Source organism: Argonema antarcticum A004/B2, assembly GCF_023333585.1.
Lineage (GTDB): Bacteria > Cyanobacteriota > Cyanobacteriia > Cyanobacteriales > Aerosakkonemataceae > Argonema > Argonema antarcticum.
Genome location: NZ_JAIQZN010000003.1, coordinates 6,954 through 64,624, shown reverse-complemented (window position 1 = coordinate 64,624; position 57,671 = coordinate 6,954). Strand labels below are relative to the sequence as shown.

Here is a 57,671-nt window from a genome sequence, read left to right as displayed (position 1 = left end):
ACGATCCAGATGCAGTAGGTTGCCAACCTCATCCACCGCTGTCTGGAGTAGGGGCGACCCTGATGCCGCTCCCACTTTCATCTCCAGAGAGTTCCAGATGCGGTCAATCACTTTTCGCATCAATACGCTCCGTTTACGATAGTCTTGAATCTGGATTAATCCCACTTTATTGCTGTATAAAAACACTGGTGATAACCGAGGTAAAAAAGATAAAGATCCAAGCATATTTATCCTCACAAACATCCTTTTTGGTGCCCAAAAAGCCTTTTTTACGATTAGTTGCGTCTCAGCTTTGAGCTTTTTGATTCAAACAACTTAATTTTTACAAAAGTTTATTAAGTCAGGAATTATTAATGCGTTAAATTCTGACTTGAGGCAACCTTTTTTTTATTTTATCCTAAATTGAATTTTTTATGAAAAAGTCAATTTAATTTCTTTGAACTTTATATAATATTTGGGATCGCATCACGAAATTGAATCGAAATTTACAAAATTGCCAATTGATCGATCGATTTTGGCTGAAAGGATAAGTAGGTGGGCGTAAATAAACTGAACAACCAGAAACCGGGTTTCTGGGAGAAACGGCTCTTTCGGAGTTGCTATGCTTTTGTTCACTTAAGAACATTTTTATTGATTTTCTCCTCTCCCACTCTCCCCCTCTCCCTCTCTCCCCCTCTCCCCCTCTCCCCCTCTCCCTCTCTGCTGAAATAGCATAGTAAGTAAGGAAGAGCCGCTCTCTGACCTTTTTGGTTTTCGGTCAAAAGTCAATAACAGATGACTAATGACTTTTGACGGATCGGAATTTCAATCCAGAATTCCGTCCCCTGTCCCGGTTCGGACACGCACAGGAGTGACCCCCCATGTTTTTCGACTACGATCTGATGGCTGATCGACAATCCTAGCCCAGTACCTTTACCTACCGGCTTGGTAGTGAAAAAAGGGTCAAATAGTCGCGCTTTTACTTCCTCTGTTATCCCCGGCCCGTTATCGGCAATCCGCACATTAATATAATCGGGGTGTAACGCTTCAGTGCGAATCAGAATCTGGGGATTTGGGATTTGGGATTTGGGATTTGGGATTGAACAGTCTCCAGTCCCCATTTCCAGGGCGTCAATTGCGTTGGAGAGAAGATTCATTAATACTTGATTCAGTTGACCGACGTGGCATTGCACCAACGGCAAATTTCCGTACTCCTTGATTATTTTGATTTCAGGACGATCGTCTTTGCTTTTCAGACGGCTGTGCAAGATCAACAGCGTACTCTCAATGCCCTCGTGAATATCAACCGGCTTCATTTCCTTTTCGTCCATTCGAGAGAAAGTCCGCAGCGATAGGACAATCTGACGGATGCGATCGGCACCGATTTTCATAGAAGATAGAACTTTAGGCAGGTCTTGGATCAGAAAATCCAGGTCAATATCTATAATTTTTTTTTCAATGGAAGGATTGGGGTTGGGATATTCCTTTTGATAAAGGTGTAGCAGCTTGATTAGGTCTTCTACATAGTTGTTCGCATAAGTCAAGTTTCCGTAAATAAAGTTGATTGGGTTGTTGATTTCATGGGCAACACCAGCAACCAGTTGACCGAGACTGGAAATTCTCTCGGTGTGAATAAGCTTAATCCGTTCCTGTTGTAAGTCGTGCAGTGCTTTTTCTAGTTGTTGCGCTTGCGCTTGGGCAGCAGCAGTGGCGGCACAACTTTGCTTATAGAGTTGGATCTGGTTGAGATCGAGCTCCAGTTGCTCAGCTTCGCTCTCTTTCTGATACTGACTGACGATCGCATCTAAAGCATCTAGCAGTCCGCCGTCAGCAAAGTCCAGGATGTAGAGCAGATGGGGATTATGCTGATTCAGATCGCCGTCTTCAACTTCCGCTAAGGCTCTGACTTGGGCGATGAATTTCCGAATCTGCCCGTCTAAATGAAGCGGTGGTTCAAAATACATCGCTTTTACTACCTTAGAAGGGTTTCCGGGTAGTTTCATCTCAAGATCGCCATCGATCAATCCATTATGGGAATTTTCCATTAAATCGATCGCAATTGTTAGTTGCGATCGCAACTTTTCCCGCTCAACCTTATCTTGAGAGCAAACCAATCTGAGGGAAAACAGCGCCGTCCTTTGAGAGAGCATCCGCTGACGACCGCTCACATTGACAACTGCTGCACTAATTTCTCTAGCGATAGCGATCTGACTCACATTTAGTTCAGAAGTGAAAGCAAGCACGGATAATACCATTTTATATTTTAGATTTTAGGAACTCCAATACGGCTAAAGAAATCGGGTTTATAAACCTTTTCACCCTAGATGTAGGGGCAATTCATGAATTGCCCCTACATCTGCGGTGCTGCAAAATTAAATGCGTAAGTCCTATTGAAAAAATATGAGCTAAAAAGCTGGAAAGTTTCGTGTCGTTTTATACAAAGTAGTGACCTATTATACAAAACCAAGGCAAAATCTGCCGCAGAGAAGCTTCTCTCTTAGCTACAGCCCTTTGTTAAGTCTTATTTAGGGAGTTGGGAAAGGCAAAAGGCAAAAGAAAGAATTGTTCATTTTTGACTTTTGACTTTTGAATGAGTGACTTTTGACTTCCCTAGCCCCTACTGAGATATTGCTGAACGGCTAGAACCAGATTGTCAGCCCAGCTAGAGGCGAGTTCGGCGCTGACGGCTTCCACCATAACGCGAATGAGGGGTTCGGTTCCAGAAGCGCGAACGAGGATACGTCCAGAGTCCCCCATTGCAGCTTCTGCTTGTGCGATCGCGCTTGTAAGAATATCGCAGTTTTTCCAACCGAGACGACGATCGCGGTCTTCCACCCGAATATTCTTTAATAGCTGGGGGTAAGTCTGGAAACTTCCATCGACCAATTCAGATAAGGAAGCATTCATCCGTTTTACCAGTGCGGCCAAATGCAACGACGTTAACAAACCATCACCAGTGACACCGTAATGACGGCAGAGAATATGTCCCGATTGCTCGCCACCCAACATAGCACCGTGGATCTGCATTTCCGCATGAACGTACTGGTCTCCCACTGGCGTCCGCAGGAATTGACCGCCGAAATTTTGCCAAGCTCGTTCAAAACCGAGGTTAGCCATCACGGTAGTCACGATCGTATTGTTGGGCAATTGTTGCCCCAGGGCCAGACTTTTTCCCCAGAAATAGAGGATGCGATCGCCATCAACGATGCGACCTTGGCTGTCCACAGCCAGTACGCGGTCGGCATCCCCATCAAAAGCAAATCCCATATCCGCTTGATGCTGCTTCACCGCCTGCTGGAGAGGCCCAAGATGAGTCGAACCGCAATTGACATTAATGCGATCGCCATCAGGACTCTCATGCAGGCAAATCACCTCCGCCCCCATTTCGGCAAAAATCTTCGGCGCAAGTCCCACAGCCGCTCCCCAAGCCAGATCCAGCACAATTCGCATTCCCCGCAGATCGATATCTGGCAAGAGCGGTTTCTGAAGCGACTCAGCGTACTCGTTAAGCAACTCAGGGCGATGGTAGTGTTTTCCCGAAACACTTACAACAGAACTCTCAATCTGCTGTCCCCGAAGTCCTGCCTCAATTTGTGCTTGCAATTCCTTGGACAGCTTCGTACCACCAAGCCCGAAAATTTTAATCCCGTTGTCCTCTGGCGGGTTGTGGCTAGCCGAGATCATTACTCCTCCGGCTGCCTGGAAAATACTGGTTAAGTAAGCTACACAGGGAGTAGGGCATATCCCCAGCTGCCAAACCTCTAGTCCAGCCGAAGTAAGACCGGCGGCTAGGGCCATTGCCAACATATCGCTGGAGTTTCTAGTATCTTGGCCTAAGATGATTGGCCCTGGGGCTTGGGAGCTTACTGCCTGCGATCGCAACACTTGACCAGTCCAAAAACCGACTTGTAGAGCTAATTCGGCACTCAGCAAATCTCCCACTCGGCCGCGAATCCCATCAGTTCCAAACAAAGGCGTTGCGGGCAAATTGATTGGGTTGTAAGCAGGATTGAGATTGAGCGATTTTGCCATAAGCATCGATTCGGAAGCGGACGATGGCGAAGAGGAAGCGCTAGACAGTTGAGTCCCGACGGGGGTTGTAACCATATTTTCCAAACACTCCAGACAACACACTTACTTACACTGGAGGATAACACTTTCCGGAATTCCCTTAACTCACATCATATTCTTAAGCATCGATTGCCTCCATAAATCGCTCTCATATCTGCGTTTATCTGCGTTTATCTGTCTCGATCTGCGGTAAAAATTTTACCCCCAACGACAACAGACAATTTCCCGGATCGCTCTTACACTACCGATGCAGCCGGACACTATATCAAATCTGGCACTAGGGTGAGAAACCAAGTTTGGTGCAAATACCCTTACCTGAAAGCCTAGATTTTTCGTTGATAAACCCGGTTTTTTTAGCCTGATTGAGTCATCTGTGAAGATGTAAGTCTATCCAACCTCTGACAACAAGGGTTGGATTGTCTCCCAAGTCAACCCTTCTTCTATGTAGCGAGGAGATTCTGGATTATAAGGACTTGCTACGCGATCGATCGCGATAATCTTGGCCTCGTCCGGCAATACAGTCACATCTGGATCGAAAGCGGTCGGACGCATTAAAGAACTGGAATATCCTTTAAAAATCGCCACTCGGTCTTCTTCGCCTGCGATTTCGGCTGTTACGATGAGGACTTCCTGGGGCCGCCTTGAAGTGTATTGCTCCAGACGCCGTGCTAGAGAATCTGTCATAAAGGTATTAGTTGTTAGTTACTTTAATTTCAAATTTTAGATTTCAGATTGCAGATTTAAATTCTCTTTTCTTTCTTGGCAATTTGAAATCGTAAATTTGCAATTCTCTTGGCTGTTTATTGCTCGATAGCTGACCGTCCCTGTTTGCCTAACCTAAAAAGCACAAAATAGCTCAACGAAGCAAAATAAATTATCAATCCCACGATTCCCAGAAAGCCCAAAAATGCCTCACCAGTATTGGCATGGAAAATCTGCTTGTAGCTCCAAGGCACATCTAACCAAACCCTACAAAATGGGTTTTCCAGCACTGCTTGCTTAGAGGAAATGGAACAGCTGAGGAAAGGAATTTCTAGCAATGCTCCCAGCAGACTGTAAACCGTTATTCCCCAACGCCATGATGTTATGGCTAGCTTTAGTTCTCGCTGCGGGAGGTCGTCGATCTCTTCGTTGATATCAGCCCAAAACCACAAAGAAATGGGAATGAGGATGCGAGCTATCAAATTCGCTCCAAAGCCGATCGGTATAGCATCAATCATCAGGTAAAGTGCGATCGCTAGCAAACTCGCAACTCGCCAGTAAATAATTAACAAGCGTTGAATCGCTTCGCTTTTTTGGGCAAAAGCCCAAATTAGCAGAATCAAGGGCATAATAACCGTAAACAATACCGCCACTCGGTAGTCCATCCAGACTAGCGGTTTAAACCAAGGGTCTTGCATAACTTTTGTATTACTGACATCACGCGAATGCGAACTCGTAGTAGGTGGGCGTAAATAAACATAACACCCAGAAACCCGGTTTCTCCTCCGAAACCGGGTTTCTAAGGGTGCGGCAGTTTTACGTTTAATTATGCCCACTTGCTTAGTAGGTAGTGGGTAGTGAGATTATTTTCCCACTACCCACTACACGGAGATTACGGGGTACAGACCTGTAGAACTAACAAATTCTAGTCTTCGTACAGCCGACACTCAGCCGCATCGGGGTTGTCATCGCAATATTTCTCAAGGGAAGTCTTGGGTTTGTTTTGGCGCTGATGAGAAGCTTCTGCTTGCAGCTCTTCGACGGCATCCCAAGCAGCCGCACATTCTTTCGAGTTGCCGCCGCTGATATCGCAGACTTGACGAGCCTGGATAAGTTCTTCTTCGATTTTTGTTTGGATGTTGCTCATAAGACCTCGTGGGAAGTGTGGAAACCGCTTCTATGGTTGTAGCGGGAAGGAAACACGACTCAAGCTATTTTAGTCGCTTCGGATAAATTTTACCTGGGAGGCCGGTTTTTAACGGAGTTTTTCTTTCTATTCATACCCTCAGCCGAATTATGGAGTCGGTATTGAGGTTTTTTTTTAAGATTTAACCGTTGATTGCTCCCCAGGCGGACTTTACACTCAATTGCTTGTCGTTTTGGTATCTTAACACTACTTAAGGTCCGATCGCCAGTTCGAGTAGGTAATATTACTCTGGGCATGGGGAAATGTCGTTTACCATAGGGTAAAAGCTGCTCTAGCAAGTTATTCTTTGAGGGTTTTCGGAGCAAAATTGGTATTTTGAGAGCCTGTGAGGGTTAATATTGCGGTATATTGGGGATTTACTTGGATAAAGAAGCGAGTGTGTTGGTACTACAGCACTCAGCACTTTGCCGTACTAAGCACTCAGCACTAAGCACTTTGCTATAAAAGCTCAAGCCGAAAATCCCTAAACTAAAAACAACATTAAACTAAGGACGATGGTAAAACCCATGACCAACCAGATAAAGTGGGCAAACGCTCTGTCAACCCGTCCTTCTTTGGAAGCGGCTGTAGAGGAAGTTGTAGAACGTGCTAGTTTGTCGTTGCAGGCGTCGGCAGATCTGGCTGTGGTGTTTATTTCGTCTGCTTTTGCAAGCGAGTATACCAGACTGATGCCTTTATTTGAGGAGCTACTGTCGGTGCCGGTATTAATTGGTTGCGCTGGTGGCGGCGTCATTGGCGTAAACCGACAGGGAGAGGTGCAGGAAGTAGAGGGAGAACCGGGATTGAGCCTGAGCTTGATGTCGTTGCCGGGGGTAAACGTGCGAGCCTTTCATATACTTCCAGAAGCATTGCCAGATTTAGATAGCGCCCCAGATGGGTGGATAGATTTGATTGGTGTGCTGCCACAAGCTCAACCTCAGTTTATTTTGTTAGCAGATCCCTTCTCGTCTAGCATTAATGATTTAGTTCAGGGACTGGATTTTGCTTATCCAGGATCTATTAAGGTGGGAGGACTGGCTAGCGGTACTTCTGTAGGCGGCAGTAGTGGCTTGTTTTGTAACTATAATTTGCACCGGGAAGGTACGGTGGGTGTCGCTCTGAGTGGCAATATTGTTTTGGAAACTATTGTGGCTCAAGGATGTCGTCCTATAGGTCAGCCTTATAGGGTGAAGGAAGGAGAGCGCAATGTTGTGATGGAATTGGAGGAGCAAACCAGTGAGGATTTTGCTGTTTGCGGAAAATCGCGGAAGCCTTTGGAAGCGCTGCGAGATTTGATCCAAACTCTCAATGAGGAGGATCGGATGCTGGCGCAGAATGCGCTGTTTGTGGGGGTGGCGCGGGATGAGTTTAAGCAGGATTTGGAACAGGGAGATTTCTTAATCCGCAGTTTGCTGGGGGTCGATCCCAGAGCTGGGGCGATCGCAATTGGCGATCGCGTTCGTCCTGGACAGCGTATCCAATTTCACCTACGGGACGCCCACGCTTCCGCTGAAGACCTGGAAATGCTGCTCAAGCGTCATCAAAAGCAAACGCCCTCCGATCCTGCTGCTGCGGGTGCCTTGATGTTCTCTTGTATGGGACGCGGGGAAGGACTTTATGGCTGTCCTGATTTTGACTCGCGGCTGTTCCGCCGCTACATGAAAGATATTCCTGTGGGCGGTTTTTTCTGCAATGGGGAAATCGGCCCTGTGGCGGGTAGCACTTTCCTGCACGGATATACTTCTGTATTTGGGATTTGCCGACAACCGTAATTTTGGTCATTGGTCATTAGTCATTAGTCATTAGTCATCGGTCATTGGTCATTAGTCATTGGTTTACTTTTTTCCATTACCCATTACCGAATCACTGATGACTAATCGCGATTAGCTGCTGCGTATATATAAACAATGTCAAGTAATGCCTGAACTTTCGTTTCAGCATTTTTGATTCTTTTGACAAGCTCTAGGGCTTGTTCATATTGGCCTGCTTTAGCGTATCCCGAATATATGCCAGCCATCAAATTAGTTTTGGCGGGGCTGTCTCTCATGCGTTCAATTGGGGTAACAACTTGAGGATAAAGGTAAACAGCTTTAGTTTCCTGTCCAGACTGATTATAAAAATAAATTATCCTGGTTAATACCTCGGCTTCTAATGAAGCATCCTTGATAGTTTTAACAATCTCAACAATCTCAACAATATCGTTGTATTCATAGATCTCCATGTAGCAGCGAAAAACCTCAATTAATCCCACTTTTCTTTGCCTGGTATTTTTGATATTTTTGGCGATTTGCACTGCTTGTTTAAACGTTTCTAAACCTTGTTTTATTTGTCCTGATTTGGTATACTTGGCAGCTATCTTTGATAAAGCTTTGCATCTATACATGGCGTCATCAATCATCTCTAACAATCGTAAAGCATTCTCATATTTTCCAGTATCTATATAGCTGGTAACTAAGTAATCTAAAGCTTTGTTTCTGGAATTACTATCCTTAATGCCAATAGCAAGTTGTAAGGCTAGATCGTATAAACCAGCCTCTTTATAGCAGAAAACAATCGACGACTTTAGCTCGTCTGTTTGCTTACTAGGCTTTAAATCTTTGGTAATATTAAGAGCTTGAGCTAATACCTCAGCAACTCTGTCAACATAGCTATATTTTACATACTTTTCAGCTAGTTTAATTAATAAATAAGCTTGTCGTTCGCCAGCATTTGGCATCGCGTTAGCTACTTCAAAAGCTTCAAATAATGTAGCCTTAGCTCGATCGATCTGACCAGCCTTTACATACGCACCAGCAACTTCCTCTAATGCGTTGACTTTGGAATATAAGGCTGGGTCATTATCTTTTATAGTTTGAGCTACTCGTAAGGCATAATCAGGTTGGCCTGCTTGAGCAAATCCTTGAGCAATATTACCCAACATATACGATATGTTTTCTGTATTTTCTTCTTCAATATTTGGGATTATATCTAGCCCTTGTTTCAGTATCTGAATTGCTTTATTATGGTATCCGATTAGTGAATATCGCTCGGCTATGTCTATACAATGAAAGACTTTTTCGCTGCTATTATTTAAAATAATAGCTATTTGTGAAGCTTCAGTTAGAGTGCTATCGGCTAGTTCTACTTGTTCCAAGTCTGCGTAATCCAAAGCCATGCCAGAGAGTATTATTAACTTCTCGGAAGGATCAATAGTTTCTGCTTCGGAGATTAATTTTAGAGCTTCGTCGTGTTTACGAAAAGTGATATAATAGTAAATTAAACTCTGCTGAAAATACTTTTTGGCATAATTTTTATCTGAAGATTTTCCAACCAAATCCAATACTCGCATTGCCCGATCGCTTTCTCCTGCACTTGCGTAGCGAAAGGCAATTTCTGATAACGCCTGATGTTTTTGTTCGGAGTTGTGGATGGTTTGAGCTACCTGTAAAGCTTGAGTTAATATTTCCCATATTTGATTTGTCAGTGCAGGCTCAAACAGACATATTCCTGCTACTTCGCCCATTGCTTTTACTAGACTCACAGCCTCTTTAATCTTTTGGGCGGGATTAAGGGCTTGAGATAAAACTTCTAGGGCTTGATTTTGCTGTCCAAATCTTGCATAGTGGAGAGCTATGCGGGATAAAGTCACAGTTTTAATAGGAGCATCTCTGATAGTTTTGGCAGCAACAACAGCATCAGCCAAATGTTGGCTGACAAATTCATCAAACTGATAACTCACGCTGACAGTCATATCTTGATTATTTTAAAATATACCGCTACAGAGAATTTAAAGCAGCAAAGTTGTATTGTTGTCGATGAAGGCGGGTGTACCGTTACTGCTAATAGCGCCAAAACTCTCGAAGAAACGACGCGCTTTTGGTGGAAAGTGGGAGAAGTCAAAGATAGCATCGCCACCAGCAATATCTGCCCAGAAATAGCGCAGACTGGGAACGAGTTCCTCTGCTGTGATGTGAGGTAGACTTAGAGGTGGTTCGGTGAGCAGTCTGAGCATGAAGGGATGGCTGCGATCGCCCATCCATTTTCGCGAGATCTGCGGTAAAGTAGGCCAATCTGGCACCGATTCGATCCGATGCGTCTCAATTTGCAACGATCGTCTGCCCAGTTCGTCGGTACGGTAATGTAAAATCCGATAGGGATGCGGATAACTGACCAGAGAACCAGTGGTAATGTCGTATATGCCTTGGTTGTAAGCGATATCCTGAACGTGCAAGTGTCCGGTAAACACCAGTTGCACTTTAGCCGATCGCAGAATCTCCAGCAAACTCGGCGCATTCTCCAGCATATACCGACGCCCTAATGAGTGGCGAGATTGACCCGGCAAGTGTTCTACTACATTGTGATGTATCATCACCAGCACCAGTTCATCTGAGGATGCCGCTAGAACCTCCCTCAGCCACTCTATCTGAGTATCATCTAAACGCCCAACTTGTTTGCCTTCCTCGTCAAACTGGTTAGAATTGAGTCCGATCAGGCGTACACCGGGCAAAACTTGACAAGTGTAATAAATTTGTGCTTTATCGTTGTAGCCAAACTTGTGGTAGAAGCGAGGGAAATCTGAAAAAGCGATCGCGTTTTCAGTCCCGCGCAAACTGGGAACATCGTGATTCCCCGGCACAACGTACACTGGAAAAGGCAGTTGCGACAAGCGCCCCTGCAACCAAGCATGATTATCCGGTTCGCCGTGCTGCGTTAAGTCTCCCGGTAAAAGCAGAAAATCCAGGTCAAGTTGTTCCAAATGCTTCAGAACAATCTCCAGCGCTGGTATACTGACTTCCACCAGATGAAACCTGCTTGGACTATCCCAGATGGTGTGAGGCACGGCGATGTGCAAGTCGCTCACCACAGCAAAGCGGAAATTTAGGCTCATATCATTAAAATCGCCAAAAAATAGCGATCCCCGTCCAGTATAACTAATGGTTGGGCAATGCGATCGCAACCAGAAGTAGTTAATCGTTTTGAGAAGGAGTATTAATTTTGGCAGCTGTCAGAGTTCGCCAGCACGTCAATCCTCTTAGTAGTAAGTATCAGACACCCACGAGTCCTCCCGATTGGACTCAGATTTACGCCGATCTTACCCTGCCACTGCATTTGGATATTGGCTGTGCTAAGGGACAGTTCCTTTTGAGCATGGCACAGTTGCAACCCGATTGGAATTATTTGGGGCTAGAAATTCGGGAACCGTTGGTTTTGGAGGCAAATAAGCTGCGAGACGAGCATCTTTTGCAGAATCTGCACTACCTGTTTTGCAACGCGAACAATTCCCTGCGTCCTCTGTTAAGTTCTTTTCCATCTGGGATATTGCAGCGAGTGACGATTCAATTTCCCGACCCCTGGTTTAAAAAGCGCCACCAGAAGAGGCGAGTGGTGCAAACCGATACGGTGGCTGAGTTGGCAACTTATCTTGCTTCTGGAGGATGGGTATTTATTCAGTCTGATGTGGAGCAGGTAGCGATCGAAATGTGCGATCGCTTCCATTCTCACCCAGCTTTTCAAAGAACTTCATCCGAATGGCTGACTGCAAACCCTTTGCCAGTCCCCACGGAACGCGAACGTTTCACCGAAGCCAAAGGCGAACCTGTTTATCGCGCTTTATTTGAAAGGGGCTCTAAAATCTAAAATCTTAAATTTACCCTAATTAATCATCACCGATTTTTCCCTGCACCCCCTTGACAATTCGAGAAAGTTCTGACTTTTCATCAACGCTAATGCGAGAGGGCGAACCGCTGATAATTCGTTCAAAGTTGCGGAAGGAATCTTTAATTTCCGGGCCTTTTTCGCTGATAGTGTACTCGCGGATGCCTTTATCGTGCCCAGAACCTCGCATCTTAAAGACGTTAATAGCGCGAGACATTTCGCCACGAATCTCCACATACTGGAGCATGATAATCGTGTCTGTAATCGTAGAAATATGGGAATCTGTAATTGAATTAGACCCCATAAATTGCTCGGTAGTGTTGGTAAAAAAGCCGGTAATTTCCTCTTGCTTGGCGAAACCAGTCAGCCCAATCACAAACTGACGAAAAGCATTATTGCTCACTCCGCGTGCCAAAGCTGATAGAGAGTCAATGGCAATTCGGGAAGGCTTAAATTGTGCAATTTCTGTTTTAATAATCTGCAAGTGGTCTTCCAATCCAGCGGATTCGGGATAAGCACAAATGATTTTCAGCAACCCTTTTTGTTCTAAATCTTCAAAATCAGTTCCCCAAGAGTAGGCATTGCGCGAGAGTTGAGCGCGAGATTCTTCATAAGCAAATAATATCGCCTGCTCACCTCTCATGCAGGCATCTTGCAAGAATTTACTTACTAAAAGTGTCTTCCCTGTACCAGTAGCTCCTGTTGCCAGAATGATGGAATCTTTGAAGAAACCGCCGCCACACATTTCGTCGAGGGTTTTCACGCCAGAAGATACACGGACATTGGAAGAACGTTGAGTCAATCGCATTGCTCCCAGTGGGAAGATATTAATCCCATCATTGGTAATCGTAAAAGGATATTCCCCTTTCATGTGAGTTGTGCCTCGCAATTTGAGGATTTCGAGCGTGCGGCGACGGCGTTCTCCTTCTAAAACATTTCGGACAATTGCTACATTATCCGAAACAAACTCTTCTACCCCAAAACGCGCCACGGGGCCATATTCTTGCTCTCGTTCGGTTGTCATGATACTGGTAACGCCAAGTAGCTTAAGACGTGCGACTAAGCGAAAGATTTCTCGCCGCACCACCGATGCTGCATCATACTGTTGAAACACTGCCGTTACCGAGTCAATCGAAACCCGTTTGGCTTTGTATTTGCGAATAGCATATTGCAGACGCTCGATCAGAGCAGAAAGGTCAAAACTGCCGACAACATCCTGTCCTTCTGGATCGGGAGAGGCATCCAAAATAAATAACTTGCCATCATCGACTAATTGTTGTAAATTCCACCCAAAACTACAGGCATTTTTGATAATATCGTTGGGCGATTCTTCAAAAGTGACAAAAACTCCAGGCTCATCAAAATGGATGATGCCGTTATAGATAAACTGGATTGCAAACAGGGTTTTTCCCGTACCAGAAGTACCGCTTACTAATGTGGTTCTACCAACAGGCAATCCGCCATAACTTATATCATCAAATCCCTCGATAAGGGTGCGAATTTTTTCGACTCCTGCCTTTACGAATTTCTGTTTTTGCTCAATCTGATTATTTGGCTTATTCATGGTTTTGGTCTTATAAAATGGAAGTAAAACCCCATAAAATAAAGGGCTGCAAGGCTACGTTTGGCACATAACCAGTCTAACAAATTTAGCAAAATTTATTTAACCAGCGTATTCTTCTTCTTCACGCAGTTCTTCGTATAGGAGATCTAGGCCAATTAATACCTTTTCCCGATCGGAGAGATCGCCAATAATTTTGCGAACTGGAGGAGGCAATATTTTGGCTAGGGTAGGAGTTGCCAGGATTTTATCTTCCTCTGCTAGTTGCGGGTTTTTTAGCACATCAATCACTTTCAGGGCGTAGACGCCTTGAAACTCTTGTTCAAGAATATTCTTCAGCATTTTTAAGGCTCGTACAGAGTTAGGTGTGTTCCCAGCGACGTAAAGCTTGAGAACATAAGTTTTCTTTAGAGGAGTCATAGAGTTTCGTCGTTATTGATTATTCATTGTTTATTATTCATTGTTGGTTGTTTATGATTTTTACCATAAACTGCGAACCAGGAACCACGAATCATGACTCAAGATTCTTTGGGAAGTGAACGGCGGTACATTTCACATAGGTGTGCGATCGCATCGATTAGGGTCAGACGATAATCTAATAATACTTCATCGCTCCGCCCTTCTAATTTTAGCTGTTTAGAAAGCTCGTCCATTAATTCCATGTGAATTTCCACGATATGAGTAACTGGAATGTCTGAGAAAAAAGCTGTATTGACAAATTCATCAATTTTTTGATTTAGGTTGCTATCTTGATTGAAGTAATTCAGAACTATCTCGCGATAATCTAATTTGAGTTGCTCTAGGAACTCGTGCTTTTTGGCAGATGGAATATTGCGGAAAAAATGTTTGGGATTTCGCTTGTAATACACACCCATATACCCTAATCGTTCCCTTAGTTTCTCAGCCAGCCGCCGCTGCTGTTGCAGGAGGATATTTGGTTTGCCTCTAGCGTCCGTGAAGGAAGATTTATCATAGAGAGTCGTCTCGGAAGAAAGCTCCAGAAATTGAGCGATCGCGCGATCGATGAGAGCGGGAATTTTCGTAAGCTCGCTCAGAGAGACTCTCAGAGCAGAAGCCTCGTAGAAATCGATCGAACACTTTGGGGCGTCTGCCGAGGTGTCCGTTGGCGTTTCTGAGGGTGTAGACTCATGAATCTCTTTTCCAGAGGTTTGGCGAGAGCTTACTTCTGTATCCAATGAGAAAATCACGCTTGGTAACAGCGTGCCTTGCTGGTGCAGCTGGTTGAGGAGGGCTAATAACTCTGGGCCATCATGTAAAACTAGGCAATCTAGTTGTTGCTGTTCCTGCTGGACGAAATTTAAAAACGCCTCTTTTGACTGGAATTGAGTCAGCAGATAGCGTTCGGCACTCAAAAACTGCCCTATCGGCTCAGCCGATAGGGAAGAAGGCAAAAAGGTACAGATAAAAAGTTGCGATCGCACGCGCTTTAAGCAGTAAAGTTTTCAACGGGCTGTATATAGCGAAAGTCAGATATGTTAGGACATCTATCCCTCAAAGCAAGGAAGCGACTGTATTTGTACGGCTTCCGTTGCAGTTTGCTATAATTTATACCCCCCCAGGATAGAGATCCTGAGAGGGGATCAATACAATCCTTAACATTAAGCTAACATTAGTTGAATTCTCATTAATTGTAATTGCTGAGATAGAAGCAAAATTCACGCTGGGATCATAATATGATCAAGACCCGATTTTAAGCGTCTCCTACTCTGCGTTAAACGACAGCAATACCCTACTTGCGGGTATTGCTTCCACCTGAAAAAGACGCACCGCCTACCCTGTAGGTAGCGGTTGAGGCGTGAAAGTCATGGGACTGTGAACTCAAAGAGGCGCTTTCGGCGCTTTCAGTTATTTTGAACTGCCAGCCAGAAAGCACATACCCATGCCGACCCCCTGCCTGAAAGAATTTATCGTCACCGTTCCCATCTGTACGCAGATGACGAGCCTCGCCGCCGTGCTAGAGATTTTAGCCCAGGGCAAGTGCGAGATGAACCCAAAGCAGATCTGTTACACCGATCGCTTAGTAGTGGTGAGCGAACAACAGCGCCCGCTGGGAATGCTGCACTTGAGCAGCTTATTGCCCTACCTGAACTTATCCAAGGTGACAGCGGATTTAGATCCTCCCCAACACCCCGCCTTTCCAGGCAGATCTGTGGGAACGCTCTTTGTTGGGGGAGTAGAAGCACAGACGGATGTGAACACTGATACAAGGATGAATATAGCTCTAAACAACTCATCAGTGACATCCCGCAGACCGCAAATTGCCACAGAGTTTAATTTACAGCAATCTTTATCAGATCTGGGTTTATCTGTGACAGAGCCACTAGCGACCTTGCCAGCCGATTTTACCTTGAAGCAATTTTGGCCTTACCTGCAAGACCAAAGGTACAAAACAGGCGCATATTCGGATTGGGCTCTGGTTGACTTCTCAGGCAAATTTCTGGGTTTGCTCGATAGTCAGCGTTTGTTGCAATACCTGGCTAACCACTTATCGGTAGAGCAGTTAGCAGATTCCGAACCGACACAAAAATCAGCCGGTGGCTATCAATTTGAGGGATTTGATGGCACAAACCCTTCAAATGGCACGGTTGGCAACAATATAGCTACCCCACTTGGGGCGATCGATCCCCTCGTAGAACTTCTAGAACGACTGCCTTTGCCCATTATGTTGCAAACTGGTAGCGGTCAATCAGTTAAGCAAAATTTAGCATGGCGCACACACTTCGGAGCATTGCAAGATCCTGAATTCCTCAGACGAGAAGCAGCCGCTTTATTAGAAGAAGTGGCACCCCCGTCAGAAAGTTACAAAGCGGGAGAATGGGAGCATATCATCCCCGAACCTCTAAGCATATTAGACTTCTCAGTTTTGCCAAATTCCCTGCCTACTTGGGAAGCAGGCAATCTGGGTTTTACCCAGATCTCTTCGACAGATCCCACCTCCTTACCTAAGCTGTGTCATATAGGTACAAATCCAAATACCTGCATTTGTGTCTGTCCGATGCAAAATGGTTCGGAGCGAGTGTGGCAATTTGTGAAAATTCGGCTGGGCAATGTTTTATCCAACCAAGATATCTTAGAGATAGAAAAAGGTACGCCAAAAGATTCGCTTCACGTAGCACACCCTTCTGGGCACTTTCGCCTCGCAACTTTAGGAGATACTACAGATAGTGCCCTCATCTCGCATCCCATACCCACACTCGAAAATGAGAAGCTCAGGATTCAGTACGAAGCATTTAGAATTCAGTACGAAGCACTCAGTACGAAGCACTCAGTACGAAGCACCGATCAGGTAGGCGGCTGCACTGACTTGTGGCTGGTGCTAGCTCAGGATGTGACAGAGGAACAGCAGGTTGCCAAAGAACTGGCAGCTAAAAATGCCGATCTGCTCCAACTCAACCGACTCAAAGATGAATTTTTAGCCTGCATCAGTCACGAACTCAAGACCCCCCTCACCGCTGTTCTGGGGTTGTCGAGCTTACTAAAGGATCGGTTACTCGGACCGCTCAACGATCGCCAACTCCGCTATACCCGACTGATCTACCACAGCGCTCGCCATCTGATGACGGTAATCAACGACATTTTGGATCTTACTCGCATGGAGACTGGGCAGCTAGATCTGACCTTCGCGATCGTGGATATTCAGAGTGTATGCGATCGCGCTTACGAGCAAGCCCGAAAACAGCATTCTGGAAAAAACAAAACAGAGGAAGAAGAACAGATCGATCGCGACCTAGAGCCCAATTTCACCCTATCCATTGAATCCGGTTTAGATACCCTGATCGCAGACGAACTGCGCCTGCGCCAGATGCTGGTTAACCTGCTCTCTAACGCCCTTAAGTTTACAGAGGCTAGCGGCTCTATCGGTTTGAGAGTCAGCCGTTGGGAAGGCTGGATTGCTTTTACCGTCTGGGATACTGGTATTGGTATCCCAGACGAAAAGCAGCACTTAATTTTTCAGAAATTCCAACAGCTAGAAAATCCCCTGACTCGTCAGTTTGATGGTACAGGGCTGGGGCTGGTGTTAACTCAGCGTCTAACTCGCCTCCACGGAGGAGACGTTACATTTATTTCTAACCAGGGCAGCGGGAGTGAGTTTACCTTGCTACTGCCTCCTAGCCCCCCAAGCGATCGTCTGGACACCCAGGATGAGGACTGGGAAGCAGAAGAAGGCGCTAGGGAAGAGGAGCAAAATCTATCCACTAGCCCTGGCCCCAAGCACTACCCACTGCCCCATAGCCAATCTCGGTTGGTGTTAATCGTAGAGGCAACACCCGTATTGATTGAAAATTTGACAAACCAGCTTTTGGGCTTGGGGTATCGGGTCGTGATTGCTCGGTCTGGAACAGAAGCTTTAGAGAAAGCGCGGCGGTTGCAACCCTGTACCATATTCCTCAATCCCCTCCTACCCCTACTCTCAGGTTGGGATGTCTTAACTTTACTCAAAGCATCTGCCCAAACCCAACACATTCCAGTCATTGTGACCGCAACCAGAGCAGAAAAGAATTATGCCTACAGCAAGCGAGCCGATGACTTTTTGAGTTTACCCGTGGAATTGGATACTTTGCGAAAAAGTTTAGAGCTATTGGCGAAATCAGCTAAGGATTCAGAAAAAGGGTCTGATAAGAGTGCGAGTTTGACAATTCTGCGGCTCATTGCCGATGCTACAACGGATTCTGCACAAGGTAGGTCATCGGCAGAAAACACAGATAATCTAGATCGACACCTCACCTCATCACCCCCTCTGAGCCACCTGAGCCACCTTTTGCATCAATACAATTACAGGATTTTAGAGGCTGACGATCAGGAGCAAGCAGAACTCCTAGCCAGGATTTGGCACCCGCAGGTAGTCTTACTTGATGGCAATATTACCGAACCCCTAGCTTACCTGGAACATTTAAGCCAATACACCGCTCTAGCAAATCTGCCGCTGGTGACTCTGGATGAAAAGACGACTGAGGCTGCTCTTAAAGTCAAGGGTAGGCACGAAAGTTTACCTCTCCAGGTATTTCCCTGTTTGACAGCACGTGGGTCTTTACTAGAAGCCAGCACTTTGTTACAGGCGATTCAAGTTGCTGCCGGTATGACCTATAAGCGCAGTATTTTAGTGGCGGATATCTCAATGCTGCCAGATTTGAACGAACGTTTTGGGTCTAAGCTCGAACAGCAGACCGGAGAATCTACTTGTTTGCAACCCAGCGGCCAATACGAGGGGAAGCCGACAATGCCTGAAATGGCGGCTAGTAATAAAAAGCGGGCTCAGTGGCTGCAAGCGCTGATCCAGTATTTGCAAACGGCTGGATTCAAAGGTGTTTTAGGCCATTCTTGGGAGGAAGTTTTGCAGCAAGTTCAGCACCGCAGCGTCGATCTGCTGCTGATCCACTTGGGTGACTCTATCGCCAATCCGGCTTTGCTCAACGAGCTTTATACTTTGAAACAGTTTGCCAGCAGACCTCCTATATTGGTGCTGGCGAGGCGATCGAATGAAGAGGCTTTGGCGTCGGAAGACATCAATTCTTCTCCTTCTTCCAGGGCTCCTAGTTTAGGTTCGGTTGCTTCTTCGCTGGAGTTTCCAGCGGTTTTGGGGGAAGTTGCAACGCGAATTTTGCCTGCTTCTTTGTCGATGGAGGAGTTGTTGGAGCAGATTCGTCATGCTCTAGGGGCTAGCCCTAGCCCCTAGCCCATCACCGGGTCTGCCATTCAGATAAAGGTCGATTCACCGCATACTCAAACTCCTTAGATACCAAAACTATTTGTAGCGGCTCCTTAACTTGTTCTGGAGGGTCGGCTAAAGCATACAAAGAAGTGTCGTTAAAGTTAGGCTTACCCAAAATCAGTTTATGAGTTTCCTGATTATTCAACTTTACTTCTACAGTTGCTAGCGGCTGATCCAGACCATCTTCTAAGCGCGGATCGACAGGAATGCGATCGCTCTTAGCCTTCACCATCTTATCCAGCAAATAAGCTATATATGCCTCATTCGCTGGCATTTGGCTTGGCACAGTTGCTTTTGGCGACTCAGTTGGTTTAGGTTCAGGAGATTTATTTGCCGTACTATCTTTTGGCGACTCAGTTGGTTTAGGTTCAGGAGATTTATTTGCCTTAACCTCTTTTGGAGACTCAGTTGGTTTAGGTTCAGGAGATTTCGTTGCCGCCATATCTTTTGGTGCTTCTATTTTCTTGGGATTTTCCAATATTTTCAGCAACCATTTGGATGCAACTGAATTGTTTTTCTGCTGAGTGTTTCGCTCAAATTGTAGCGTCCGCTCTTTTGTTGTCAAAATTACAGTCCGAACATCTTTCTCCTGAAAGTCAAAAATTAAGTTTTCCTTGGTTTTCGCTGCTTCTAGCTGTGGTCTGCCTTCTGTCTCGAAGACATAAACCATACCACCAAAAAACAGCGCCGACAGCATCAAAATTAGAGTAGACTTCTGGAACTTCATAGAGGGGCTAGGGGCTAGGGGCTAGAAAAGTCAAAAGTCAAAAGTCAAAAGTCAAAAGTCAAAAGAAAATAGGGGGTAGGGGGAAGAGGAGCGAGAATTTGAGATTTCAGATTTAAAATTTTAGATTTTAAATCTGAAATTTTAAATCTGAAATTTTAAATTCCCGTTTTCTTCGACTTTTCTTTAGACCTCTTGCATAAATCGGATAAGGGCGAAGCATTTGCGGATAAAAACACTGATTTTACCGATAAATCCGGGCGCAAATGCTTCTCCCCTACAGCTAAAAATAGACTTTTGCAAGAGGTATTTTTTATCGCCGCCGCCACCAAAGCCAGCCAGCCGTTCCAAATCCAATTAAAGGTAAAATTATTGTAGTTATCCAAAACAACAAGCTAGCTTGCGAAATAGTCATCTTGAGACGACGGTTATTTGCTTGCTTAGGACGAATTGAAAGAGTTTGATTCTCCTGCTGACGCAACCAACTGACGGAGTTGAGAAACACATCTCCATTTAACTGCTGGCTAAACACGCCATCTGTGGCAAACTCAGAATTGCCAAACACTACTAACCTAGCCATATCCGATCGTTTTTCTGACTTTTCATCCGATTTTAGATCTGTTTTTGCTGGTGACTCAGTAGGAGAGGGAGATGCCTTTGGACTTTGAGATGTCGTCGGTTTATCCGATGATTTATTTGGCGATGCAGCGGGAGAGGGAGATGCCTCTGACTGCTTGGTATTGGGGATGGATTCCACCTTGCGAGTGAAAGCAGCCCCCAAAATCAGTGGCCCTCTGCGATCGCTTTTTGGATCGAAAGTTAATTCCCGGTTTTCTAGATCGCTTTCCGCCCAGCTATCCTGGGAAGTAAACAGCAGCGAACTTGCCTCAACACCTTTCACCGGCTGTATATCCAGCGGTCGTGCCAGCTGATAGAACGATATACTATTGCCAAAATCTTTCGTAATCGGATGATTTCCGTAGTCAGTCACTACGGGAGTAGCGGGGCCCAATCCGATCAAACGCCCATCATCAGACGCATCGACAGCAAAGCGGTTTTCCAACTTAACTCCCCATTCATCCAATAAACCTGTCAGTCCCGGATCTGTGTTAGGGTCGATCATCAGGAGCAAACTGCCACCTTGCTTGAGGTAATCGCGTAAAACATTCACTTCTTGATCGAATAGGGGACGTTTTGGGCCTGCCACAACGATCGCTACAGCATCCCTGGGAACAGATGCGCGTTCTGCCAAGTTGAGCGATTTACTGGTAAAGTTTTTCTGTTCCAGATATTTCATCGCCTCAGACAAACCTTCTTTGACAGACTCCATCGGACGTTCGCCGTGACCTTGCAGGAAGTAGACTGTGGAAATGCGATCGAGAGTGAAAATCTTTTCTATGCTACTGGTCAGCTTTTCTTCCGAAAGCCGCTCATCCTGATTGACTTTTTGGATAAACTTTCGCTGTTCCCCATATTCTAGGTAAGCTTCGCCTCTTTCCTTGACATTAAATTTCCTAGCCAGTCCGGGGTTAGTATTTGGCTCAACATACTCAAAGTTAAACTTTGACCCATAACGCCGATAGTTCTGCAATAATTCCCGGTCTTGGGGATTCGGATTTTGATCGAATATCCATACTTTTACAGGTTGCCTTAAATTCCGCGCCACCTCCTGGGACTGGGGCGAAAGGGTAAACAGTTTATTATCCGTGAAGTCGATCCGCCCCGAATAGCGGACGCCCAAAAAGTTTACGATCGCTAAAATCATCACAGCTGCCACTGTCGCAGCCATTGCATTAGTTCCGGCTTGTGTGGAACGCCGTCCCCAAAAAGTTTGTGAAGCCGACGTTAAATCGCCGCTAGCCTGAGTTAGCAGCCAAAACCCTAGAGCCACAATCCCCAAAATTATCAGCGTTAGGGGTATGGGCACCCACTTATCCGATACCACTCCAGCGGATATGCCCATCACTATCAGGAATGGCCCGATCCCCAAAAGATATTTCCAATATTTACTGCTGAATTTGAATGTTTTCATAAATTGCTAATTGCAGATTTGAGATTTCAGATTGAATTCAAGTTTAAATCTGAAATCTTCAATTTGAAATTTCCTACGACCTTTGGAAACGGAAAGCATCGATCGACTGAGCGGTGAGAAATATTCCCAACACAATGAAACTGGCAAAAAATACTAAACTGCTAGTATCTAAAACCCCTTGAACTAGGTTACTGTAATGTTTTAGCAACGATAAATACCCAAATACTGCGCCTACCACACCGCCAAACATTTGGCCGAACAAATCGATCGTCCACAGCAGCAATACCGCCACAAAAGTGAAGATTGCCGCCACAACGGTACTATCGGTCAAGGAAGAGATAAACATTCCTAAAGACAATACGCTTGCAGCCACCAGAATTAATCCTAAATGCCCCAATAACGGCACGACAAAAGGCACTGGGGAGTCAGCTGCACTCAAGGCGATCGCTTCATACCCCAACACTGGTGTCAGTATCGCCGTGAAAAACGTTACCACGCCTAACAACTTGCCCACTGCTACTGCCCAGTTAGTAATTGGCGAGGTTGCCAACAACTCCAGAGTACCGCGCTTGCGTTCCTCAGCATAAAGACCCATCGAAAGCATCGGCAGTATAAACAAAGAAAACGACCCCATCACGTTCAAAAATCCCTGCAATACTCTGTAGGGGACATCAAAGGGCGGTACAGTTGCTCCGTATTGTTGATCGACAATGGCGGCTTGGTTAATTTCTCCTAGCAGAATTGTCATAAAAAAGCAACCAGCGACAAACCAGAAGACAGCTGCGATCGAGTATGCCAAGGGCGAAGCAAAATAGCTCAGCAACTCTTTGCGGTAGATAGCCATAATATTTGCCAGAATTATCCGCATTTAACTATCTCCGATACCTTTTTGCTTCTCACTTTCCTCAGAAGAAGAGGACTGGGACTCCGTAATTGCTTCGTCTTTAGTGCTAAGTACTGAGTGCGAATTCTCCTCTGCCCCTCTGTCCCTTTCCTCCTCTGCCCATTTTGACTTTTGATTTTTGACTTTTGACTTTTTTAGCACCTCTTCATCAGCGATCGCTTTTTCCGAAGTCGTCAATTGTAGGAACACATCTTCTAGACTGGCGCGAGTGCGTCGCATTTCGCATAACCCCAATCCAGCTGACACCAAAGCTGTCGCTATCTCCCGACCCGGTTCTGCTCCCGTTTCCGATACGATCCGGTAAACAGACCGATTCTCAGGCAGATGCTCCATCGCCATAGATTCTACCAAACGTATCCCCGACAACGCTCTTAACCTTTCCAAGGCGGTGTCTGCATCTCCCTCAACCTCGACTTCATAACCCGATCCCTCAATCAGACTAGCCTCAAGATTTTCTGGCGTATTAGTTACCACAATTTGGCCGCGATTGATGATCGCCACGCGGCTACAAGTCATGCTGACTTCCGGCAAAATGTGAGTTGAAAGAATAATCGTGTGGCTACCGGCGAGACTCTTGATCAACTTTCGCATCTCGATAATTTGACGCGGATCGAGGCCAACCGTCGGCTCATCTAAAATAATCGCAGGGGGATCGTGGACTAGAGCCTGGGCAATTCCCACGCGCTGGCGAAACCCTTTGGAAAGCTTGCGGATCAGTACTTTGCGTTTTTCTTCCAGATTGCAACGTTTTAAGGCCGAGTTAATCGCAAGAGCGCGATCGCCCGCCGGTACTCCCTTAATCTGCGTCACAAAGTGCAAAAATCCCTCTACCGTCATTTCTGGATACAGCGGCGGCACCTCCGGCAAATAACCAATTCGCTGCCGAACTGCGATCGAATCCTCATGAACATCATACCCAGCAATACGAGCCGTACCGCTGGTAGCAGGTAAGTACCCAGCCAAAATCCGCATCGTCGTCGTTTTCCCGGCTCCATTCGGCCCCAAAAACCCGACGATTTCCCCCGGCTCCACAGTAAAAGTTACATCTTCGATCGCTGGGGTCGAGCCGTAGATTTTGCTCAAATGCTCAACTTCAATCATCTTTCTTTCTCCTTAGAGACTCCCGCCAAAACTGTACTCAGTTTGGCGGTGAGAGGAAAAGGAGGGCAGGGTCTAAGTAGCATAACTATTTTTTGGTCAGTGAAGAAACCCTCGGTCACAAACTAACATTTTCGCGTCCGGGCTGTTCATTACTCATTGTTAATTGTTCCGAAAAGTACCCCTAAAATTGGTTGGGGGGTTCGAGTACCCCGCTGCTAACCTTTGCCTTTTGCCCCTATGTCGTTTTTACGGCGCTAAGATTGACAGTTGATGAGCGAACTAAAAAAAGGCTGTACAGCACAAGAAAACGAACCGGCTGCCGCCGCCGCTGCATTGCTGTTGGCTAACTACAGTTTCGACGTGGGCGGCTATCGGGCTAGTGAATTGGTTGCGCGGTGGATCGGCCATTACCCAGCTAACTGGGTGCGTCTTGCCGTCATTGAGGCACTCTATCAAGGACGGTATAAAGCCGTTTCGGTCGAGCAGATTTTAGTTATTTGGCTGCGGCGTAACCAACCGCTTTACCATTTCAAGTACGAATTTGAACGCCTTGTTTGCAGCAAATTACCCAAAGAGCTTCAGGAGCAGTTTTTTACCAGTTCCGCAGACTCACTAGAGGAGTCGCGCCAGCACCATATTAACGCTGTTGATAGACCAGCAGCAGAGATTTCCTTTATCTCTGGCGATCGGTCTGCTGCCCCTACCTTAAACCCCTTCGAGGCTCTAGCGCAGCCTGTTTTGGAGGAACATATCGCCTCAAGTATCGCTGTCGCGGCTGATCGGGAAAGTCACCCCAGCCCAAATGAAACTTGTGTGGAAGTCCCATCTGGGCTATTGCCAAAGTCAGATGAGCCGAAATCTCCTCTGACAAATGGCTATTCAGGTTATCAGTCTCGCCAGCAACTGCCAAGTCTAGAATTCAGTGACTTTTCCAGCTGGAATTTGGGCTATCGCCCGATCGATCGATTTATCCCAGATAGCCCATCCTCCGACTTCTACACCAAGCTCAAAGCCTTCGCCTACCCCATAGAAGAGGTATAGCAAAGTGCTGAGTACAGGAAAGTGCTGAGTACAAACACAGTCCCGGCCTTGCTTTGAGCGTTCAATACTGTCCTAACTTATGTGACTGTGGCTATAAAAGCTGAAAAATTAATATTTCAACTTTTAATTTTTGACTACTCCCATGCGAATTTCCGAGCAAAAAGACGCCATACTGAAACCACCAAATCGTTTCAGGATGCTAGTTCGCAGTCGCAAATTAGGACTGGCAAACCAGATGCGCTCTTCTGAATACATAGTCTCGTACTCAGTAATCAGCGTCATAGCATCGTCGCTACCAATAATGTAGCGACCTGCAACCTCTGCCTTCTCGGCATAGCCAACATCCCGCAACAACTTGCCTTCGTTGGGGCGATCCGGGTCGGGAATTGGCACTAGCACTGAAGAACCCGCGTGTTTTTCTTCATCCCACTCCATTGTGCCGTCCCAAGTGACGCGAGCCCCACCCCAGGTACTCTCCAGGGCAATATCGTATTGCTGGCACAGCTTAATCACTTCGGGATCGTCTGCTGGGAGCATATCAATCTTGAGGTCTGACTTGCCACTTTCTGATTGCTTGAAAGCCAGATGGTGACTGGTACGTTGTGAAAACCATTTGCCAGCGCTTAGCTGGAAAAACTCTTTAACATCCATGAAGTAAATTGTCTCGCGCCAAAAATTTTGTTATCCCAATTTTACAGGGGCTAGGAAAGTCAAAAGTCAAAAGTCAAAAGTCAAAAGAAAGAAAATTCTCCCTCTTCTCTCTTCTCTCTTCCCTCTTCCCCCTAGCCCCTAGCCCCTAGCCCCTAGCCCCTCTAGCCCCTAGCCCCTAGCCCCTAGCCCCTAGCCCCTCTTCCAGACGGCCCAGGGAAATTCTAGCTGCTTCAGAAACTTGGGGATGACTGTCTTTTTCGAGGTATTTGAGGGCCGAAAGACTTTTAGGACTGGGAAGATAGCCTAAAGCTTCGGCTAAGCGTTGCCTCACTAACCAATCTTCTGACTGGGCAAAGTCGAGGATACGATCGACTGCTTCGATCGCTTTGATTTCACCCAACGCTGAGATTGCTGCCTGTTGCAGCACGACTTCATCCGTATCTAAAGCCCGAATCAACACTTCATAAGCCCGTGGATCTTTGAGATTTCCCAGGGAGACTGCCGCACTAAAACGCACCAACCAATCGGTATCTTCGTAAAAAGCCCGCACTAAAGGCTCAAATGCACGATTATCTTCCAAATAACCCAAGGCACCCGCAGCGTCAGCGCGAATTCCGTAATCGGGATCGGTTTCTAGCAACTTTACTAAAATTGGATAACACTCTGGAGTCTGCTTAATACCCAAGGCAAACACAGCCATTGAGCGAATTTGGAGGTTTTCGTCTTCCAAAACTTTTTTGATTAAAGGCACCGCCTCAAACGCTGGCACATCCCGCAACAAGGCGAGGGCAATCATGCGATCGCGCGAAGACACACTCTCTAGCTGAGCCGAAATTTGTTCTATCTTGGAATCATTCATTTGCTTAGTTTAACCTTTAGCTATATTTATTTACAAATCTTAACATATTGACAACAGCTTGACGCCAAAGCAACCTAAATGGTAAAGCCAGTCCAGTAACTAAGCTTCACCAAACTCCCCACTCCCCACTCCTCACTCAGCACTCAGCACTCAGCACTCCCCCCTTACGCAAGAGAAAAAATATGTATCTATGGACGCACGCTCAGAAAGAGTTTAAATTGCTAGTATTAGCCGGTCTAGCCTGATTCTATAAAGATCGTCGTAGGGGATAGTCTGAACCAGGAGACGAATAATTGAGTATGGAACTAGAAGGGCTCAATAGTCTGCGTCAATTTTTCCGGGATGAGATGGCCTCAAGACCGCGCTCACCTATTCTAGTGGCAGCGGAAACTCAGGCGCAGGCAGAGGAGCAAATGTTTTCTCAGGCATCGCTTTTAGATCTGATCTGTCATGCTGTCATTGCCACGGATACAGAAAGAAAGATAACCTATTGGAATAGGTGCGCCGAAACTCTCTATCAATGGCAAGCAGCAGAAGTCATAGGTAAAAATATCTATGAGATTATCGTGCCTCAAATTAGCCGCCAGCGAGTAGAAGAAATTTTCGACAACGCAGTCCAGCAAGGTGAGTGGAGAGGCGAAATTTTTTTGCAGCGCAAAGATGGGAGCGAGTTTTGGGCACAGCTAACTAATTCGGCTATTAAAAATGCCAATGGTGATATCACAGGTTTTGTAGAAGTTTCTATAGAAGTCGAATATGACGTACAGGCAAAAGAGCGATCGCAACAAAACGAAAGGACAACCCAAATTTTGTTGAACGTCATACCGGATGCTATATTTCGCACCTATAAAGATGGTACTTTTTTGGACGGGCACGTTCCAAAAGACTTCAGCTTACAATTGCCTCCCAGTGATTTCTGGGGTAAAAAAATATCCGAGACATTACCAAAAAAACTAGCCGAGAGGGCAATGCAGCACATAGCACAAGCCCTCTCGAACGGAAAAACAGAAATTTTTGAATATCATCTGTTAAATAATGGCAAATTGCACGACTTTGAAGCTCGGATTATTCCTAACGGTAGTGAAGAAGTTGTAGTGATTGTGCGAGACACAAGCCAATGCAAGCAAACAGAAAGACATCTGGCAAAAAGTGAAGAGCGCTATCGAATAGTTTCAGAACTGACATCCGACTTCGCTTATGCCGCGAGGATCGACTCCAACGGCTTTTTTGTTACAGACTGGATTACAGGTGCCTTTAGCCGTATTTCCGGCTTCAATTCTGAAGAAGTCGAAGCACGCGGCGGGTGGCAAAATCTCATTCATCACGATGATCGGCAAATTTTTCAAGAGCGCCTGCAAACCATTCTGTGTTGGCTCTCAGATGTAAGCGAATACCGGATCTTCACCAAAAATGGGGAAATCCGCTGGCTGCGCGATTATAGCCAGCCTATTTATTGCGATGATAGAAATCGCTTACTTCTGATCTACGGTGCCGTCCAAGATATAACCGATCGCAAACAAGCAGAAGAAGCCCTACGCCAGCAAACTGAGCGAGAACGGCTACTGGGAACAATCCAAGAGCGCATTCGCCAGTCTTTAAACATAGATGAAATTCTCAACCAAGCAGTAGCAGAAGTACGCAGCTTTCTGCAAGTAGAGCGGGTAGCAATTTATCAGATCGAGCCCCAAAATTTTGGTAAATTTGTTGTCGAATCCATTGCACCGAATTGTTCGTCAATCTTGGGTTTCTCTTGCGAAGATCCTTGTTTTAACGCCAAATTTATCCAAAAGTACGAACAGGGTCATGTCTGTGCCATTGATGATATTTACCAAGGAAATCTCGCAAGTTGTCACATAGAGTTACTCGCTCGAATACAGATTAACGCTAATCTGGTTGTGCCAATTGCGTTCAACAACCAACTATGGGGATTGCTGTGCGCCCATCAGTGTTCTGGATCGCGACATTGGCAACCGTTTGAAATCGATTTCCTGCAACATCTGGCCACAACGGTAGCACTCGCAATCCAGCAAGCCTCACTTTTCAAGCAAATACAAAAACTCAATACCGAGCTGGAGCAGCAAGTGCAAGAACGCACCGCCCAGTTGCAAAAGGCGCTTGACTTTGAAGCCATGCTCAAACGCATAACTGAAAAAGTTCGCGACAGCCTTGATGAAAATCATATTTTTGAAACAGCCGTGCGAGAAGTAGCTATCGGGCTAAACATCAGTTCCTGTAATGCAGCTATATACGATTTAGAAAATGGTACTTCCACTGTTTGTCAGGACTACGCAGTTAAGATTCCCGCAAAACAGGGTCGCTTAGCTCAGATGGCAAACTTCCCGGAACTCTATACTCAACTTTTAGAAAAACAATATTTCCAGTTTTGTTCGATCTTTCCCAATCCAGTATATGGAAGAGTGGCGATGCTGGCTTGTCCTATTTTTGATAATGAAGGAGTTTTGGGGGACTTGTGGTTAATAAATAACCAGGATTATGCTTTTAGCGATTTAGAAATACGATTGGTACAGCAGGTAGCGAATCATTGCGCGATCGGGATTCGTCAAGCTAGACTTTATCAAGCAGCTCAAGCACAAGTAGCAGAACTGGAAAAACTCAATCTCCTCAAAGATGACTTTTTGAGTACGGTTTCCCACGAATTGCGGACGCCTATGGCTAACATGAAAATGGCGATCCAAATGCTCAAACTGGTTCCCAGCGGAGAACGACACCAGCGCTATTTGGAGATTCTCAAAGCCGAGTGCGATCGCGAAACCGAACTGATTAACGATCTTCTGGATTTGCAGCGGCTAGAAGCATCCTCTTATCCCCTCTCCCTCGCGGAATCGCTTACCCTGCAAGAGTGGTTACCCAACATAGTTGAACCATTTCGCACTCGTACTCTCGAACGGGAACAAAACCTCCAAGTAGAATTGTCACCCGACTTACCCCCGCTAGTTACCGATCGCGCTGGATTAGGCCGAATCCTGGCAGAACTGCTCAACAATGCCTGCAAATATACGCCCCCTAACAGCGGCATAGTTTTGCGCGTTTACCACCATTTAGGCAACAGTATAGAGTCTGAAGAATATCTCCCGCAGTCGCAGGCTACTTCCTCTTCCTCTGTGCCGATGGCTATCTTTACCGTCAGCAATCAAGTGGAAATTCCTTCTTCGGAGTTAGCTCATCTTTTTAAGAAGTTTTATCGAGTTCTACAGGCAGATCTTTGGAAACAAGGCGGTACTGGTTTGGGGCTGGCTTTAGTACAGAAACTGGTAGAGCAGATGGGGGGCAATATTAACGTAGAAAGCCGGGACGGCTGGACGACATTCCGCATCGAATTACCGCTACGTCAGTGAAGTCAGTGGTCAGTTGTCAGTGGTCAGTTGTCAGTTGTCAGTTGTCAGTGGTCAGTGGTCAGTTGTCAGTGGTCAGTGGTCAGTTGTCAGTTGTCAGTTGTCAGTTGTCAGTTGTCAGTTGTCAGTTGTCAGTTGTCAGTTGTCAGTTGTCAGTGGTCATTGGTAAATTTTAGATTTTAGATTTATTTTAAATCTGAAATCAGAAATTTGAAATAAGTCATTTGTGAAAAGCTACTGACTAATAACAAATGGCTATTGACTATTGACTATTGACTATTGACCACTAACATTTTGCTTTTCTTTGAGTTTCAGCAAGATTTCCGCATGAACTTCGCGAGTAATCGGGTAAAAATAGGTCAGCACCAAACCACAGATGAGAGCAATTGTTGGCAGCGGGCCAATAGCAATGCGGATTGCAAACAGGACAGAATCGGGTTGAATAGGCGTCGGAACGTTGGCCAGGGGCTTCATATATCCAGCCCAATCTAAACTTTTCAAAACCAAGAAGACTGCGATCGCCAAACAAACTTTTTGCAGTAATACCACAAAGCTATAAAATATACCTTCCCGACGCTCTCCGGTTCTCAATTCATCCAGTTCGATCACGTCTGGCAACATTGACCAGGGAATTAGATAAGCCGTAGCAACACCGAAACCTGCCATCACCGATAAGACATACATCAATGATATTTGACCGGGCTGTAAAAAAAAGAGTCCTGCCTGTGCTATTATCCAGACTCCCATTCCCATAAAATAAACTGCTTTTTTGCCTACCCGTTCGCTAATCGCACTCCAGACAAACAACATCACTAAAGCAGTTCCTTGGACGCCGATAATTACTTGCGCGATCGCAGAATCTGGCAAGCGCATCCAACTAACAACGAAGTAAGGAATAATAGCAGCTGTAAGCTGGACACCGAGCCAAGAACAAAGATAGATGCCGATCACAAACAAAAACGGGCGATTGCTCAAAACAATCCGCAATTGTGACAAAATTGGTGTGGATACGGGCCGATCGATCTCAGGGTGTTGTGCTGCTACAGCCATAACGCGAGAGCGAACCCCCCAAACACACCAATACAAAGGCAATACGGACATCAGGGCACAAACCGCTCCCACTACCAAATACTGCTGAATGCGGTCATTCGGAATCACACCGGCAATAATACCGACCACAATCACAGAAAGAATACTGCCGCCTATTGAGAAAGCAAATCGAAAGCTGTTGAGGTTAGTGCGATCGTCGTAGTCTTGAGTCAGTTCGGGCGTCAAAGCGGTGTAGGGCAAATTGACGACAGTGTAGAAAGAATTAAACAGAATCGATATAACAACGTAGTACCAGAACAATCCCCACTGATTGGTAGCCTCATCACCACTAAAACGGGGTACAATCCACTGCAAAAAGAAAGTAACCCCGAAAGGAATCGCGCCGTATAACATCCAAGGTAGACGACGACCCCAGCGGCGGTTTTGGGTGCGATCGCTCATCACACCCACAATGGGATCGTTCACCGCATCCCAAACCTTGCCAATCAGCAGCACCCATGCCGCCAATCCAGTATTCAAGCCAGCCACATCGGTAAGGAAATATGCCGTATAAAACACCCCAATATTAGCCGTGATGGCAGCACCCATATCACCAGCACCATAAGCCAGTTTGGTGCCGAAAGTGAGCTTTTCGCTCTCAGGTGTGGAATCGGAATGGGGAGAATTGGCAGGATTACTCATACTACTGACGATCGATTGTACTTGGCTAATTTTAGGCTCAAATGTTGCCAAACGCTGTATTTTTGTTTGGCTGAGCGCCCTTGGTGAGGGGAAGCAGTCCGCTTTGGTTTGAGCGATCGAGCTTTTTTGGTCTGATGCAGCCTAAGAGATAGGCGATCGCACTCAAGGAAAGTAGCGGTAAAATTCCTTTCGATGTAGTGTCCTGTAATACGTAACTGTTTTGCCATCAAATACAACACCGATGCGATAGTCACCTAATCGAATTCGATAAGCATTTTCATATCCCTTTAGCTTTTTCAAATTGGGGATATCTTCAAAATTAGGGATGTCTGGTATTTCTTCAAAAACCAGTGCTTTAATAGATTCAAACACTGGCGTACTTTTAAGCGCCTTGAGGTCTTTAATAAAACTAGGTAGATACTGTGTATTCACTCTTTTTCAAGTTCTGCTAGCGCTTCATCTAAATTAAGGGGGGTTTCATCTTTTACTTCCATCATGGCAAGTACGAGTCCTTCATCCTCCATCGCTTCTAGGAGGCGCTGATAATCACTAAAATTGATAACGACTTTTTGGATAGTACCCTTAATGTCAATTATCAGTTCTTTAACAAATGGATAATCTTCAGCTTTCATTTGAGTTTTGGGCGTGATAATTATATTATAAATGTAGCGCTGCTATTTTCGGTAATTATAGCATATAAAATGCCGTTAGGCAGGCTGCGCGTGAAAAGAAGCGATCGTAAGAGTCCATTCTCAGATTCCATTTGGACAAATATCCCACTTGTTGGGCTTCATAAATGAAATCGCGGTAAGTTAACATGAAACGAAGCGATCGCTCATCCTACATATCAACCGATCGCAGAGAGAAATTTAATTCAGGTCGAGGGAAAGTCTGTTTCTGAAACTATCATTGAGGAACGGCGTTAAATGGCAATTTACTTCATAGATAGTAGCACATTGGTCAAGCGTTATATTAGCGAAATTGGCTCGGCTTGGGTTTTAGGGCTATTCGATCCAACTTTGAACAATGAGGTATATATTGGAGCAATAACTGGTGTGGAAATTATCAGATTGTTAAGTTAATTATCCGATCAATAACTTTTTTCTGACGCATCCTACTATAGCTGCTAGCGATTACGATTTGGAAAAGGAATTCGGCGTCCTTCTGCGGCGCTGCGTTGGCGGCTACGATTAAGTGGATTATTCCAAAATGTAGTTACTATTCTACCGTTCTGGGTCACTACGGTAGCATTGCGACCTTCATAGCGCACTCTCATTCTACCATTACGTCCGCGTTGATGGTGTTGACGAACAATCCTACCTTCTCGAACTGCTTGAAGTACATCTCTGGCAGGAATATTGTGTTTTCTCTTTCTGTTCTGACCGTGCTGTCTGGGGGTAGGCAAAAAGCCGCGAAGACGGGTTCCAATAATCCCAGTCCGAGGTATTGGATTGCGCGGACTCCGATTTAAACGAATGCGAGGTCTAGCAAATGCTGCACCCACATCAGAAAGTAGAATCACAGCAGTTACAAGTAAAGCCAAAACTGATTTGAAACGAGATGTTTTCATCAGGGATTCTCCTTGCTAGTTGATTTGGCTGAATAATAGCCTACAAATAATTTATCTACCGACAGGGGTTTGTAAGTCGGTAATTTCGATGTTTTGGAAAAAACTGACCTATGAGCCTGCCGGATTTTATACCTAAAACATAATTTTTTCGATTTAATATACCTAATGTTCCAGTAATTTGACACTGCCGATTAGCAGTCACACCATTAAATATTTCCCTATTTTCATTTACTACCTTTCTAATTGCTCCTACAATATCACGAACATCCATATCTTCATCAAAAAATGTTTGGTACTGTTCTCGTGAACCATCCCAATAATTAGGATGATGACTTTGGAGAATATGCCGCATTCCGTCTCTGTTCAAAGTAAAATCTACAGAACGACTTACTCTAAAAGTTTGCGTTCTGAATCCTCTCAAAGCATCATTCAAATCACTTCTTCTAGGTCTTGGAATAATAGTTTCCCTGCTAACTAAAATTTCATTTACACCATCTGCTGAAATACCGAGTTTACTTGCCGATTCCTGATGTGTGTATAAAATTTTAGCTTCAGCTTGAAAAGATAATCCCAGAAGGATAAGTAAAGAAGCAGTTAGTTTTAGAGGTGTCCTCATAGCTAAAAAATTACGAAAATTTGACTTCAACAATGATTTCCCGGCGCGGCTGACCACCAGCTTCAACAATTAGCTCAACATTACCACGTCCACCGCGACCAGGTTGAATTAACTCATAGCGAGAAGTAACTTCGCCCATGACTGTACGATAGTTTTGAAAACAAACATTTCGGTTCCCAGTTGCATCAGGAAAACTATCTCCTTCCCAACTACACCAATCATCCAATTGAGAACGCACGGGTAAAAGTGAATCTGCAACCTGATTAGGAGAAAGTCCCTGTTTGGCTAGCACTTGAGTAGCAACGTGAATACCTACCATTGTGGGGCCAGTAATTTTAGCAGTGCTAGTTCCATCTTGAGATTTCTGAACAAAACCGAAACCCACATTTGGCCCCCATTTATCTTGTCTTTGTTGCCCCCAGATAATATTGGTTTGAGCGCGTGCAAGTTCGGTTTTATTTTCTCTGAATTGACGCTCAACGAAATCCCGGTCAGCTAGTTGAATTGCCAAAAGTTCTTCTTCAGAAGGGCCAAATTCGTCGGATAATGCACCTCGAATAATTCTGCCAGCAGCAAAGCGCAATAAGCCACCAAAAACAGCACGGGATGATAATGCTCTCAGCAGAAAGCCGAAAATAAACGCTTCTGCTGGTTTAGGGAAAAATATACCAGAGGTAGTCGCTAGAGAAGCGCCACCTATAATACCTAACTTAGTAAATTTACGTCTGCTGATGCTCATAATTACCGCCGGCGACCAGGTGATGAGGAAATAGGTTCAAGTAAGGCTTGAAAAAACCTAATATAACCAAAGGAATTTTTATCCCAGGGAATTTCTATTGCTATGCTGCTTGCACGGCTAACATCAAGCAACACCAGTGCTTTATCTCCTTGACCGATACTTCTAGATTCCACTTGAACCCCATCCAGATATATATTTACTTCTAAGACGCCCTTTGATCTCTCATCATCAGCCATACCAAATGCTAAGCGAAGAGTTTTAAACCTGGGTGGAGACCCACCAGGTCTAATCCTGCAAGTAACCGCAGAACCTCCTTCATTAAACGGATTTGAACCTGCACCCATTTTATAGATAGAAGTGAATAACTCTCTACCAATAGAAATATTTGTGTTGTCACTTGAGGCAAAGCCGCGCTCAACGCAACCAGTTGAAAATAGAGAAGTGGTGCGCTGTTGTCCTTCCGCTACTTGCCAAGCCGATCCCGCAAAAACCAGGCATATCGCCCCAAATGCGGCAACTTTACGAATAAGCTTCATTTTTACCCTGCGCTCTACTGCTTGCGTTGTTTTGGTTAAAAAAGTAGAACTTTATCTGACCAGTAAAATGGCACAGTCTTATAGTAAATCCCTTGTGCTAAACGCTACCAACTGAAAAAAACAGATTTGATGGCATTTTTATAACAAAATATTAAGGTAAACCCCGAAAAAACCTGATTTTCTTGGCTTATACTAAGCTATAATCCCCAAAACCCTTATCCTACCTAACCTCTATGACTATTACGGAAGTTTTACAATTTGTAGATCGGTTAGTCGAGAAACAAACGGGTGAACACCTAGACGATCTGCAAAAAACTGTCATTCAAGGAGTTTGGCAAGGGAAAAGTTACAATCAAATTGCAGATGAATCTGGGTATGATAAAAACTATGTGGGAGATGTTAGTCGTAAGTTATTTAAGATTTTATCTGAACAGTTAGATGAAGATATTAATAAATATAATTTTTGTTGGACGCTAGAAAGATTTATAAATTCAGAAAGCGTTATAAATTCTGCTCAGTTTGTTGGTGTAAATACAAATATTACTTATTGTCCGTTTTATCCTCCAGCAGATCCAAATCAATCTATCAATAAGGAAGAGAAAACGAACAAAAACAGAAGATATCACGATTTAACCCTAGCACCGAAAATTACTCATTTCTACGATCGCACTCTCGAACTTCAAACCCTATCCGATTGGCTAACTAACCAAAATACTCGTCTCATCTCAGTTTTAGGATTAAGTGGAATTGGTAAAACTACCCTAGTTAAACAGTTTCTTGACCTAAATATACAACAATTTGATGTAGTTATCTGGAAAATTCTCAAACTATCCCAGTCTTTAGATGGTATTCTTACTGAAATTTTCACAGGTATCAATACCGAGCTTATTCAATCTGACAATAAGTTAACTCAATTTTTTAACCTTTTACGCCAGCAAAGATGTTTAATTATCCTTGATGATGTGGAAGAATTATTTGTCAGTGGACAATTGGCAGGACAATTCAAACCGGAATATAAGAACTATCAAAACTTGATGAAAATGATGACAGAGATAGAACATCAAAGTACTTTAATCTTAATCAGTCAAGAACAATGCCAGGAAATGCTCTGCTTAGATGAAGAATTATACCCTATTAAATCCTTAGAGTTACAAGGCTTAAACAATACCGAAATACTGAAAAGCCTGAAGTTAAAAGACGAGTCAAGCTGGTCAAAGCTGATTGAAGTCTATGAAGGTAATCCGGTTGATTTAAAAGATATTGCGAATTTAATTAAAAATATATTTGATGGGAAAGTCGCTGATTTTTTGAATGAAGATGGGATAATTGTCACTAAAGATATGAAATCACGCTTCACTGAATTATTCAAACGAATATCACCGATAGAACTAGAGATTATTTTACAATTAAGTAAATTTGATCGACCTGTGTCGAGAGAAGATTTAAGAGAAAATCTATCTCTATCATCAATGGATTTGATGAATGGGTTACAATCTTTGAGCCAACGTTATTTACTCAAAAGAATAGAAGGAGAGAAGATATTGTTTGATTTATCTCTGATTGTTCAAGTATATGTTAGAACTTGTTGTCAACTACGAAGTGCTGAAACAATTGCCAGCGGAAGTTCAGGCTGATGAAACAAGGTAAGGCAAAATATGCTGATTTCTATCCATTTGCGCTCCAGCGGGGTAATGATTTGTATACTGTTGTGAGCGTGTTAAAACGCTTCGCTCAATTGCTGGGCGAATAAGTAAAGTACTCTACAGTTTTTCTTTAAACTGGTAGCATGATATATACGATCGCGTCACTTATGCCCGACATTTACGTCTCTTGGCCAGACTACTACTCTAAAATTGAACACTTGGCTGTCAAAATCTATCAGTCCGACTGGAACTTCAACCAGATTATCTGTCTTGCTAGGGGTGGATTGCGAATTGGCGATACTCTATCTCGGATTTACCGATATCCGCTGGCAATTCTGGCTGCCTCATCTTACGGTGGTTTCGAGAACCGAGAGCGAGGCGATCTCACATTTTCCTCTCACATAACTATGACCAATGACCAACTCGGCAGCCATATCCTTTTAGTCGATGACTTAGTAGATTCTGGCACAACTCTCCAGCAGAGTGTTGTCTGGCTAAAGCGCAATTATGGTTCCCAAATCGAAGAAATTCGGACAGCGGTACTCTGGTACAAAGGCTGTTCTGGAATTGCCCCAGATTACTGCGTGGACTATTTACCGGATAGCCCCTGGATTCATCAGCCTTTTGAACCCTACGAGAATATGAATATAGCCGATCTAGCAGCATCTTATCCGGCAGCTTTAAACTCCAAACAGCCATAGCCAAATCGGTAGGGTGAAGAAGAGTAAAGCTGTACCAAGTGCGATCGCAGTTACGGCTAAATCTCGGTCTAGATTATAAGCTTCCGCAATAATCAGAGTCGCAAAAGCTGGCGGCATTGCCATTTGCAACAAGATTACCAGCAGAGGTAACCCAGTCACACCCAAGCTACGCAATCCGTACCCCAAAACTAAAGGAACCAGCAGCATTTTAATCCCCAAGGAAATGGACGCCTGTCGCACACTGCCCCAAGAAGATAACTGGCTCAACCGCATTCCAATTAGTATTAGGGACAGCGCTATTATCGTCCACGCAAACCACTGTAAGCTGGTATCAACTACATCTGGTAGGGGCAGGAGTCTGAAAGCCAGTCCAAATCCCAAACTCCACAGAGCGGGAGTTTTCACAACCGCACCGAGTAATTGTCCAAAGCTATGCGCCCCCGTCCCAAAGCGAGCAGCAAGAGCAACGCCCAACCCATAGGTTCCCAGGGTGCTGCCCAGCAAGTCGTAGAAGACTGCCCAACCAAAGTATTCCTGTCCAACTAGGGCAAGGGTGACGGGATAGCCTAAGTAGCCTGTATTGCCCACCATCGATGCCAACAAGAAGCTGCCCTGATTCTGCTCTTCGCGATCGATTTCTACACCAACATTAGATTGAAAATATGCTCGGATCTTAATCCCCGCCCAAGCAAGTCCTGCCCCCAATAGAATTGCCGCCCAACCTGCCACTGGTGCGATCCAAATTGGCCCCGATAAATTAGTACGTCGCAGAAACGCCACAATACTAATCGGGACTCCGATCCAGAAGAGAAACTGGCCCAAATAAGCGGGCACGCTTTTAGGCAGGATGTAGCCTAGAAACCATCCCAGGAGAACTCCTCCCGCGATCGGCATATAGAGTTCCAAAAGCTTAATTTCCGGACTGGACATGGTAGCTGAAGTTAAAGGAAATGGTAGCAGTCCGTTATCTTTTGTCAGTTGTCCGAGTGTTTTTGACCAATGACAAGGGAATTTTAGATTTTAATTAAATCTGCAATCTGCAATTTTCAATCTTCCCTTCCCAAAGACCAATCTGACACCGTTACAATTTCTTTAGTGTTCTGGTTTCGATCTTAAGTGCAGGAGTGAATGGTGTGGATAATGCCAGCTTGTCTGGAAACCCGTCTAAGGTAGCAACTTCTTCTATGGAGGATATTCCCGAAGCCTTACGGGAAGTGCAGTCCCCATCACCCCAGCCGCGATCGCAGCGAGTCTGGCTGGTGGGACTATTAGTGGGATGGGGAGCTTTCGCTCTTTTTGCCGGTCTTTGGTTCGCCAGTTTATCTCAATCTTCCTCTCAGACAACGACATCTCAAAAGAGTCAAGCAGCACCCACCACCGAACCAAGTCCCACCTCAACTGAAGCTGTCAGTAGTTCCCCCCACTCGCCGGATATAGTCTTGGGAAAATCAGGCCACTTTGCTTACAAAGAAGCCCCCGGAGCAGAACTTCAACCCATTGCGGCGGATGGTCGTCTTAAGCTACGCAAAGCTGCTGCCCAGCAGTATAACGCTATGGTGGCAGCAGCTAGGGCACAGGGTGTGATTTTAGTGCCGATTTCGGGATTTCGCTCAGCGGCGGAACAGCAGCACCTGTTTTTTGACGTTAAAGCGCAGCGGGGACAGGTAGCAGCAGAACGAGCGACTGTTAGTGCGCCGCCCGGTTACAGCGAACACCACACGGGTTATGCCGTCGATGTTGGGGATGGAAGAGTACCGGCAACCAACCTGAGTCCCAATTTTGAAAAGACTGCTGCCTTCAGGTGGCTCCAGGCTAATGCGGCTCGCTATAGCTTTGAGATGTCGTTCCCGAAAAACAATGCTCAAGGCGTCAGTTATGAGCCTTGGCATTGGAGGTTTGTGGGCGATCGCGACAGCTTAGAAACTTTTTACAAGGCCAAACAACGAAAAATTTAAAATTCAGCGACTGGGGCATTGGGGTCAGTTTTGGCATGGGAATTGCAAATTTTAGATTGCAGATTTCAAATTTTTTTTGAATTGACAATTTTAAATCTGAAATCTGAAATTGAGGTCAGTTTGGGGATTGGAATTCCAAATTTTAGATTACAGAAATTAGATTTAATTTCAAATCTAAAATCTAAAATTCCTTAACGCCGTCTGACTTTTTTAACTTTAACTGGCTTCGCTGGGGCCTCTTTACCCCCATTCTTAAGGCGAAAGTAAGCTTCCATAACTTTTAGCACCTTGGGAGCTGCAAACTTGCCGCCACCACCGCCGGAATGTTCGCCAAATACCACAACAAGAATTTCTGGATTATCTATAGGCCCATAGGCACCGAACCAAGTGTGAGTTAGTTTACCGTGTGCCACTTCCGAAGTGCCGCTTTTACCAGCAGCAGGTGGAATAGTTGGGGAATTCATTACCGTGCCCGTACCGCTACTTACCACAGCTCTTAAACCTTGCCGCACCACTCGAACGGTTTCTGGTTTCAAATGTAAATCTACCCGCCAGTTTTTTGCTTCCTCATTATCTTTTAGCAAGTGAGGTTTGACGAGGTAGCCACCGTTAGCAGGCACGGCAAACATCACGGCCACCTGTAGTGGTGTGGTTTGCAGAAAACCTTGACCGATCGACATATTGACCGTATCTCCAATAGTCCACTCCTCTTTCATCCGTCGCTGCTTCCAGTCATTATCTGCCACCAAACCCGCTGTTTCTTCAGCTTCCAATTCAATGCCAGTTTTTTGACCAAAGCCATAGCGTCGCGTCCAGTCAATCAGGGTTGGTCCTCCGGTTCTCATTCCCACTTGGTAAAAGAAAGTATCGCTACTCCACTTCAGACCGCCCACAAATCCCAATGGGCCAAATCCAGCGTGGTTCCAATCTGCAAAGAAAATCCCTCCGACCCTGATACCTGCATAAGTTGGCAACACCGCGTTTGGAGAAAATTTGCCCGATTCAATAGCAGCAGTGGTAGTAACGATTTTAAAGGTACTCGCCGGTGGAAAAGCCTGGAGGGCACGGTTGACAAAGGGGTGGTTTGCTTTTTGCAGCTGCTGCCATGCTTTTTGGGTGATTCGAGGCGTAAACAAATTGGGGTCGAAAGCAGGACGACTTACCATTGCTAAGATTGACCCATTATTGGGATTCATCGCCACAATTGCACCTCTGCTATTCCCAAGTGCCGCTTCCGCCGCCTTTTGCAAATCTAGGTCTATAGTTAGATGCACATTTTTGCCCGGTTCTGAGGCTTTATCCCCCAAAATACGCAAAATCCGATTTTTGCCATCTACCTCGACCTGTTGACCGCCCCAGGTTCCCCTCAGAGTTTTCTCAAAGGCGGCTTCCACGCCCATTTTCCCCATGACATCTCCGAGTCGATAGTCGTTGCCTTTGCCCTTCGCCTTACCTAAATCTACATCGTTCAGTTCACCCGTATAACCCAGGACGTGGGCTGCCACTTCGCCGTTGGGGTATACTCGCGCCGGTTCTATGTCTACCTCAACTCCTTCTAGCTGAGTTTGGGATTCTTCTAGGGCTACTATCTTTTCGGGACTGATATCGCGCTCAATCCGCACGAGGGTGGGATTGTTTTCGCCTACTTGTTCGATGCGCTTTTGAATATCTGCTTCTGGAATCTCCAGGATCTCGGAAAGGCGTTTGCGCGTGGTAGGCCAAGATTTTTGCTTCTGTGCTAAAGGCCAGAGATATACTGAGCGGGAAAGACGGCTGCTGGCAAGGATTCTGCCTTTGCGATCGAAAATGTTGCCCCGTTCGGGTTGTTTGGGAATCACACGAATTCGGTTGTTGTCTGCCAGATCCCGGTTGTGTTCTCCTTGAATCAGTTGCAGGTAGGCAAGACGACTGCCCATCCCTCCTAGCATTACCAAGGTAATAATTATCATCACAACCGAGGACTGGTAATTTCGTCCGACCGTGCGGGTCTTTGATTTTCTGTCTGATGAGGAAGACCAAAGCAAGGTCATACGGCAGTACTCCTAAAGTCTTGAGTTCCAAAGTCCTGAATTTAGAGTTTGACACTCTTTAGCCTTAGCTGTCGGGATTTGGACAAAGTTTTGATGATTAACTTTACCAATATTCGCGTTTTCCTTGTGCCCTTGGTTCCAGCCAAATACTATATTGACAGGCTGGGCAGCTGGCTTTAGTCAGTGGCAGAATGTCAAAATAAGCAAAAGGGAAGATTTGCCACTGGATCAACAACTATGCTGATTGTGCTGGCAACCGGGTCATCGCCACAAGGATTTCGCCATTATGTCTCAGACTGCTGTTCAGAATCCAGACGCTAATAGCACAGACACAGGACTGGATGTTGAACTCCGTAAAGTTTTCAAGGTGTTCAATGGAGAGACTGCTGTACGGGGGGTTGACCTTGAGATTCACCAGGGCGAATTTTTTAGTATTCTCGGTCCATCTGGGTGTGGTAAAACGACTACGCTGCGCTTAATTGCTGGGTTTGAGATGCCTTCAGCTGGTGAGGTGGTAATTCAAGGCAAGTCGATGACTTATGTGCCACCCTATCGCCGCCCTGTAAATACTGTGTTTCAGAGTTATGCTCTGTTTAACCACCTGACTGTTTGGGAAAATATCGCTTTTGGATTGCGGATTAAAGGATTACCGAAAGCTGCGATCGCAGAACGGGTTAAAGAAACCCTCAAGCTGGTTAAAATGGAAGCTTTCACCAACCGATTTCCCACTCAGCTGTCTGGAGGGCAGCAACAACGAGTGGCACTAGCACGGGCCCTGGTGAACCGGCCTGCGGTACTTTTGCTGGATGAACCCTTGGGAGCGTTGGATTTAAAGCTGCGTAAAGAAATGCAGGTGGAGTTATCTAATTTACACCAAGACTTGGGGCTGACTTTTGTGATGGTTACTCATGACCAAGAGGAGGCGCTGAGTCTTTCAGATCGGATTTCGGTAATGCACGAGGGCCAAATTGAACAAATAGGTACGCCCAGCGAAATCTACGAGTGCCCCCAATCTGCTTTTGTAGCTGACTTTATTGGGGATACGAATCTGTTTAGAGGCCGAGTTTATGCCTTGGATGCCTCAGAAATACAGGTGGTGACAGAAACTAAAATGAAGATTGCAGTCCAAAAACAGTCCTCCTCAATGTCTTGGAATTCCCAAGAAGCTGTGGTGGTTAGCGTGCGACCTGAGAAGATTCAACTGAATCTGGAGCCGTCCTGCGTTCAGGGGAACTGTTTTGAAGGACGCCTGAAGCACGTGATGTATTTGGGAACCCACGTTCACTGCGTGGTGGAATTAAATTCGGGCGATCGCATTACTGTCAAGCAGCCTAACACCTTTGCCAGCTTACCTGACCCCCAAACTCCTATCTATGCCTACTGGACACCAAAAGATTGTCTGGTTCTGGCTTCTAGGGATACGGCATGATTAACTTTATTCATCTAGCCCATTGACAAATGACAAATGACTGTTGACAAATGACATTAGATCTGTTTTTACAAGAGTTGGAGTCCCATTGCTCTTCAACTGCGATCGCTACCTTTTTGGGCAGCGACGGACAACCTTTTGTGGTTGACATGAACCGAGAAGCAGGTCGCGTCACTTATGGCTACCACAAAACGATCAAAAAAATATTTATGGGGAAACTGATGGACGACTGCAATCCATCTGCTTCTCTGATCCTCCGCTCTTTTACCTCAGAAATCGATGAATTCACCAAGTTACCGTATAAAGAACTGCGCGGCTACCTCCTTAGACGCGACGGCAATAACCTGGAATTTGAAAAAATATCCCCCGAACTGATGTTTGCCTATCAAAACACGGACGCCAAAACAGGTGAACCGCTCTCTTTAGAACAATCAGTACGATACTGTTAAATGGTCATCGGCTAATTTCAGATTTTAGATTTTAGATTTCAAAACTTAACTTTGAAATTGACGATTTTAAATCGGAAATCTGAAATTTTTAAATTGACAACTGGCAACTGATATGACGAACGATTTGCGGCTATCTCAGTTTGATCCGAACCGGCGTCAGTTCTTAAAAACAGCAGCGGCGGCAGTTTCAGGATTGGCGCTTTCGGGTTGCGGTTGGACACTGGCACAGGTACGACCGAAACCACCATCAAATAGAAAAAACGGTGCCAACAAGAAGCTATACATCTATACCTGGTCTAGCTATACAGATGAAGATTTGCTCAAAAGCTTTACTAAAGAAACTGGAATCGAGGTGATAGTAGCCGTTTATGATTCTAACGAGACGATGCTGGCCAAGATCCAAATAGGCGGGGGGGCTGACTACAGCATTATCTACCCCTCTGACTACATGGTTCGGCAAATGCGGGATAAGAATTTGCTGCTAGAACTGGATCGAGACCGTCTAATTGGTTTGGATAATCTCTTGCCACAATTCCAAAATCCCGTTTACGATCTCGATAACAGCTACAGTGTGCCCCTGAGCTGGGGAACAACGGGCTTAATTTATAATTCTGAAACCCTCAAACAAGCTCCAGAAGATTGGGACTATCTCTGGGAACAACAGCAAGTATTGTCCAGGCGGATAACGATGCTAGATGATGTTCGGGAAGTGATGGGTGCGACCTTGCGGATGCTGGGCTATTCCTACAACTCTCAAGATTCTGCTCAACTTGAACAAGCCTATCAAAAGTTGGCGTCGCTAAAATCTACGATCGCTTCTTTTTCAACTGACACCTGGAAAGAGCAAATTTTGGCCGGAGACTTGTTGGTGTCTATGGGTTACTCAGCAGACGCCGTGGAAGTGGCCAAAGAAAACCCCAGCTTGCAATACGCGATTCCTCGCAGCGGTACTTCTTTGTGGACGGACACGATGATAATTCCCGCATCTGCTCCCAATCGCGATGCTGCTTATAATTGGATAAACTTTATGTTGCAACCGGCTGTGGCAGCTCAAGTATGCGAACGACTTAATTTTGCCACCCCAAATCAAGTCGCCATCAAGCAGTTGCCTCCAAAAGTGAGCGAAAATCCTAGCTTATTTCCTAAAGAGTCTGTACTGGAAAAGTGCGAAAGAATTATACCATTAGGGAAATTTAATCAAGTTTACGATCGCTACTGGACTCAGTTGACTAGCAGTTAATCAATTTGGGATTTTGGATTTGCCAGTTTAGATGATTGCCCTACTTGCTCTGGAAATCTTGATTTTTACCACTGACAACTGACAACTGACAACTGACAACTGACCACTTGCACTAGCTATATGTCTACCCAAATTTCCTCTCCCCCTACTCCCCCCACCCCTAAATCTGGGCCGCAAGCTAGCCCTCCCGCCGGTATTTGGTTGGGCTATCTAGGATTGCTTGGCCCCGCCGGTATTTGGTTGGGGCTATTGCTGGTATTGCCGACTTTGGTGCTGTTTGAGCTGAGTTTGGTGCCGGGACTAGAACCGGGGGGTCTGGTTAATCCCTCTGGATTGGAAAATTATTTACGGGTATTTGAGCCGGTTAATTTGTCGGTGATGAAGCGATCGCTATTTTTTGCCGGTGGGACTACTGTAATCTGTTTGCTGCTGGGATTCCCCGTTGCCTACTGGATTGCCCTGTTAGCGCCCAAAAAGTGGCGCAATTTGCTCGTGGTTGGCTTTGTCTTGCCTTTGTGGACATCATCGCTGCTGCGTACTTATGCTTGGATTACAATTCTGCGCTACAGCGGCGTCCTGAATACGTTACTGACTAGCCCCAACCCGTGGTTGAGCAATCTGGGACTGCCGACGATACCGCGTTTGGAATTGCTCAACGATTGGCCCGCAGTTTTGATTGGGATGAGCTACGGCTATCTACCTTATATGGTATTAATTCTTTATGCTTCTTTGGAAAAGTTAGACCGACGGTTGTTGGAAGCGGCATCCGATTTGGGGGCTAATCCAATTCAAACTTTTTTTCAGGTAACGGTTCCACAAACAATGCCCGGTATTGCTGCCGCTTCTTTGCTAGTATTTATTACTGGTTTAGGCGATTTCGTCGATCCAGAATTGCTGGGAGGCGATTCGACTATGACTATTTCTCGTTTGATTTATAACCAGTTTCTCAAAACTAATCAGTGGGGTTTTGGTTCGGCTTTGAGTATGGTGTTAATCATGCTTGTAAGTATTGCGATCGCGCTTCTGCTCAAATTTGGCGATCGCAACGCCGCCGGTTAAACATTACTCCCATTCCACATCACCAACTATAGAGAACTTATAACAGGCTCATGGCCAAATCTCAATTGCGAGTTCAACGCGGTTTCCTTTGGCAGGGGCTTTTCACCCTGCTAATGTTCTTTTTCATGTACCTGCCCATCCTGGTACTCGCTTTGTACAGCTTCAATCAATCCCGCTATAGCGCTAGTTGGGAGGGATTCACCCTCGCCTGGTATCAAAAGCTATTTAGCGATGCCCGCATTCTCTTTGCCTTGCAAAATAGTTTGACGGTGGCTTTTTGTGCCGTGGGCGTTTCAGCTGTAGTGGGCACGCTGATGGCAGTGGGTTTAGCGCGTTACCGATTTCCCGGCAGATCCTTATATCGCGGTATTTCCTACCTGCCGCTGATTATTCCAGATATTGCGATCGCTGTTGCCACCCTCATATTTTTGGCAGTAGTTCAAATTCGCCTTAGCCTCTGGACAATTGTGGCATCTCATGTCGTCTTCTGCCTCGCCTACGTCGGACTGATTGTTTCCACACGACTCGCAGACTTAAACCCCCACCTAGAAGAAGCCGCCCTCGATTTAGGTGCCACACCCTTTCAAGCATTCATCAAAGTGCTGCTACCCCAACTCATGCCCGGTATTATCTCCGGTTGTCTCCTCGCTTTTGTCCTCAGCTTAGACGACTTTCTGATTGCCAGTTTCACCGCCGGTAGCGACGCCACTACATTGCCCCTAGAAATTTACAGCCGCATCCGTACCGGCGTAAAACCCGACATCAACGCCCTCAGTGTCGTACTTATGCTCGTGTCAGGATTAGTTTTCTTGATAGCCGAATCCATCCGTTACCAAAGCACAGAAAAACGCCTGAAGTGATTTAGAGGCCGCAGAAGGGCAGAGGGGCGGGGGTAAGAGGGGCAGAGGAATAAAAATGTGATTTTTTTGAACAAAAGCATAACAACTCCGAGTAAGGGATTATGAACCAGAAGTAAGAGTTGGAGTTGCCCTAACCGACGAGAGCGGTTGCTATATTTACCGGAATGCTTCGCCCCTACAAATCAAAAATATAGCAACCGCCAAGGCGCTTAAGGCATTCTGAATTCCTGAACATTGGTTTTATGAAGTTTATATAAAGATTAGACAAAGATATTGTAAAAACTAGAATCAAATGAAAAATTATGGATAAACTAATCCGTATATTTACTAGAATCTGGAACAGAGGAATCCAAAGATTCAGGAATTACACTTAATACTGGTTCTTTCGGAGTTGCTATGCTTTTGTTCAATTAAGAACATTTTTATTTCTCTTCTCCCCTACCCCTCTGCCCAAATAGCATAGTAAGCACGGAAGAGGCGATTTTTTTGAGGCTGGACGGTCTATCTCGCGACAAAAACACTCATAGCTTACAAGGTACTGACGATGACTGCAATACTCTTAGCCTATTCTGCAACAGCTTACTTTTTTTCAGGTTCTGTGTGTTATGTAGCTTTTAGGAACGATTTAAATCAATATTCTGAGCCTTCGGCATTAAAACGCAATGCAAGTAAGTTAACTAAGCTTTGGATGGCTTTGTTGTGGCCTATTTGGATGGTTAGGGAAGTTAAAGTACAGGATAGCAAAGCCGAAATTAGCAAAATTACGGATCTATAGTTTGCTTTTTAGGAAAAATCTACAAAACAGGGGCTGAACTCCAACCCCTGTCTGGCTCATTAAACTTCAATTGTGGCTAAACGAGTTTCAAGTTTGGATATTCGACAATCATGTCTGACGAGGTGAGAGTATCACCTTCTGCTTGGGGCGTCCAGAGAACTTCGATCGCCAGCAATTGCTCGCTAGGAATAGCACCAAACTGGCGCAGCGCTTGACGCAGTTCGTCAGAATTATTAATTGTTGGCAATTGCAACTTGTTCAGACTTGCCGCCAGAAGAGTAACGACAATGTATTGACTCGGTTCTTCAGTTTCTCCACCCGGCAAAGCTTTCTGAGGTTCAGCTTCCCTCAAAACATTATTGACATTTGACAGAGTTTCTGATGTAAATTTGCTGCGTTCTCCCAGGGACAAGCGGTTAAACTGAGCTTCAGCCGATTCTAACCGAGCCTGCTGAGTTTCGCTACCAGCATAAACCCAGAATTCGGGGTGGCGCAACAAAGCGAGAGTTGTTTCCTGCAAAACTTCGGCGCGACCTTGGGGAGAACCCGTATCGGCAGCTTCAGCAATTTGATTGAGTTCCTTTTGCAAGTTGCGAGCATTAGCCAGCAGACCCACTTGCAAACGCGCTACGGAAACGGCAGGATTGCTGCTGTTTCCGAGTTCGGTATTTTCACTGCTACCGATGCGACGGAAGCTTTGCACCAGGAAGTTGGCAATCCCAATAAAAATCAGGATACTGAATAGACCGCCAAACCCGCCCCCAATCCCAAAAAATGGAATCAGAAAGGGGAACCCAAATCCACCACCGCCATAGGGATAATATCCTCCAGATGGTGGTGCGTAGGTACGGGGAGACGAGTAACCGCGACTGGGTACACTAAAAGAACCGCCGCCAATCCGGCCTCCAGTGCGAGCGGCCAAAGCTCCATCAGCGTGACCAAGTGCCAAGGTTAGCATGAGGCCAGCAACTAGCATGGGTTTGAGAAGCGGTTTAATAGTTGAGAGTAGTTTCTTGTACATATAACGAAGCTTATTCCAACTCATCTCAAAGAAATACTGTAGTTTCTGGGTGTTGTGCAAATTTTTGTTAACGTATCTTTACACATTTCTAATTTAGCGCCTAGCATCTTCGCTGGGTAGCTATCTCAGGGCGGATAGCTGGGTAGATATCCGTACTTTAAGTCAAAAGTCAAAAGTCAAAAGTCAAAAGAGAGAAAGGTTATCCCTCTGTTTGTGCTGGAAAACCGGTTTTTTGGGCAAAAGTACCAACCAGAAACCCGGTTTCTTCAAGAAACCGGGTTTCTTTGTCCCTCACTCACGTGAAAAGGGCTGTAAACACAAATCGAAAATCCAAAATCCAAAATCTAAAATCTAACTAGCCGCCGCCGACAATGGTGACAACTTCAATATTGTCGCCTTCCTGCACCTGAGTTTCATTCCAAAACTGTCGGTGTAGGATTTCGCCGTTGTACTCTACGGCAATTAGGCGGGGATTGTAACCGAGATGTTCTAGCAAATGGGGTAGCTTTGTTTGGTCGGCGCAGGTACGGGATTCCCCATTTACTTGCAGAGTTATTTGACTAGACATGAGACTGAGGCAGCTGTGCTTTAAAAGCTCGCAGGGTTTGCAGGCGAGTTAACTGAGAGAGGAAATACTGAGTGACTAAAGTTGGCTGTTCTGCCTCCATGATGGATCTAACCACGGCGATCCGCTCTGCGCCTGCTGATAGCACATCGTTTAAATTGCTCGGTTCGATGCCGCCAATGGCAAACCAGGGTATAGAGGCATTCTGAGCGGCGTAGCGGACGTATTCTAATCCGGCGGCAGCTTTGCCCACTTTTGTGGGGGTTTCGTATACTGGCCCGACGCCGATATAGTCGGCACCTTCTGCTAGAGCACGCTGCATTTCATCGGGATTGGTGGTAGAACGACCGATCAAGCGATGGGGGCCAAGTAACTGTCTGGCTAGGGCTATAGGCATATCCTGCTGTCCCAGATGTACCCCATCCGCATCCACCGCCAAAGCCAAATCTACGCGATCGTTCACAATAAATAGCGCGTTGTAGCGGTGGCAAAGCTGACACAGTTTCTGCGCTGCTTCTAAACGGAGATCGTCATCTGCCGTTTTATCCCTGTACTGCACTAAAGTTAACCCCCCTTGCAGGGCTGCATCCACAATAGCAAACAGATTTTCTGAAGCCGAAGTGACGAGATACAGGTAACTGCGGATCAGCTTCTGGTGACGCTGGTAGCCCAGCAAATTGCTTTCCAGAGTATAGACCCGATAGCGCATTTGTTTAAACGCCACACCCATATCTGGCGAGTAAAGCTTGCCATACTCTTCCAAAACCCGCAGTGCTTCTTCAACTCGGCAGAGGTTAGCCTGTAACAACTGCTCAATACCAGCACGTTGTTCTTCTTGGGGATGAGTTAACTCTGTGCCGACATCGCCGGTGGTATCTCGAAAAGCCCGTAGTTCGAGAGTATGCCATCCAGCTATTTCCTGCCGTAATTGCTTGCATTCCCCAGCCAACTCAGTGCTATCCAGACCAAAACGACACCACTCTTCCACGATCCGCAAACCTTCGCGCGATCGGTCCAAGTTGGCATCTAAGATCCGGCAAACAGCAGGCTGTGCTTGTGCGGGCAAGTTTGGGAATGGCCTATATGGCTCATGTCGATCGCCCATCGAAACAACTCCAATCTTATTTGCGCGTCACTAGCACGGGCTTTGTATTGGTGGGGAAAACCCACCTTCCAAACTAAGATCGTTTTGAGAATCCCACAGTTACTAAGTTGGATTCTTAGGTCTGGATTTGAAAGCCACTGCTGCTGGTGCAACGATTTTACCGGAAAATCTGAATATTATTCAGATTCTTCTCAAAGAATCTGCTTCCCCTGTTGACAGTCACATCAACCTTCTGACTTTTCCCGTTAACTCCCACAATCAGCATCTGAAAAAGGGTGTAGGGTGTAAAGAAAGAAATTAACACACCTGACATTTTCCCATACAAGCAACCTTTAACCTATAAAGACAAAGAGAGGCTAACTGTGAATTTAAGACATCCTTGCTTCCATCGCCAAATTTTATCCGCAATCCAGTTGGATATCAGCATCCCGCCTAAAATGAGGGCAAAATTGGCAAACCAAGGCCAGCAGAGACAATTTTGGACTCTAGCATTAGCCAGAGATGCAGTTGCGATCGCTACAATACTAGCAACCGCAGTCACCCTAGCCTTGGGTAAAACCCCGGCGCAGGCGGAAACTGTATCCCAGCAACTAGCCCAGAGTAGAGATGAAACGCCAGCAAAATCAGAAACAACCCAGTTATTGGTTAATCCCACTACTGGTAACGATACTACTGGCAACGGCAGCGATCGCACTCCCTTCAAAACCATTACCCAAGCACTGCGGGTAGCAGGGCCAAATACTGCGATCGTGCTTGCACCGGGCACCTATAGCGAAGAAACTGGCGAAACCTTTCCAATTACGCTAAAACCCGGTGTGACAATTCAGGGCGACCCCGCTAGCAAAGGCAGAAATATCATCATCAAAGGCGGCGGTCTTTTTATCAGCCCCACCTTCGCCCGCCAAAACATCGCCATTCTGGGGGCAGACAAAGCCGGAATTACCGGAGTGACAGTAACCAATACCAACCGAAGAGGCTATGGTTTGTGGATAGAATCCAGTAGTCCGGTGGTAGCCGACAATACTTTTATCGGTAACAGCCACGACGGCATCTCAGTTACTGGCAACAGTGCGACTCTGATTCGCAACAATTATTTTTCTGAGAATGGGGCGAATGGAATTACTATTTACAATACCTCGCGGCCAGAAGTGCGGGAAAATGTATTTGAGAAAACTGGATTTGGGATTAACATCGGTCAAAATGCGGCACCGTTGCTAGTGGGCAATCGCATCACCCAAAACCTAGATGGCATAGTAGTTCAAAACAAAGCGCAACCTGTTTTGCGCGGTAATACAATTGAGGGAAACAGCCGAGATGGAATAGTTGCGATCGGCGAAGCACGGCCCGATCTGGGAACGGCCCAGCAACCGGGAGCCAATATTTTTCGCAACAATCGCCGCCTTGATATCAATGGCAAAACTTCCAGCCAAACCATCCCAGCTTTTGGCAATCAACTAGCTAGGAATCGTACTACCGGACGCCTGGATCTGGCGGGAACAGCCCCCCCAACTCCTGTCGAAGTCACGGCTTCACAGTCACCGCCGACAGTTGTCTCGCCGATTCTAAGTTCTAGGGGAACGCGATCGACAAATAGCTTCCCATCAAATACCGCTGTAGAAATTCCAGTCCCCCCGCCAGCAACATCTCAAATACAGCCTGTGCAGGTGAATCAAACTCAACCAAGAGTGCAGCGTCGCGACTCTAGGACACTTCCGGTATTGCCCTCTACCAGTCAAACAGGCGCATTAGAAATTACCTCCTCTATCCCTACCCCTGAATCCCAGAGGGCATCCCAACCACTCCCCTCTTTTCCCTCTACAAGAGAAGAAGGCACACGAGGGAATTTTGGTTCGGTACAACCTGTAAGGCAAGGCAGAGGTACGCTGCCCAACCCAGGGGTGGAAGCGGGTCTACTCCCTGTTCCCGGTTCTGAAATTCCGATGGCAAACACCGATAATAACCTGCCGATGGTAGCCATATCTCAAGATAATCCCCGCCAGCAACAACGCAATTACTCTGCCCCTCCTACCCCGCGTTCGGTGCCCAATCGTGCTGTAGCGCTTGGTTTGCGTTACCGCGTAGTCGTGGAGGTAGAGAGTCCGCGTCAGCAGAGACTGGTGCGATCGATCGTTCCCGGCGCTTTTCAGACTCGTGCTAACGGTCGCGTGATGATGCAGGTGGGCGCTTATCGCGATCGTCAAGAAGCTGAGGAAATGCTCCAAAAAATCAACAGCAATGGTTTAACAGGCGCGATCGAAGAGTTACAGTTTTGAGTTTTGATTAGGGTGCATTAACGCAGCGTCAATACCGAAAACCTATTCCACCATCAATCTAGATCTACATCTGCGTTCATCTGTGGTAAAAGATATCAAATTTCACCACTTTTCGGAGCCGATAAGCTATGCAGTTAGTCATTTTTATCGGCTTGCAAGCTTCTGGAAAAAGTACATTTTTTCGCACTCATTTCGCGACAACCCACGAGATTGTCAGCAAAGATTTGATTCGTAATAACAAGAACCGCGCTAGAAGACAGACACAGTTGATTGAAGCTGCACTTGAGAAGGGCCGATCGGTAGTTGTAGATAATACCAACCCAACCCTTGAAGATCGCGCATCGCTAATTCAGCTTGGCAAAATGTACGGTGCTGAAATTATCGGTTATTACTGTGAATCGGATATCAAGCAATGCCTCGATCGCAACCAGCAACGATCTGGTAAGGCGCGGGTGCCGGATGTGGGGATTTACGTCACAATTAAAAAGCTAATACGCCCCTCTTATGCAGAAGGTTTCGATCGGCTTTTCTACGTCCAGATGACTGATGACTCAAATTTTGAGGTGGCGGAGTGGAAGGAAAATGAGGTAGAGCATGGATAACGATAATTTTGAAAAGCAAATGCGATCGCTGGAATATTTCCACTCCCTGCGCCTGTTACCAGGCGCTTGGACAGTAGTTCGCCTAGATGGACGAGGTTTTTCGCGTTTTACCGAGTCTCGCTACCAGAAGCCTTTTGACCCCAAATTCCACGAACTGATGGTACAAACTGCCAAAGCGTTGCTGGAAGAACTCCAAGGCATTTATGCTTATACGGAAAGCGATGAAATTTCGGTGCTGTTCAATCCAGACTGGGATTTTTTCGATCGCAGTCTCGAAAAGATTGTTTCCATTTCTGCCAGCATCGCCACCGCCACATTTACCCACGCCGCACAAACTATAGTAAATTTTGATAGCCGCGTTTGGCTGGGTGCAAATAAATCTCAAGTAGTTGATTATTTCCGCTGGCGTCAAGCAGATGCTACCCGTTGCGCCTTGAATGGTTGGTGTTATTGGACATTACGAAAAGCCGGTCGAAGTGTTACCGAAGCAACAGCAGCGCTTGAAAATAAGTCGGTAGCGTTCAAAAACGAATTATTATTTCAAAATGGGATTAATTTTAACGATTTACCAACTTGGCAACGGCGAGGAGTTGGTTTATATTGGGAAGAATATGAGAAAGAAGGTTACAATCCCATTGAAAATAAAACTGTTGTGGCGAAAAGACGCCGAATTAAGGTGGATGATGAATTGCCTATGAAAGAAGCTTATGGGAAGTTTATTCGTTGTTTCCTTGATGATCTTCAGGTGCCAGAGTAAGCTTAAAACTAATTGCCAATTGAGGCCAATCAATAGATCGATCTGGCTGATAATATCTAAAATAATCTTTGCACTAACAAGCTCAAATGTGGCAGTCTAAAGCGACAGCAAGATAATCCGGGTAACTTGCTAAAATTCCCCGAACTTGACGCTCCCATTTTGCTTATTCTTCACTTATTGTTGTATCTCCCCTCAGCATTTTCGCAGTAGCTTCTATAGCTACATGATTGTCTAATTCCTGCCATTGACCATCTGGGGTAATAATGGCTAAAGTGGGTCATATTTTTATGGCGATCGCATTTTCGAGTTAATATAGGATTGCTATAGCCCAATTTGGCAGCTTTCTTAAATTTAAAACTGTATAAGGGCGGGTTTAACTAAAATATCAATATTAAAATCGAATTAGGAGGGTTACCCGCCCCTACAGGCTATTTCGGGTTGATGGGGAAAAATGTACGTTAATGCTAAATCTTTCCTGTGAAAACTTTCTCGGCTGGCCCAGTCATGTAAACTCGCCCGTCAACCTCCGACCATTCAATTTCCAGAGGGCCACCAGGTAATTCAACAGTCGCTTTGCGATCGCATCTTCCCGTCAGCACCCCAGCAACCAACGCAGCACAAGCACCCGTCCCGCAAGCCAAAGTTACCCCAGCACCGCGTTCCCACACCCGCATCTTCAGATAATCTTGTCCAACCACTTGAATAAATTCCGTATTTGTGCGTTGAGGGAAAACCGAGTGATGCTCAAACTTCGGCCCAACAGTTTCTAAAGGAATAGCTGCCACATCCTCCACAAACGTTATACAGTGAGGATTGCCCATACTGACGCAAGTGACATCCCAAGATTTTCCATCCACTTCCAAAGGCTGGTTAACCACTTTCTCGTCGCCGGAACAAAGCGTAGTCGGAATTTCAGCAGCTAGCAGTCGAGGTAGTCCCATATCTACAATAACTTGACCATCGCGACGCAATTTCGGTGTAATTACCCCAGCGAGAGTGTGAATGCGATATTCGCTATCCTGACTTGAGATTCCCTCTAATTCAGCGATAAACTGGGCTAAGCAGCGGATACCGTTGCCACACATTTCCGGTTCAGAGCCATCCGAGTTAAAAATTCTCATCGTATAGTCCGTGCCATCTTGTCCTTTTAGGGCAAAAATTACACCATCAGCACCGATACCAAAATGGCGATCGCACAACTTTATAGCCTCCTCCGGCGTCAGCACTGGAAGCGATAAAGTGCGATTATCAATCAGAATGAAATCATTTCCCAGCCCGTGATACTTAGTAAACTCGATTGCCATTAAATTATCCTCAAAAGTGATGAAAGCGGTCGGTACTGTATACGAGCATATCTTGCATACTCAGCAACATCCTCGTAAAACCCGCCCCTACTGGAAATTATGTAAAAAGGAGCAGACTTATGCCTACCGGATTCGATACTGGGCTACCAAGCTCTCGTCAAATTCAGTCAATGATTAAAGACCAAAAACAAGCCGAAGTAAAACTCATCAGTGGGGAAACACTAAACGGACAGATTCTCTGGCAAGATCAATTCTGCATTGGCGTGGTCGATGAAAACAATGAATCGTCCATCGTCTGGCGACACGCGATCGCATACGTAAAGCCCAAATAGAAGAGAAGAGGGGAATTTGAGATTTGAGATTTGAGATTTATTTCAATTTGCGATCGGAAATCTAAAATTTGAAATCCTCTTCCCAATGCCCCATGCCCAATTCCCCAATCTAAAATCTAAAATTGTTATGAGTACCTGGCGTCAATCAAGATATTTGTGGAAAAAGCTAGCAAGTTTATGGTCTGGGGCGCTAGAGCCCTCCTCACCTCTTTTAAAAGCGCCACGACGCCGGAATGGTTGGGACGCAAAGATTATAAGCGTAGCATTCGCGATCGGTCTTGCTATCCTGGTCAGCTCAGTACGCGCCCAAGAGGTGCAGGTGACACCAGCCAATCCCAAACTAGGCGATACCCTGTCGGTGGTCATACAGCAGAATCCGGCACTTAGCAGTACTCCCACCGTGAAAGTCGGCGATAAGATCTACCAGACTTTTTTAATTCGATCGAATAACTTTCGCGCATTAATCCCCACCACACCCCTAGAGACACCTGGAATTCGCCAAATCCAAGTTAAGGCAGGGGATGAGGTACAAAACCTTACAGTACAGGTAGCCGGACGCGCATTTCCCACCCAACGCATCCGCCTATCTGGAGGGGGAACCGAACCGACACAGCATGAACTTAACCGGGTAAGCGCCTTCAAAAAACTGATCACCCCAGAAAAATACTGGAATGGCCCCTTGATGGCACCAAATCGGGGTAGAATCAGCAGCATCTACGGAGTGCGCCGCTACTACAACGGTGTCTTTGCTAAAGACTACTACCATCGCGGCGTGGATTACGCTGGTGGATATGGTTCACCAGTAGTTGCTCCGGCAGCCGGTCGAGTAGCCTTGGTAGGAAGAGTTTCTGAAGGCTTCCGACTGCATGGCAATACGATCGGCATCGACCACGGTCAAGGCGTAACCAGCATCTTTCTGCACTTGAGCCGCATCAACGTACAGGAAGGAGATATCGTCGGGCCAGGTCAAGTCATCGGTGCCATAGGTTCTACGGGTGCGTCCACAGGGCCTCATTTACACTGGGGATTGTATGTTAACGGAGAGTGCGTTGACCCAACGCCTTGGCGGATTCAAGGAATCGAATAGAGCTTACGGATTTCCCAAAAATAAACTTATGAGTATCGAAAAAATCGTTGAACAGGCGCTACATGATGGTTATCTGACGCCAGCTATGGAAGCGGAAGTGGCACGTATCTGCGACACTGCCGCAGAGCTTTCTATAGAAGAATATATGGCCTTGGATCGGCTGATGGGATCGCTCTTAACTGGAGAAGTCGTTGCAGTACCGCGCAAGCAGTTCATTAACGTTATGGAAGAGTTGGTCCTCTCAGAAGCGATCTCACGGGCAGCCCAAATAGAAGCCACTAGCGATCGCGTCCTTGATGTCGGCGACATTGCCGCTTACGCCCTCAACCGACTGCCTCCGTTGTATGCCACTACCGAAGAAGGGGCCAATTATCAGCGCCAGCGTGCTAAAGAAGCACTTCAAGATTTAATTACCCAACAAGTCAACGAGGCTATAGCCCGTAACTTAGAGCAACCGGAATTAGACCCTACCCGCCAAGCTCTAGGCAAAAGCACAGGGAGAGATGTACTCAAACAGGTGAGTTCTCTGCTGGAGGCTTATGCTCCCAGCTTTGAACAAAAACCTTCTTGAGTGCTTCGGCTTTAGTGCTGAGTGGGGACGGGTGCGGTGATATGTAGTTCGTTGGCAGACAGTATCCCCCTTGTCCCCCTTATCCCTAGCCCCTAGTCCCTAGCCCCTTCTTACTGTTTAGACTCCACCAGGTAACTTCTATCCAGAGAAAGATTTTAAACTACCCCTAGATAGAGCCAAAATTCGATCGTTAACCCTAATATCTGAACTTTCATTAGCCAAATAGGTAACTTCCCCCTTTAGTTTTGGAACCGACGAGCGATCGAGCGTAAGCTCTGCTGACTGGGCTGTATAAAACATGACTTACGCAAGTGACACACTTAAATCAACTTCTAGGGTGCGTCAGACGAAGTTATAGATTGATAGAATAAGGGTTTCCGCTTTTGACGCACCCTAAATGTGCCAGTTGCGTAAGTCATAAAAACAATAATAACCGCAGAGAGGATAAAGTTATGCAAACCGAACAATTACCCAAAGATAACTCCGATAACTTGGATACAAAAGAACTACTGAAAATACTCGTATCTGTTAAGAAAGGTAACTTTAGTGCGCGGATGCCGATCGACAAGACAGGCATAGCAGGGAAAATAGCCGATACGCTCAACGACATCATCGAACTCAATCAAAGGATGAGCAAAGAGCTAGAGCGGGTTAGCACCGTTGTTGGTAAAGACGGCAAAATTACTCAAAGAGCCTCCTTGGGTTCCGCTGGCGGTTCCTGGGCAGAAAGCGTTAATTCTGTCAATACACTAATTACAGATTTAGTGCAGCCAACAGCTGAAACAGCTCGCGTGATCCGAGCTGTTGCCAATGGCGATTTATCCCAAACCATCCCAACAGAAATTGAAGGCAGACCCTTAAAAGGAGAATTCCTTCAAACCGCGCAAATTGTCAACACAATGGTCGCCCAGCTAAGTTCCTTTGCCTCAGAAGTAACGCGGGTGGCAAGAGAAGTGGGAACAGAAGGCAAATTGGGCGTCCAAGCAGAAGTGAAAGGCGTAGCAGGCACTTGGAAAGATCTCACCGATTCCGTCAACATGATGGCAGGCAACTTGACAGCCCAAGTGCGGAATATTGCCGAAGTCACCACAGCAGTAGCAAATGGCGATTTATCTAAAAAAATTACAGTAGATGTTAAAGGCGAAATCCTGGAATTGAAAAACACCGTCAACACAATGGTGGATCAACTCAA

Annotated in this window: 53 protein-coding genes (1 of these 53 only partly in view); 23 read left to right on the top strand and 30 right to left on the bottom strand. The window is 45.7% G+C overall.

Annotated features, from left to right (window positions below):
* From LAY57_RS02125 to LAY57_RS02100, 6 genes are all read right to left on the bottom strand, one after another.
* Window positions 1–225 carry the start of a GAF domain-containing protein gene (locus LAY57_RS02125; RefSeq protein ID WP_249064642.1) on the bottom strand. The gene continues 2,562 nt to the left of window position 1, outside the view, so the window shows 225 of its 2,787 coding nt (coding positions 1–225); it begins with the start codon at window positions 223–225; its stop codon lies beyond the left edge, outside the window.
* A 539-nt stretch (window positions 226–764) separates the two neighbouring features.
* Window positions 765–2,234 (bottom strand): ATP-binding protein, encoded by a 1,470-nt coding sequence (locus tag LAY57_RS02120; RefSeq protein ID WP_249064641.1) that lies wholly within the window; start codon window positions 2,232–2,234, stop codon window positions 765–767.
* A 355-nt stretch (window positions 2,235–2,589) separates the two neighbouring features.
* Window positions 2,590–4,086 (bottom strand): phosphoglucosamine mutase, encoded by a 1,497-nt coding sequence (gene glmM, locus LAY57_RS02115; protein ID WP_420839054.1) that lies wholly within the window; start codon window positions 4,084–4,086, stop codon window positions 2,590–2,592.
* Window positions 4,087–4,437: 351 nt separating this feature from the next.
* Entirely contained in the window at window positions 4,438–4,734 is a 297-nt protein-coding gene (locus tag LAY57_RS02110) for a DUF7734 family protein (RefSeq protein WP_249064640.1), read from the bottom strand.
* Window positions 4,735–4,850: 116 nt separating this feature from the next.
* Complete coding sequence (locus LAY57_RS02105; RefSeq protein WP_249064639.1) at window positions 4,851–5,450, bottom strand: DUF3177 family protein; 600 nt, start codon at window positions 5,448–5,450, stop codon at window positions 4,851–4,853.
* Window positions 5,451–5,677: 227 nt separating this feature from the next.
* Window positions 5,678–5,899, bottom strand: coding sequence for a Calvin cycle protein CP12 (locus LAY57_RS02100; RefSeq protein WP_249064638.1), 222 nt, complete (start codon window positions 5,897–5,899; stop codon window positions 5,678–5,680).
* Between the two features lie 566 nt (window positions 5,900–6,465).
* On the opposite strand from LAY57_RS02100, the gene LAY57_RS02095 reads away from it, so the two are divergent.
* Window positions 6,466–7,710, top strand: a complete 1,245-nt coding sequence (locus LAY57_RS02095) for an FIST signal transduction protein (protein WP_249064637.1) — start codon at window positions 6,466–6,468, stop codon at window positions 7,708–7,710.
* Window positions 7,711–7,811: 101 nt separating this feature from the next.
* Here LAY57_RS02095 and LAY57_RS02090 read toward each other — a convergent pair whose 3' ends face one another.
* The gene (locus LAY57_RS02090) at window positions 7,812–9,668 is read right to left on the bottom strand and encodes a tetratricopeptide repeat protein (RefSeq protein WP_249064636.1); all 1,857 of its coding nucleotides are present in this window, start codon (window positions 9,666–9,668) and stop codon (window positions 7,812–7,814) included.
* Between the two features lie 36 nt (window positions 9,669–9,704).
* A complete protein-coding gene (locus LAY57_RS02085) occupies window positions 9,705–10,805 on the bottom strand; it encodes a metallophosphoesterase family protein (protein ID WP_249064635.1) in 1,101 nt (366 codons plus the stop codon).
* A 107-nt stretch (window positions 10,806–10,912) separates the two neighbouring features.
* Here LAY57_RS02085 and trmB point away from each other — a divergent pair, with 107 nt between their 5' ends.
* The gene (gene trmB / locus LAY57_RS02080; RefSeq protein WP_249064634.1) at window positions 10,913–11,554 is read left to right on the top strand and encodes a tRNA (guanosine(46)-N7)-methyltransferase TrmB; all 642 of its coding nucleotides are present in this window, start codon (window positions 10,913–10,915) and stop codon (window positions 11,552–11,554) included.
* Window positions 11,555–11,573: 19 nt separating this feature from the next.
* Here trmB and kaiC read toward each other — a convergent pair whose 3' ends face one another.
* The 3 genes from kaiC to LAY57_RS02065 all read right to left on the bottom strand — a co-directional run bounded on the left by kaiC (window position 11,574) and on the right by LAY57_RS02065 (window position 14,575).
* Window positions 11,574–13,136 carry a circadian clock protein KaiC gene (gene kaiC / locus LAY57_RS02075; RefSeq protein ID WP_249064633.1) on the bottom strand — a complete coding sequence of 521 codons (1,563 nt, stop codon included), beginning with the start codon at window positions 13,134–13,136 and terminating at the stop codon, window positions 11,574–11,576.
* A gap of 99 nt (window positions 13,137–13,235) precedes the next feature.
* A complete protein-coding gene (gene kaiB, locus LAY57_RS02070; RefSeq protein WP_249064632.1) occupies window positions 13,236–13,553 on the bottom strand; it encodes a circadian clock protein KaiB in 318 nt (105 codons plus the stop codon).
* A 98-nt stretch (window positions 13,554–13,651) separates the two neighbouring features.
* Window positions 13,652–14,575, bottom strand: coding sequence for a circadian clock protein KaiA (locus LAY57_RS02065; protein WP_249064631.1), 924 nt, complete (start codon window positions 14,573–14,575; stop codon window positions 13,652–13,654).
* Window positions 14,576–15,033: 458 nt separating this feature from the next.
* Here LAY57_RS02065 and LAY57_RS02060 point away from each other — a divergent pair, with 458 nt between their 5' ends.
* Window positions 15,034–18,828 (top strand): ATP-binding response regulator, encoded by a 3,795-nt coding sequence (locus LAY57_RS02060; protein WP_249064630.1) that lies wholly within the window; start codon window positions 15,034–15,036, stop codon window positions 18,826–18,828.
* A gap of 4 nt (window positions 18,829–18,832) precedes the next feature.
* On the opposite strand, the gene LAY57_RS02055 is transcribed toward LAY57_RS02060, so the two are convergent.
* The 4 genes from LAY57_RS02055 to LAY57_RS02040 form a co-directional block, all read right to left on the bottom strand.
* Window positions 18,833–19,591: a DUF4340 domain-containing protein gene (locus LAY57_RS02055; RefSeq protein WP_249064629.1), complete on the bottom strand. Its 759-nt coding sequence runs from the start codon at window positions 19,589–19,591 to the stop codon at window positions 18,833–18,835.
* Window positions 19,592–19,901: 310 nt separating this feature from the next.
* Window positions 19,902–21,620: a GldG family protein gene (locus tag LAY57_RS02050; protein ID WP_249064628.1), complete on the bottom strand. Its 1,719-nt coding sequence runs from the start codon at window positions 21,618–21,620 to the stop codon at window positions 19,902–19,904.
* Between the two features lie 73 nt (window positions 21,621–21,693).
* Complete coding sequence (locus LAY57_RS02045; protein ID WP_249064627.1) at window positions 21,694–22,488, bottom strand: ABC transporter permease; 795 nt, start codon at window positions 22,486–22,488, stop codon at window positions 21,694–21,696.
* Window positions 22,489–23,625, bottom strand: coding sequence for an ABC transporter ATP-binding protein (locus tag LAY57_RS02040; protein WP_249064626.1), 1,137 nt, complete (start codon window positions 23,623–23,625; stop codon window positions 22,489–22,491).
* A gap of 270 nt (window positions 23,626–23,895) precedes the next feature.
* On the opposite strand from LAY57_RS02040, the gene LAY57_RS02035 reads away from it, so the two are divergent.
* Window positions 23,896–24,666 (top strand): hypothetical protein, encoded by a 771-nt coding sequence (locus LAY57_RS02035; protein WP_249064625.1) that lies wholly within the window; start codon window positions 23,896–23,898, stop codon window positions 24,664–24,666.
* A 123-nt stretch (window positions 24,667–24,789) separates the two neighbouring features.
* On the opposite strand, the gene LAY57_RS02030 is transcribed toward LAY57_RS02035, so the two are convergent.
* Window positions 24,790–25,317, bottom strand: a complete 528-nt coding sequence (locus LAY57_RS02030) for a phycobiliprotein lyase (RefSeq protein WP_249064624.1) — start codon at window positions 25,315–25,317, stop codon at window positions 24,790–24,792.
* A 175-nt stretch (window positions 25,318–25,492) separates the two neighbouring features.
* Complete coding sequence (locus tag LAY57_RS02025) at window positions 25,493–26,176, bottom strand: HEAT repeat domain-containing protein (RefSeq protein ID WP_249064623.1); 684 nt, start codon at window positions 26,174–26,176, stop codon at window positions 25,493–25,495.
* A gap of 299 nt (window positions 26,177–26,475) precedes the next feature.
* Here LAY57_RS02025 and LAY57_RS02020 point away from each other — a divergent pair, with 299 nt between their 5' ends.
* A complete protein-coding gene (locus LAY57_RS02020; RefSeq protein WP_249064622.1) occupies window positions 26,476–29,532 on the top strand; it encodes a PAS domain S-box protein in 3,057 nt (1,018 codons plus the stop codon).
* Window positions 29,529–29,705 (top strand): hypothetical protein, encoded by a 177-nt coding sequence (locus LAY57_RS02015; protein WP_249064621.1) that lies wholly within the window; start codon window positions 29,529–29,531, stop codon window positions 29,703–29,705. The genes LAY57_RS02020 and LAY57_RS02015 overlap by 4 nt, the downstream gene beginning before the upstream one ends.
* A gap of 100 nt (window positions 29,706–29,805) precedes the next feature.
* Here LAY57_RS02015 and LAY57_RS02010 read toward each other — a convergent pair whose 3' ends face one another.
* From LAY57_RS02010 to LAY57_RS02000, 3 genes are all read right to left on the bottom strand, one after another.
* Window positions 29,806–31,260 (bottom strand): MFS transporter, encoded by a 1,455-nt coding sequence (locus tag LAY57_RS02010; RefSeq protein ID WP_249064699.1) that lies wholly within the window; start codon window positions 31,258–31,260, stop codon window positions 29,806–29,808.
* 162 nt (window positions 31,261–31,422) lie between these two features.
* Window positions 31,423–31,692 carry a type II toxin-antitoxin system RelE family toxin gene (locus LAY57_RS02005; protein WP_249064620.1) on the bottom strand — a complete coding sequence of 90 codons (270 nt, stop codon included), beginning with the start codon at window positions 31,690–31,692 and terminating at the stop codon, window positions 31,423–31,425.
* Complete coding sequence (locus tag LAY57_RS02000) at window positions 31,689–31,892, bottom strand: RelB antitoxin-like protein (protein ID WP_249064619.1); 204 nt, start codon at window positions 31,890–31,892, stop codon at window positions 31,689–31,691. The genes LAY57_RS02005 and LAY57_RS02000 overlap by 4 nt, the downstream gene beginning before the upstream one ends.
* Before the next feature lie 294 nt (window positions 31,893–32,186).
* Between LAY57_RS02000 and LAY57_RS01995 the strand changes: the two genes are divergently transcribed.
* A complete protein-coding gene (locus LAY57_RS01995) occupies window positions 32,187–32,342 on the top strand; it encodes a PIN domain-containing protein (protein ID WP_249064618.1) in 156 nt (51 codons plus the stop codon).
* A 44-nt stretch (window positions 32,343–32,386) separates the two neighbouring features.
* Here LAY57_RS01995 and LAY57_RS01990 read toward each other — a convergent pair whose 3' ends face one another.
* Genes LAY57_RS01990 through LAY57_RS01975 form a run of 4 tightly spaced genes read right to left on the bottom strand, consistent with a single transcriptional unit; the run spans window position 32,387 to window position 34,721 of the window.
* Complete coding sequence (locus LAY57_RS01990) at window positions 32,387–32,830, bottom strand: hypothetical protein (protein ID WP_249064617.1); 444 nt, start codon at window positions 32,828–32,830, stop codon at window positions 32,387–32,389.
* Window positions 32,831–32,885: 55 nt separating this feature from the next.
* Window positions 32,886–33,476 carry a hypothetical protein gene (locus tag LAY57_RS01985; RefSeq protein WP_249064616.1) on the bottom strand — a complete coding sequence of 197 codons (591 nt, stop codon included), beginning with the start codon at window positions 33,474–33,476 and terminating at the stop codon, window positions 32,886–32,888.
* A complete protein-coding gene (locus LAY57_RS01980; RefSeq protein WP_249064615.1) occupies window positions 33,457–34,185 on the bottom strand; it encodes a Tat pathway signal protein in 729 nt (242 codons plus the stop codon). Before LAY57_RS01980 ends, LAY57_RS01985 begins: the two co-directional genes overlap by 20 nt.
* Before the next feature lie 2 nt (window positions 34,186–34,187).
* Entirely contained in the window at window positions 34,188–34,721 is a 534-nt protein-coding gene (locus LAY57_RS01975) for a hypothetical protein (protein WP_249064614.1), read from the bottom strand.
* Between the two features lie 233 nt (window positions 34,722–34,954).
* Between LAY57_RS01975 and LAY57_RS01970 the strand changes: the two genes are divergently transcribed.
* Both LAY57_RS01970 and LAY57_RS01965 read left to right on the top strand, forming a co-directional pair.
* Window positions 34,955–36,355, top strand: a complete 1,401-nt coding sequence (locus tag LAY57_RS01970) for a helix-turn-helix domain-containing protein (RefSeq protein ID WP_249064613.1) — start codon at window positions 34,955–34,957, stop codon at window positions 36,353–36,355.
* Window positions 36,356–36,531: 176 nt separating this feature from the next.
* Complete coding sequence (locus LAY57_RS01965) at window positions 36,532–37,065, top strand: phosphoribosyltransferase (protein ID WP_249064612.1); 534 nt, start codon at window positions 36,532–36,534, stop codon at window positions 37,063–37,065.
* On the opposite strand, the gene LAY57_RS01960 is transcribed toward LAY57_RS01965, so the two are convergent.
* Window positions 37,045–37,995: an AEC family transporter gene (locus LAY57_RS01960; RefSeq protein WP_249064611.1), complete on the bottom strand. Its 951-nt coding sequence runs from the start codon at window positions 37,993–37,995 to the stop codon at window positions 37,045–37,047. The two genes, LAY57_RS01965 and LAY57_RS01960, sit on opposite strands and share 21 nt — an antisense overlap.
* 203 nt (window positions 37,996–38,198) lie before the next feature.
* On the opposite strand from LAY57_RS01960, the gene LAY57_RS01955 reads away from it, so the two are divergent.
* Window positions 38,199–39,020 carry a M15 family metallopeptidase gene (locus LAY57_RS01955; RefSeq protein WP_249064610.1) on the top strand — a complete coding sequence of 274 codons (822 nt, stop codon included), beginning with the start codon at window positions 38,199–38,201 and terminating at the stop codon, window positions 39,018–39,020.
* A gap of 191 nt (window positions 39,021–39,211) precedes the next feature.
* Here the strand turns inward: LAY57_RS01955 and mrdA are convergent, their stop codons facing one another.
* Window positions 39,212–41,050 carry a penicillin-binding protein 2 gene (gene mrdA / locus LAY57_RS01950; RefSeq protein ID WP_249064609.1) on the bottom strand — a complete coding sequence of 613 codons (1,839 nt, stop codon included), beginning with the start codon at window positions 41,048–41,050 and terminating at the stop codon, window positions 39,212–39,214.
* A gap of 286 nt (window positions 41,051–41,336) precedes the next feature.
* Here mrdA and LAY57_RS01945 point away from each other — a divergent pair, with 286 nt between their 5' ends.
* From LAY57_RS01945 to LAY57_RS01920, 6 genes are all read left to right on the top strand, one after another.
* The gene (locus LAY57_RS01945) at window positions 41,337–42,479 is read left to right on the top strand and encodes an ABC transporter ATP-binding protein (protein ID WP_249064608.1); all 1,143 of its coding nucleotides are present in this window, start codon (window positions 41,337–41,339) and stop codon (window positions 42,477–42,479) included.
* A 50-nt stretch (window positions 42,480–42,529) separates the two neighbouring features.
* Entirely contained in the window at window positions 42,530–42,928 is a 399-nt protein-coding gene (locus tag LAY57_RS01940; RefSeq protein WP_249064607.1) for a hypothetical protein, read from the top strand.
* Between the two features lie 112 nt (window positions 42,929–43,040).
* Complete coding sequence (locus LAY57_RS01935; protein WP_249064606.1) at window positions 43,041–44,168, top strand: ABC transporter substrate-binding protein; 1,128 nt, start codon at window positions 43,041–43,043, stop codon at window positions 44,166–44,168.
* A 120-nt stretch (window positions 44,169–44,288) separates the two neighbouring features.
* The gene (locus LAY57_RS01930) at window positions 44,289–45,227 is read left to right on the top strand and encodes an ABC transporter permease (protein WP_249064605.1); all 939 of its coding nucleotides are present in this window, start codon (window positions 44,289–44,291) and stop codon (window positions 45,225–45,227) included.
* A gap of 50 nt (window positions 45,228–45,277) precedes the next feature.
* A complete protein-coding gene (locus LAY57_RS01925) occupies window positions 45,278–46,087 on the top strand; it encodes an ABC transporter permease (RefSeq protein ID WP_249064604.1) in 810 nt (269 codons plus the stop codon).
* A gap of 544 nt (window positions 46,088–46,631) precedes the next feature.
* Window positions 46,632–46,862: a hypothetical protein gene (locus LAY57_RS01920; RefSeq protein WP_249064603.1), complete on the top strand. Its 231-nt coding sequence runs from the start codon at window positions 46,632–46,634 to the stop codon at window positions 46,860–46,862.
* A gap of 76 nt (window positions 46,863–46,938) precedes the next feature.
* Here LAY57_RS01920 and LAY57_RS01915 read toward each other — a convergent pair whose 3' ends face one another.
* From LAY57_RS01915 to LAY57_RS01905, 3 genes are all read right to left on the bottom strand, one after another.
* Window positions 46,939–47,883: a DUF1517 domain-containing protein gene (locus tag LAY57_RS01915; RefSeq protein ID WP_249064602.1), complete on the bottom strand. Its 945-nt coding sequence runs from the start codon at window positions 47,881–47,883 to the stop codon at window positions 46,939–46,941.
* A gap of 355 nt (window positions 47,884–48,238) precedes the next feature.
* Window positions 48,239–48,451: a sulfur carrier protein ThiS gene (gene thiS, locus LAY57_RS01910; protein ID WP_249064601.1), complete on the bottom strand. Its 213-nt coding sequence runs from the start codon at window positions 48,449–48,451 to the stop codon at window positions 48,239–48,241.
* Window positions 48,444–49,553 (bottom strand): thiamine phosphate synthase, encoded by a 1,110-nt coding sequence (locus tag LAY57_RS01905; protein ID WP_249064600.1) that lies wholly within the window; start codon window positions 49,551–49,553, stop codon window positions 48,444–48,446. The genes thiS and LAY57_RS01905 overlap by 8 nt, the downstream gene beginning before the upstream one ends.
* A gap of 362 nt (window positions 49,554–49,915) precedes the next feature.
* Here LAY57_RS01905 and LAY57_RS01900 point away from each other — a divergent pair, with 362 nt between their 5' ends.
* The 3 genes from LAY57_RS01900 (at window position 49,916) to LAY57_RS01890 (ending at window position 53,185) form a co-directional block, all read left to right on the top strand.
* Window positions 49,916–51,826: a DUF1565 domain-containing protein gene (locus tag LAY57_RS01900; RefSeq protein WP_249064599.1), complete on the top strand. Its 1,911-nt coding sequence runs from the start codon at window positions 49,916–49,918 to the stop codon at window positions 51,824–51,826.
* Window positions 51,827–51,954: 128 nt separating this feature from the next.
* Entirely contained in the window at window positions 51,955–52,428 is a 474-nt protein-coding gene (locus tag LAY57_RS01895; protein ID WP_249064598.1) for an ATP-binding protein, read from the top strand.
* A complete protein-coding gene (locus tag LAY57_RS01890; protein ID WP_249064597.1) occupies window positions 52,421–53,185 on the top strand; it encodes a tRNA(His) guanylyltransferase Thg1 family protein in 765 nt (254 codons plus the stop codon). The genes LAY57_RS01895 and LAY57_RS01890 overlap by 8 nt, the downstream gene beginning before the upstream one ends.
* 464 nt (window positions 53,186–53,649) lie before the next feature.
* On the opposite strand, the gene dapF is transcribed toward LAY57_RS01890, so the two are convergent.
* Entirely contained in the window at window positions 53,650–54,489 is an 840-nt protein-coding gene (dapF, locus tag LAY57_RS01885) for a diaminopimelate epimerase (RefSeq protein ID WP_249064596.1), read from the bottom strand.
* A 119-nt stretch (window positions 54,490–54,608) separates the two neighbouring features.
* On the opposite strand from dapF, the gene LAY57_RS01880 reads away from it, so the two are divergent.
* The 4 genes from LAY57_RS01880 to LAY57_RS01865 form a co-directional block, all read left to right on the top strand.
* Complete coding sequence (locus LAY57_RS01880) at window positions 54,609–54,821, top strand: Hfq-related RNA-binding protein (RefSeq protein WP_249064595.1); 213 nt, start codon at window positions 54,609–54,611, stop codon at window positions 54,819–54,821.
* A gap of 127 nt (window positions 54,822–54,948) precedes the next feature.
* Window positions 54,949–55,908, top strand: coding sequence for a M23 family metallopeptidase (locus LAY57_RS01875; protein ID WP_249064594.1), 960 nt, complete (start codon window positions 54,949–54,951; stop codon window positions 55,906–55,908).
* A gap of 28 nt (window positions 55,909–55,936) precedes the next feature.
* Window positions 55,937–56,479, top strand: coding sequence for a late competence development ComFB family protein (locus tag LAY57_RS01870; RefSeq protein ID WP_249064593.1), 543 nt, complete (start codon window positions 55,937–55,939; stop codon window positions 56,477–56,479).
* 452 nt (window positions 56,480–56,931) lie between these two features.
* On the top strand, window positions 56,932–57,671 hold a 740-nt coding region (locus tag LAY57_RS01865), incomplete at its 3' end, for a HAMP domain-containing protein (RefSeq protein ID WP_249064592.1).

Bases quoted from the DNA above. Each gene is read 5' to 3' on its own strand.
- LAY57_RS01965 (WP_249064612.1), top strand. From the start codon at position 36,532: ATGCCCGACATTTACGTCTCTTGGCCAGACTACTACTCTAAAATTGAA.
- LAY57_RS02090 (WP_249064636.1), bottom strand. From the start codon at position 9,668: ATGACTGTCAGCGTGAGTTATCAGTTTGATGAATTTGTCAGCCAACAT.
- LAY57_RS02020 (WP_249064622.1), top strand. From the start codon at position 26,476: ATGGAACTAGAAGGGCTCAATAGTCTGCGTCAATTTTTCCGGGATGAG.
- LAY57_RS02025 (WP_249064623.1), bottom strand. From the start codon at position 26,176: ATGAATGATTCCAAGATAGAACAAATTTCGGCTCAGCTAGAGAGTGTG.
- LAY57_RS01890 (WP_249064597.1), top strand. From the start codon at position 52,421: ATGGATAACGATAATTTTGAAAAGCAAATGCGATCGCTGGAATATTTC.
- LAY57_RS01930 (WP_249064605.1), top strand. From the start codon at position 44,289: ATGTCTACCCAAATTTCCTCTCCCCCTACTCCCCCCACCCCTAAATCT.
- LAY57_RS01975 (WP_249064614.1), bottom strand. From the start codon at position 34,721: ATGAAGCTTATTCGTAAAGTTGCCGCATTTGGGGCGATATGCCTGGTT.
- kaiB (WP_249064632.1), bottom strand. From the start codon at position 13,553: ATGACTCCTCTAAAGAAAACTTATGTTCTCAAGCTTTACGTCGCTGGG.
- LAY57_RS01980 (WP_249064615.1), bottom strand. From the start codon at position 34,185: ATGAGCATCAGCAGACGTAAATTTACTAAGTTAGGTATTATAGGTGGC.
- LAY57_RS01870 (WP_249064593.1), top strand. From the start codon at position 55,937: ATGAGTATCGAAAAAATCGTTGAACAGGCGCTACATGATGGTTATCTG.
- LAY57_RS02060 (WP_249064630.1), top strand. From the start codon at position 15,034: ATGCCGACCCCCTGCCTGAAAGAATTTATCGTCACCGTTCCCATCTGT.
- LAY57_RS02110 (WP_249064640.1), bottom strand. From the start codon at position 4,734: ATGACAGATTCTCTAGCACGGCGTCTGGAGCAATACACTTCAAGGCGG.
- LAY57_RS01945 (WP_249064608.1), top strand. From the start codon at position 41,337: ATGTCTCAGACTGCTGTTCAGAATCCAGACGCTAATAGCACAGACACA.
- dapF (WP_249064596.1), bottom strand. From the start codon at position 54,489: ATGGCAATCGAGTTTACTAAGTATCACGGGCTGGGAAATGATTTCATT.
- LAY57_RS01940 (WP_249064607.1), top strand. From the start codon at position 42,530: ATGACATTAGATCTGTTTTTACAAGAGTTGGAGTCCCATTGCTCTTCA.
- LAY57_RS01925 (WP_249064604.1), top strand. From the start codon at position 45,278: ATGGCCAAATCTCAATTGCGAGTTCAACGCGGTTTCCTTTGGCAGGGG.
- LAY57_RS02050 (WP_249064628.1), bottom strand. From the start codon at position 21,620: ATGAAAACATTCAAATTCAGCAGTAAATATTGGAAATATCTTTTGGGG.
- LAY57_RS02045 (WP_249064627.1), bottom strand. From the start codon at position 22,488: ATGCGGATAATTCTGGCAAATATTATGGCTATCTACCGCAAAGAGTTG.
- LAY57_RS02100 (WP_249064638.1), bottom strand. From the start codon at position 5,899: ATGAGCAACATCCAAACAAAAATCGAAGAAGAACTTATCCAGGCTCGT.
- thiS (WP_249064601.1), bottom strand. From the start codon at position 48,451: ATGTCTAGTCAAATAACTCTGCAAGTAAATGGGGAATCCCGTACCTGC.
- LAY57_RS01895 (WP_249064598.1), top strand. From the start codon at position 51,955: ATGCAGTTAGTCATTTTTATCGGCTTGCAAGCTTCTGGAAAAAGTACA.
- mrdA (WP_249064609.1), bottom strand. From the start codon at position 41,050: ATGACCTTGCTTTGGTCTTCCTCATCAGACAGAAAATCAAAGACCCGC.
- LAY57_RS02055 (WP_249064629.1), bottom strand. From the start codon at position 19,591: ATGAAGTTCCAGAAGTCTACTCTAATTTTGATGCTGTCGGCGCTGTTT.
- LAY57_RS01875 (WP_249064594.1), top strand. From the start codon at position 54,949: ATGAGTACCTGGCGTCAATCAAGATATTTGTGGAAAAAGCTAGCAAGT.
- kaiC (WP_249064633.1), bottom strand. From the start codon at position 13,136: ATGAATAAGCCAAATAATCAGATTGAGCAAAAACAGAAATTCGTAAAG.
- LAY57_RS02030 (WP_249064624.1), bottom strand. From the start codon at position 25,317: ATGGATGTTAAAGAGTTTTTCCAGCTAAGCGCTGGCAAATGGTTTTCA.
- LAY57_RS01960 (WP_249064611.1), bottom strand. From the start codon at position 37,995: ATGTCCAGTCCGGAAATTAAGCTTTTGGAACTCTATATGCCGATCGCG.
- LAY57_RS01990 (WP_249064617.1), bottom strand. From the start codon at position 32,830: ATGAAAACATCTCGTTTCAAATCAGTTTTGGCTTTACTTGTAACTGCT.
- glmM (WP_420839054.1), bottom strand. From the start codon at position 4,086: ATGGTTACAACCCCCGTCGGGACTCAACTGTCTAGCGCTTCCTCTTCG.
- LAY57_RS01995 (WP_249064618.1), top strand. From the start codon at position 32,187: ATGGCAATTTACTTCATAGATAGTAGCACATTGGTCAAGCGTTATATT.
- LAY57_RS01905 (WP_249064600.1), bottom strand. From the start codon at position 49,553: ATGGGCGATCGACATGAGCCATATAGGCCATTCCCAAACTTGCCCGCA.
- LAY57_RS02035 (WP_249064625.1), top strand. From the start codon at position 23,896: ATGAGCGAACTAAAAAAAGGCTGTACAGCACAAGAAAACGAACCGGCT.
- LAY57_RS02120 (WP_249064641.1), bottom strand. From the start codon at position 2,234: ATGGTATTATCCGTGCTTGCTTTCACTTCTGAACTAAATGTGAGTCAG.
- LAY57_RS01935 (WP_249064606.1), top strand. From the start codon at position 43,041: ATGACGAACGATTTGCGGCTATCTCAGTTTGATCCGAACCGGCGTCAG.
- LAY57_RS01920 (WP_249064603.1), top strand. From the start codon at position 46,632: ATGACTGCAATACTCTTAGCCTATTCTGCAACAGCTTACTTTTTTTCA.
- LAY57_RS02105 (WP_249064639.1), bottom strand. From the start codon at position 5,450: ATGCAAGACCCTTGGTTTAAACCGCTAGTCTGGATGGACTACCGAGTG.
- LAY57_RS01970 (WP_249064613.1), top strand. From the start codon at position 34,955: ATGACTATTACGGAAGTTTTACAATTTGTAGATCGGTTAGTCGAGAAA.
- LAY57_RS02010 (WP_249064699.1), bottom strand. From the start codon at position 31,260: ATGAGTAATCCTGCCAATTCTCCCCATTCCGATTCCACACCTGAGAGC.
- LAY57_RS02095 (WP_249064637.1), top strand. From the start codon at position 6,466: ATGACCAACCAGATAAAGTGGGCAAACGCTCTGTCAACCCGTCCTTCT.
- LAY57_RS02085 (WP_249064635.1), bottom strand. From the start codon at position 10,805: ATGAGCCTAAATTTCCGCTTTGCTGTGGTGAGCGACTTGCACATCGCC.
- LAY57_RS01915 (WP_249064602.1), bottom strand. From the start codon at position 47,883: ATGTACAAGAAACTACTCTCAACTATTAAACCGCTTCTCAAACCCATG.
- LAY57_RS02000 (WP_249064619.1), bottom strand. From the start codon at position 31,892: ATGAAAGCTGAAGATTATCCATTTGTTAAAGAACTGATAATTGACATT.
- LAY57_RS02040 (WP_249064626.1), bottom strand. From the start codon at position 23,625: ATGATTGAAGTTGAGCATTTGAGCAAAATCTACGGCTCGACCCCAGCG.
- LAY57_RS01880 (WP_249064595.1), top strand. From the start codon at position 54,609: ATGCCTACCGGATTCGATACTGGGCTACCAAGCTCTCGTCAAATTCAG.